Annotated in this window: 58 protein-coding genes (2 of these 58 only partly in view); 23 read left to right on the plus strand and 35 right to left on the minus strand. The window is 69.6% G+C overall.

The features are described 5' to 3' along the window. Both QJS31_RS08715 and QJS31_RS08720 read right to left on the minus strand, forming a co-directional pair. Positions 1–81 carry the beginning of a DUF2157 domain-containing protein gene (locus QJS31_RS08715; protein WP_282778894.1) on the minus strand. Its footprint begins 873 nt before the window's first position, so the window shows 81 of its 954 coding nt (coding positions 1–81); the start codon lies at positions 79–81; its stop codon lies beyond the left edge, outside the window. 44 nt (positions 82–125) lie between these two features. Beyond that, positions 126–779 carry a TetR/AcrR family transcriptional regulator gene (locus QJS31_RS08720; protein ID WP_306356565.1) on the minus strand — a complete coding sequence of 218 codons (654 nt, stop codon included), beginning with the start codon at positions 777–779 and terminating at the stop codon, positions 126–128. Between the two features lie 104 nt (positions 780–883). On the opposite strand from QJS31_RS08720, the gene QJS31_RS08725 reads away from it, so the two are divergent. Genes QJS31_RS08725 through QJS31_RS08740 form a run of 4 tightly spaced genes read left to right on the plus strand, consistent with a single transcriptional unit; the run spans position 884 to position 4,757 of the window. Continuing rightward, on the plus strand, positions 884–1,723 hold the full coding sequence (locus QJS31_RS08725; RefSeq protein ID WP_282778891.1) for an SDR family NAD(P)-dependent oxidoreductase: 840 nt from the start codon (positions 884–886) through the stop codon (positions 1,721–1,723). A 12-nt stretch (positions 1,724–1,735) separates the two neighbouring features. Beyond that, positions 1,736–2,659 carry a ferritin-like domain-containing protein gene (locus QJS31_RS08730; protein ID WP_306356396.1) on the plus strand — a complete coding sequence of 308 codons (924 nt, stop codon included), beginning with the start codon at positions 1,736–1,738 and terminating at the stop codon, positions 2,657–2,659. Next, the gene (locus QJS31_RS08735) at positions 2,656–3,222 is read left to right on the plus strand and encodes a hypothetical protein (protein WP_306356397.1); all 567 of its coding nucleotides are present in this window, start codon (positions 2,656–2,658) and stop codon (positions 3,220–3,222) included. Before QJS31_RS08730 ends, QJS31_RS08735 begins: the two co-directional genes overlap by 4 nt. Continuing rightward, the gene (locus QJS31_RS08740; protein WP_306356398.1) at positions 3,219–4,757 is read left to right on the plus strand and encodes an NAD(P)/FAD-dependent oxidoreductase; all 1,539 of its coding nucleotides are present in this window, start codon (positions 3,219–3,221) and stop codon (positions 4,755–4,757) included. The genes QJS31_RS08735 and QJS31_RS08740 overlap by 4 nt, the downstream gene beginning before the upstream one ends. 25 nt (positions 4,758–4,782) lie before the next feature. On the opposite strand, the gene QJS31_RS08745 is transcribed toward QJS31_RS08740, so the two are convergent. The 3 genes from QJS31_RS08745 to QJS31_RS08755 all read right to left on the minus strand — a co-directional run bounded on the left by QJS31_RS08745 (position 4,783) and on the right by QJS31_RS08755 (position 9,425). Then, positions 4,783–5,547: an SWIM zinc finger family protein gene (locus tag QJS31_RS08745; protein ID WP_282779843.1), complete on the minus strand. Its 765-nt coding sequence runs from the start codon at positions 5,545–5,547 to the stop codon at positions 4,783–4,785. Between the two features lie 70 nt (positions 5,548–5,617). Further along, entirely contained in the window at positions 5,618–8,866 is a 3,249-nt protein-coding gene (locus QJS31_RS08750) for a DEAD/DEAH box helicase (protein ID WP_282779845.1), read from the minus strand. Between the two features lie 67 nt (positions 8,867–8,933). Further along, the gene (locus QJS31_RS08755) at positions 8,934–9,425 is read right to left on the minus strand and encodes an FBP domain-containing protein (RefSeq protein ID WP_282779847.1); all 492 of its coding nucleotides are present in this window, start codon (positions 9,423–9,425) and stop codon (positions 8,934–8,936) included. A gap of 54 nt (positions 9,426–9,479) precedes the next feature. On the opposite strand from QJS31_RS08755, the gene QJS31_RS08760 reads away from it, so the two are divergent. Both QJS31_RS08760 and QJS31_RS08765 read left to right on the plus strand, forming a co-directional pair. Continuing rightward, positions 9,480–10,115: a TetR/AcrR family transcriptional regulator gene (locus tag QJS31_RS08760; RefSeq protein WP_282779849.1), complete on the plus strand. Its 636-nt coding sequence runs from the start codon at positions 9,480–9,482 to the stop codon at positions 10,113–10,115. Between the two features lie 126 nt (positions 10,116–10,241). After that, the gene (locus QJS31_RS08765; protein ID WP_282779850.1) at positions 10,242–10,904 is read left to right on the plus strand and encodes an HAD-IA family hydrolase; all 663 of its coding nucleotides are present in this window, start codon (positions 10,242–10,244) and stop codon (positions 10,902–10,904) included. 91 nt (positions 10,905–10,995) lie between these two features. Here the strand turns inward: QJS31_RS08765 and QJS31_RS08770 are convergent, their stop codons facing one another. Then, the gene (locus QJS31_RS08770) at positions 10,996–11,334 is read right to left on the minus strand and encodes a helix-turn-helix transcriptional regulator (protein WP_282779852.1); all 339 of its coding nucleotides are present in this window, start codon (positions 11,332–11,334) and stop codon (positions 10,996–10,998) included. 54 nt (positions 11,335–11,388) lie between these two features. Here QJS31_RS08770 and QJS31_RS08775 point away from each other — a divergent pair, with 54 nt between their 5' ends. From QJS31_RS08775 to QJS31_RS08785, 3 genes are all read left to right on the plus strand, one after another. Further along, on the plus strand, positions 11,389–12,138 hold the full coding sequence (locus tag QJS31_RS08775; RefSeq protein WP_282779854.1) for an SDR family NAD(P)-dependent oxidoreductase: 750 nt from the start codon (positions 11,389–11,391) through the stop codon (positions 12,136–12,138). Positions 12,139–12,321: 183 nt separating this feature from the next. Beyond that, the gene (locus QJS31_RS08780) at positions 12,322–12,684 is read left to right on the plus strand and encodes a hypothetical protein (RefSeq protein ID WP_029925743.1); all 363 of its coding nucleotides are present in this window, start codon (positions 12,322–12,324) and stop codon (positions 12,682–12,684) included. Positions 12,685–12,876: 192 nt separating this feature from the next. Then, positions 12,877–13,545 (plus strand): HNH endonuclease family protein, encoded by a 669-nt coding sequence (locus tag QJS31_RS08785; protein ID WP_282779864.1) that lies wholly within the window; start codon positions 12,877–12,879, stop codon positions 13,543–13,545. Between the two features lie 103 nt (positions 13,546–13,648). Here QJS31_RS08785 and QJS31_RS08790 read toward each other — a convergent pair whose 3' ends face one another. The 4 genes from QJS31_RS08790 to QJS31_RS08805 all read right to left on the minus strand — a co-directional run bounded on the left by QJS31_RS08790 (position 13,649) and on the right by QJS31_RS08805 (position 17,428). Then, positions 13,649–14,470: a sulfurtransferase gene (locus tag QJS31_RS08790; protein WP_372341605.1), complete on the minus strand. Its 822-nt coding sequence runs from the start codon at positions 14,468–14,470 to the stop codon at positions 13,649–13,651. Between the two features lie 312 nt (positions 14,471–14,782). After that, the gene (locus QJS31_RS08795) at positions 14,783–15,997 is read right to left on the minus strand and encodes a benzoate/H(+) symporter BenE family transporter (protein WP_306356399.1); all 1,215 of its coding nucleotides are present in this window, start codon (positions 15,995–15,997) and stop codon (positions 14,783–14,785) included. An 86-nt stretch (positions 15,998–16,083) separates the two neighbouring features. After that, positions 16,084–16,890, minus strand: a complete 807-nt coding sequence (locus QJS31_RS08800; protein ID WP_306356400.1) for an SDR family oxidoreductase — start codon at positions 16,888–16,890, stop codon at positions 16,084–16,086. A gap of 19 nt (positions 16,891–16,909) precedes the next feature. After that, positions 16,910–17,428, minus strand: a complete 519-nt coding sequence (locus QJS31_RS08805; RefSeq protein WP_282779857.1) for an Lrp/AsnC family transcriptional regulator — start codon at positions 17,426–17,428, stop codon at positions 16,910–16,912. Positions 17,429–17,609: 181 nt separating this feature from the next. Between QJS31_RS08805 and pdhA the strand changes: the two genes are divergently transcribed. Genes pdhA through QJS31_RS08820 form a run of 3 tightly spaced genes read left to right on the plus strand, consistent with a single transcriptional unit; the run spans position 17,610 to position 21,394 of the window. Next, positions 17,610–18,689 carry a pyruvate dehydrogenase (acetyl-transferring) E1 component subunit alpha gene (gene pdhA / locus QJS31_RS08810; protein WP_282779858.1) on the plus strand — a complete coding sequence of 360 codons (1,080 nt, stop codon included), beginning with the start codon at positions 17,610–17,612 and terminating at the stop codon, positions 18,687–18,689. Continuing rightward, a complete protein-coding gene (locus tag QJS31_RS08815) occupies positions 18,686–19,669 on the plus strand; it encodes an alpha-ketoacid dehydrogenase subunit beta (RefSeq protein WP_282779859.1) in 984 nt (327 codons plus the stop codon). The genes pdhA and QJS31_RS08815 overlap by 4 nt, the downstream gene beginning before the upstream one ends. A gap of 24 nt (positions 19,670–19,693) precedes the next feature. Continuing rightward, positions 19,694–21,394, plus strand: coding sequence for a dihydrolipoamide acetyltransferase family protein (locus tag QJS31_RS08820; RefSeq protein ID WP_282779860.1), 1,701 nt, complete (start codon positions 19,694–19,696; stop codon positions 21,392–21,394). 65 nt (positions 21,395–21,459) lie between these two features. Here QJS31_RS08820 and QJS31_RS08825 read toward each other — a convergent pair whose 3' ends face one another. Together QJS31_RS08825 and QJS31_RS08830 are read right to left on the minus strand one after the other, a co-directional pair. Beyond that, the gene (locus tag QJS31_RS08825) at positions 21,460–21,918 is read right to left on the minus strand and encodes a thioesterase family protein (protein ID WP_282779861.1); all 459 of its coding nucleotides are present in this window, start codon (positions 21,916–21,918) and stop codon (positions 21,460–21,462) included. 104 nt (positions 21,919–22,022) lie between these two features. Then, on the minus strand, positions 22,023–22,982 hold the full coding sequence (locus QJS31_RS08830) for an AraC family transcriptional regulator (protein ID WP_282779862.1): 960 nt from the start codon (positions 22,980–22,982) through the stop codon (positions 22,023–22,025). Between the two features lie 299 nt (positions 22,983–23,281). Here QJS31_RS08830 and QJS31_RS08835 point away from each other — a divergent pair, with 299 nt between their 5' ends. Next, entirely contained in the window at positions 23,282–24,895 is a 1,614-nt protein-coding gene (locus QJS31_RS08835) for an MFS transporter (RefSeq protein ID WP_306356401.1), read from the plus strand. Positions 24,896–24,898: 3 nt separating this feature from the next. Here QJS31_RS08835 and QJS31_RS08840 read toward each other — a convergent pair whose 3' ends face one another. Beyond that, the gene (locus QJS31_RS08840; protein ID WP_282780788.1) at positions 24,899–25,435 is read right to left on the minus strand and encodes a MarR family winged helix-turn-helix transcriptional regulator; all 537 of its coding nucleotides are present in this window, start codon (positions 25,433–25,435) and stop codon (positions 24,899–24,901) included. Positions 25,436–25,493: 58 nt separating this feature from the next. On the opposite strand from QJS31_RS08840, the gene QJS31_RS08845 reads away from it, so the two are divergent. Then, a complete protein-coding gene (locus QJS31_RS08845) occupies positions 25,494–26,918 on the plus strand; it encodes an MFS transporter (RefSeq protein ID WP_306356402.1) in 1,425 nt (474 codons plus the stop codon). Here QJS31_RS08845 and QJS31_RS08850 read toward each other — a convergent pair. The 3 genes from QJS31_RS08850 to QJS31_RS08860 are packed head-to-tail and all read right to left on the minus strand — an operon-like array spanning position 26,915 to position 28,831. After that, entirely contained in the window at positions 26,915–27,559 is a 645-nt protein-coding gene (locus QJS31_RS08850) for a Type 1 glutamine amidotransferase-like domain-containing protein (protein WP_282780784.1), read from the minus strand. The two genes, QJS31_RS08845 and QJS31_RS08850, sit on opposite strands and share 4 nt — an antisense overlap. A 4-nt stretch (positions 27,560–27,563) precedes the next feature. After that, on the minus strand, positions 27,564–28,385 hold the full coding sequence (locus QJS31_RS08855) for a maleylpyruvate isomerase family mycothiol-dependent enzyme (protein WP_306356403.1): 822 nt from the start codon (positions 28,383–28,385) through the stop codon (positions 27,564–27,566). Next, positions 28,382–28,831: an HIT family protein gene (locus QJS31_RS08860; RefSeq protein WP_282780780.1), complete on the minus strand. Its 450-nt coding sequence runs from the start codon at positions 28,829–28,831 to the stop codon at positions 28,382–28,384. The genes QJS31_RS08855 and QJS31_RS08860 overlap by 4 nt, the downstream gene beginning before the upstream one ends. A 259-nt stretch (positions 28,832–29,090) precedes the next feature. Between QJS31_RS08860 and QJS31_RS08865 the strand changes: the two genes are divergently transcribed. The 3 genes from QJS31_RS08865 to QJS31_RS08875 are packed head-to-tail and all read left to right on the plus strand — an operon-like array spanning position 29,091 to position 31,960. Then, positions 29,091–30,209 (plus strand): Re/Si-specific NAD(P)(+) transhydrogenase subunit alpha, encoded by a 1,119-nt coding sequence (locus tag QJS31_RS08865; protein WP_282780779.1) that lies wholly within the window; start codon positions 29,091–29,093, stop codon positions 30,207–30,209. Then, positions 30,209–30,535: an NAD(P) transhydrogenase subunit alpha gene (locus QJS31_RS08870; RefSeq protein ID WP_306356404.1), complete on the plus strand. Its 327-nt coding sequence runs from the start codon at positions 30,209–30,211 to the stop codon at positions 30,533–30,535. The genes QJS31_RS08865 and QJS31_RS08870 overlap by 1 nt, the downstream gene beginning before the upstream one ends. Before the next feature lie 3 nt (positions 30,536–30,538). Further along, positions 30,539–31,960 (plus strand): NAD(P)(+) transhydrogenase (Re/Si-specific) subunit beta, encoded by a 1,422-nt coding sequence (locus QJS31_RS08875; protein ID WP_282780775.1) that lies wholly within the window; start codon positions 30,539–30,541, stop codon positions 31,958–31,960. A gap of 76 nt (positions 31,961–32,036) precedes the next feature. Here QJS31_RS08875 and QJS31_RS08880 read toward each other — a convergent pair whose 3' ends face one another. Together QJS31_RS08880 and QJS31_RS08885 are read right to left on the minus strand one after the other, a co-directional pair. Then, the gene (locus QJS31_RS08880) at positions 32,037–33,740 is read right to left on the minus strand and encodes a metallophosphoesterase (RefSeq protein ID WP_306356405.1); all 1,704 of its coding nucleotides are present in this window, start codon (positions 33,738–33,740) and stop codon (positions 32,037–32,039) included. A gap of 141 nt (positions 33,741–33,881) precedes the next feature. Further along, positions 33,882–34,202, minus strand: a complete 321-nt coding sequence (locus QJS31_RS08885) for a co-chaperone GroES (RefSeq protein WP_029925706.1) — start codon at positions 34,200–34,202, stop codon at positions 33,882–33,884. Between the two features lie 159 nt (positions 34,203–34,361). Here QJS31_RS08885 and QJS31_RS08890 point away from each other — a divergent pair, with 159 nt between their 5' ends. Both QJS31_RS08890 and QJS31_RS08895 read left to right on the plus strand, forming a co-directional pair. Further along, a complete protein-coding gene (locus QJS31_RS08890) occupies positions 34,362–35,681 on the plus strand; it encodes an FAD-binding oxidoreductase (protein WP_282780794.1) in 1,320 nt (439 codons plus the stop codon). Positions 35,682–35,732: 51 nt separating this feature from the next. Beyond that, positions 35,733–36,023 (plus strand): GNAT family N-acetyltransferase, encoded by a 291-nt coding sequence (locus QJS31_RS08895; protein ID WP_029925702.1) that lies wholly within the window; start codon positions 35,733–35,735, stop codon positions 36,021–36,023. A 1-nt stretch (position 36,024) separates the two neighbouring features. On the opposite strand, the gene QJS31_RS08900 is transcribed toward QJS31_RS08895, so the two are convergent. From QJS31_RS08900 to QJS31_RS08920, 5 genes are all read right to left on the minus strand, one after another. Further along, a complete protein-coding gene (locus QJS31_RS08900) occupies positions 36,025–36,351 on the minus strand; it encodes a hypothetical protein (protein ID WP_039810493.1) in 327 nt (108 codons plus the stop codon). A 206-nt stretch (positions 36,352–36,557) separates the two neighbouring features. Continuing rightward, the gene (locus QJS31_RS08905) at positions 36,558–37,715 is read right to left on the minus strand and encodes an acyl-CoA dehydrogenase (RefSeq protein ID WP_306356566.1); all 1,158 of its coding nucleotides are present in this window, start codon (positions 37,713–37,715) and stop codon (positions 36,558–36,560) included. 170 nt (positions 37,716–37,885) lie between these two features. Next, the gene (locus QJS31_RS08910; protein ID WP_282780770.1) at positions 37,886–38,641 is read right to left on the minus strand and encodes a TetR family transcriptional regulator; all 756 of its coding nucleotides are present in this window, start codon (positions 38,639–38,641) and stop codon (positions 37,886–37,888) included. Between the two features lie 56 nt (positions 38,642–38,697). Further along, positions 38,698–39,213: a 5-(carboxyamino)imidazole ribonucleotide mutase gene (gene purE / locus QJS31_RS08915; protein WP_039810491.1), complete on the minus strand. Its 516-nt coding sequence runs from the start codon at positions 39,211–39,213 to the stop codon at positions 38,698–38,700. Then, entirely contained in the window at positions 39,206–40,429 is a 1,224-nt protein-coding gene (locus QJS31_RS08920) for a 5-(carboxyamino)imidazole ribonucleotide synthase (protein WP_282780767.1), read from the minus strand. Before QJS31_RS08920 ends, purE begins: the two co-directional genes overlap by 8 nt. Before the next feature lie 65 nt (positions 40,430–40,494). On the opposite strand from QJS31_RS08920, the gene QJS31_RS08925 reads away from it, so the two are divergent. Beyond that, on the plus strand, positions 40,495–41,037 hold the full coding sequence (locus QJS31_RS08925; RefSeq protein WP_306356406.1) for a GtrA family protein: 543 nt from the start codon (positions 40,495–40,497) through the stop codon (positions 41,035–41,037). Between the two features lie 3 nt (positions 41,038–41,040). Here QJS31_RS08925 and QJS31_RS08930 read toward each other — a convergent pair whose 3' ends face one another. The 3 genes from QJS31_RS08930 to QJS31_RS08940 form a co-directional block, all read right to left on the minus strand. Next, positions 41,041–42,348: a HAMP domain-containing sensor histidine kinase gene (locus tag QJS31_RS08930; protein WP_029925689.1), complete on the minus strand. Its 1,308-nt coding sequence runs from the start codon at positions 42,346–42,348 to the stop codon at positions 41,041–41,043. Between the two features lie 69 nt (positions 42,349–42,417). Continuing rightward, on the minus strand, positions 42,418–43,095 hold the full coding sequence (locus tag QJS31_RS08935; RefSeq protein WP_029925688.1) for a response regulator transcription factor: 678 nt from the start codon (positions 43,093–43,095) through the stop codon (positions 42,418–42,420). Between the two features lie 35 nt (positions 43,096–43,130). After that, positions 43,131–43,655 carry a PH domain-containing protein gene (locus QJS31_RS08940; RefSeq protein WP_282786231.1) on the minus strand — a complete coding sequence of 175 codons (525 nt, stop codon included), beginning with the start codon at positions 43,653–43,655 and terminating at the stop codon, positions 43,131–43,133. 148 nt (positions 43,656–43,803) lie between these two features. Here QJS31_RS08940 and QJS31_RS08945 point away from each other — a divergent pair, with 148 nt between their 5' ends. Then, on the plus strand, positions 43,804–44,757 hold the full coding sequence (locus QJS31_RS08945; RefSeq protein ID WP_306356407.1) for an acyl-ACP desaturase: 954 nt from the start codon (positions 43,804–43,806) through the stop codon (positions 44,755–44,757). Between the two features lie 74 nt (positions 44,758–44,831). Beyond that, positions 44,832–45,710: a serine/threonine-protein kinase gene (locus QJS31_RS08950; protein ID WP_306356408.1), complete on the plus strand. Its 879-nt coding sequence runs from the start codon at positions 44,832–44,834 to the stop codon at positions 45,708–45,710. On the opposite strand, the gene QJS31_RS08955 is transcribed toward QJS31_RS08950, so the two are convergent. The 5 genes from QJS31_RS08955 to QJS31_RS08975 all read right to left on the minus strand — a co-directional run bounded on the left by QJS31_RS08955 (position 45,688) and on the right by QJS31_RS08975 (position 50,904). Further along, positions 45,688–46,485: a biotin--[acetyl-CoA-carboxylase] ligase gene (locus QJS31_RS08955; protein WP_306356409.1), complete on the minus strand. Its 798-nt coding sequence runs from the start codon at positions 46,483–46,485 to the stop codon at positions 45,688–45,690. The two genes, QJS31_RS08950 and QJS31_RS08955, sit on opposite strands and share 23 nt — an antisense overlap. Before the next feature lie 641 nt (positions 46,486–47,126). Next, complete coding sequence (locus QJS31_RS08960; protein WP_195145233.1) at positions 47,127–47,483, minus strand: hypothetical protein; 357 nt, start codon at positions 47,481–47,483, stop codon at positions 47,127–47,129. Positions 47,484–47,498: 15 nt separating this feature from the next. After that, positions 47,499–47,891, minus strand: coding sequence for a DUF1707 domain-containing protein (locus QJS31_RS08965; protein WP_282781803.1), 393 nt, complete (start codon positions 47,889–47,891; stop codon positions 47,499–47,501). A gap of 178 nt (positions 47,892–48,069) precedes the next feature. Then, positions 48,070–49,872, minus strand: a complete 1,803-nt coding sequence (locus tag QJS31_RS08970; protein ID WP_282781804.1) for an acetyl/propionyl/methylcrotonyl-CoA carboxylase subunit alpha — start codon at positions 49,870–49,872, stop codon at positions 48,070–48,072. A 135-nt stretch (positions 49,873–50,007) separates the two neighbouring features. After that, the gene (locus QJS31_RS08975) at positions 50,008–50,904 is read right to left on the minus strand and encodes a sulfurtransferase (protein ID WP_029925670.1); all 897 of its coding nucleotides are present in this window, start codon (positions 50,902–50,904) and stop codon (positions 50,008–50,010) included. 166 nt (positions 50,905–51,070) lie between these two features. Between QJS31_RS08975 and QJS31_RS08980 the strand changes: the two genes are divergently transcribed. After that, on the plus strand, positions 51,071–51,904 hold the full coding sequence (locus tag QJS31_RS08980; protein ID WP_282781807.1) for a metalloregulator ArsR/SmtB family transcription factor: 834 nt from the start codon (positions 51,071–51,073) through the stop codon (positions 51,902–51,904). On the opposite strand, the gene QJS31_RS08985 is transcribed toward QJS31_RS08980, so the two are convergent. From QJS31_RS08985 to lat, 4 genes are all read right to left on the minus strand, one after another. Beyond that, positions 51,812–52,468: a nucleoside triphosphate pyrophosphatase gene (locus tag QJS31_RS08985; protein ID WP_306356410.1), complete on the minus strand. Its 657-nt coding sequence runs from the start codon at positions 52,466–52,468 to the stop codon at positions 51,812–51,814. The genes QJS31_RS08980 and QJS31_RS08985 overlap by 93 nt on opposite strands. A 144-nt stretch (positions 52,469–52,612) precedes the next feature. Continuing rightward, positions 52,613–52,927, minus strand: a complete 315-nt coding sequence (locus tag QJS31_RS08990; RefSeq protein WP_228813762.1) for an acyl-CoA carboxylase subunit epsilon — start codon at positions 52,925–52,927, stop codon at positions 52,613–52,615. A 215-nt stretch (positions 52,928–53,142) separates the two neighbouring features. Continuing rightward, positions 53,143–54,783 carry an acyl-CoA carboxylase subunit beta gene (locus QJS31_RS08995; protein WP_306356411.1) on the minus strand — a complete coding sequence of 547 codons (1,641 nt, stop codon included), beginning with the start codon at positions 54,781–54,783 and terminating at the stop codon, positions 53,143–53,145. Positions 54,784–55,045: 262 nt separating this feature from the next. Next, positions 55,046–55,816: the 3' portion of an L-lysine 6-transaminase gene (gene lat, locus QJS31_RS09000; RefSeq protein WP_282781813.1), read on the minus strand. 570 nt of this gene lie beyond the right edge of the window; the window shows 771 of its 1,341 coding nt (coding positions 571–1,341); its start codon lies beyond the right edge, outside the window; the stop codon is at positions 55,046–55,048.

The raw sequence follows: 55,816 nt of genomic DNA on the forward strand, positions 1-55,816 counted from the left end.
CACCGCCGTCCGCTGCTCGGCGGTCAGCACGCCGTCGTCGACCAGCCGGTCCAGCGCGGTCCCCACCCATCGTCGCGTCATGCGCCCAGTATGGGCGTACCGAGCGGTATTGCCCGGGAATTCGCCTACTCCCGATCGGCGTCGATGGCCGCGGGATCGAGGTACTGCGTTCCGAGCAGGGTGGCGACCCGGCTGGCATGGTCGATGACCCGCTCCGCATCCGCCTCGACGGCCCCGGTGCGCCAGGCGGAGAGCAGTTCGTTGAAACCGCCGATGCCCATGAGAACGCTCATGCGGAAATCGGATTCGTCCACACCGGTCCGCAGATACGGGCGGGCGGTGGCGATGAGCAGATCGGTGGAATCGCTGAGCGTGGCCCGGCGGCGCTCCTCGAGGACCCGGCTGCCCGCGTGGTTGTCGAAGAGGATGCGGGCATGCCCGTGGGTTTGCAGATCGACGGCGCGGGTGACGGCCAGGCGCAGGATCTCCAGCGGCGTCCGGTCCAGGTGTTCGGCCACGACCGCGGACAGTTCGCCGAAGACCTCGAAGCACACCTCGTCCCACACCGCGCCCAGCAGTTCGTCGCGGTCGGCGAAATGCTCGTAGAAGTAGCGGTCGTTGAGGGCGGCGCGGGTGCACACGCCGCGCATGGTGACCGCGGCCCAACCGTGCTCGAGCCAGATCGCCAATCCGGCCTCGATGAGCTTGCGGCGGCGCTGCGCGCGGCGTTCCTCCGGGGTTCGGCCACCCCAGGTTCGGGCCGGTGCGCGCACGTTCATCATTGACAAATTACCCCATCGAGCGCCTAATTGGTGGCAGGCGCGGCCAATGGTGGCAGGCGACACCAGTTGGGTGGTCGCGTCGCACGGCTTCGGGAGTTCCCATGCGACTCAACCCCTTCGGCGGATCCCGCCGCACCAGGTACGCGGACGCGGTGGTCACCGGCGCGGGCAGCGGCATCGGCCGCGCGCTGGCCGTCGAGCTGGGCCGCCGCGGCGGACGCGTGGTCTGCGCCGATATCGACACCGACACCGCCCGCGACACCGTCGAACTCGTACACGAGGCCGGCGGCAAGGGCTTCGAGGTGTACTGCGATGTGGGCAGCGCCGACCAGGTGGCCGCCCTCGCCGACACCGCCGAACAGTGGTTCGGCAATCCCACCGATCTGGTCTGCAACAACGCCGGAATCGGCGCGGGTGGCACACCGGTCGGCGAGGCCCCGCTCTCCGAATGGCACCGGGTGCTCGACGTGAACCTGTGGGGCGTCATCCACGGCTGTCACGTCTTCGCGCCCCGCATGCGCGCGGCCGGCCACGGGGCGATTCTGAACACCGCCTCCGCGGCCGCCTTCGGCTCCGCGCCGCGCATGGCCGCCTACAACGTGAGCAAGGCGGGCGTGCTGGCGCTCTCCGAAACCCTCGCCGCGGAACTGGTCGGCACCGGGGTGACCGTCACGGCACTGTGCCCCACGGCGGTTCGCACCCACATCCTCGACAATGCCGCCATCGACGACCCGTCCACCGCGCGACTCGGCGATCTGCTGCTGCGCTGGACCGGACGACCGCCCGCGAACATCGCCCGCGAAACCCTCGACGCCGTCGACCGCGGCCAGCTGTACGTGGTGCCGCAGGTCGAAGCCAAGCTCATCTGGCAGTCCAAGCGGCTGCTGCCCGTTCCGTACACCCGCGCCGCCGGACTCATCGAAAGGCTGGCGCGCCGATAAGGGAGCCGAACAATGGCGTTCGCCTATCCGGACATGCTGGAAACCATTCGAGACCGCCAATGGGCCCTGGCCGATATCGACTGGGACGCACCGGGAGCCGACCTCGTCACCGCCGAACAGCGACCGACGCTGGCCGCGTTCATGGCCGACCTGGTGTGGATCGAACACGTGGGCGCGCGCGGTTTCGCGGCCCTCACGCGTAAGGCGCCGCCCGGGCCGCTGCGCGAGATCTACCGCTACTTCCACGCCGAGAAGCAGAAGCACGCCAATGCGGAACTCGCGCTCATGCGGCGCTGGGGGATGCTCGACGCGGACGCCATGCCGGTGCCCAACAAGAACATCCGACTCGTCATCGAATGGGTGGACCGCTACTCCGACGACCTGTCCCTGCCGGTGCTCGCCACCGTCATCCCCTCGCTGGAATGCGCACTGGACGGTGCGCTGGTCAAGTTCCTGCTCGACGAGGTCCGGGACCCGCTGTGCCACACCGTGTTCCGGCACATCAACAGCGACGAGTCGCGGCACCTCGCCGTCGGATTCCAGGTCCTGGAACAGCTCGGCGCGGGCCCGCTGCGCCGTATCGCCATCGAGACGGCCGGATACACGCTGCGCCCCACCCTGCTGCTCGGCGCGCTGGTGTACACCCCGCTGCTGTCGCGCATGTCGGCCAACATCATGGCCATGGGGCTCGACGAGGAGAAACTCTGGAATGCCGTACGGCGCTACGAGAAAGCCGGGGAACGCAGCCCGAGCATCAAACGGGTGCCGCTCTATCACGTGGTGCGGCTGCACGGGCGCGCCACCATCAACCGGCTGCAACCGCTACAGGCGGTGAACGACGGGCTCGGCCGGGTCATCGACCGATTCCCGGTGCGGGTGCTGGGCCGGGAGCCGTCCTGGTCCAAGGAGCTGACCTACGAGCCGGTGACGGAATGAACGCGGCGGCCGCACGGGTGGACGCGTTCTCCGACTGGGGCGCGCGGGGCGACGGGGTGCGCCCGCCGCGCGGCGCGGACTCCTTCACCGGACCGCAGCTGCACTGCGACCGCTGGACGGACCAGCTGCCGCTGGCCGGGCAGCGGGTCGCGGTGATCGGCAGCGCGGCGGCGATCGCGCGGGTGCTGCCCCGGGTGGCGGAGCGCGCGCGGAAGGTCACCGTCTTCCAACATGATCCGGTGTGGGTGCTGCCGCGCCCGCCGCTGCCGCACCTCACCGCGGCGGCCACCACGGCGGCGCGACTGCTGCCCTTCGGACTCGCCCGCCGGGCCGCCGCCGCGAACCTGCGCCTCCAGGTGCCGGATTCGTGGACCCGCCGCCAGCTCACCCCGGAATCACCCGCCCCGGTCACCTGGCACAGCCACTACTACCGGGCCCTGCACCGCCCCCATGTCCGGCTCATCACCTGGCCGATCGCCCGGCTCGCACCGCGCGGCATCCGCACCGTGGACGGCATCGAGCATCGGGTGGACTGCGTCATCTACGCCGAGGAGACCTCATGAACGCCAGCGTCGTCGACCACGAGATCGTCATCATCGGTGCCGGATTCTCCGGCATCGGCGTCGCGATCATGCTGCGCAAGCACCGCTTCGACGACTTCCTGATCGTCGACGAGGCCGACGGGGTGGGCGGCACCTGGCACTGGAATACCTACCCCGGTATCGCCGTGGACATTCCGTCGTTCAGCTACCAGTACTCGTTCGAACAGCAGCGCGGCTGGTCCCGGATCTACGCGCCCGGTCGGGAACTGAAGGCGTACGCCGAACACTGCGTCGGCAAGTACGGGCTGCGACCGCGAATCCGATTCGGCACCACCATCGCCCGCGCCGACTACGACGACGACCTGCACCTGTGGCGCTTGCGCACCGCCGCGGACGAGGAGATCACGGCACGCTACGTGGTCGGGGCCACCGGCGTGCTCACCCGGCCCAAACTGCCCGATATCCCGGGGGTGGAACGGTATTCCGGGATCGTCATGCACACCGCGCGCTGGGATCACGGGCAGGATCTGCGCGGTAAACGCGTGGGCATCATCGGCACCGGGGCATCGGCGGTACAGATCATTCCGGAGATCGCCCCCGATGTGGCCCATCTGACCGTCTTCCAGCGCACGCCCATCTGGTGTCTGCCGCGACCGGACCGGGAGCTGCCCGGGGCGGTCCGCCTGCTCATGCGGCTGCCCGGGGGTCAGCTGCTCACCCGGCTCGCCAGTCAGACCTTCGTCGAACTGACCTTCCCGCTCAGCGCGCATTACTACGGTCTGCTGCCCATCGCCAAGGTGGGCGAGCGGGTCGGACTGGCCCACCTGCGCGATCAGGTACACGATCCCGAGGTGCGCGACAAGCTGACACCGCGCTACGCCCTCGGCTGCAAACGGCCCGGATTCTCCAACGACTACCTCGCCACCTTCAACCGATCGAACGTGCGGTTGGAGACCGATCCGATCGCCGAGGTCACCGAGACCGGACTGCGCACCGCCGACGGGAATCACCACCCGGTCGACGTGCTGATCATGGCGACCGGCTTCAAGGTCATGGAGTCGGGGAATATGCCGACCTTCGACCTGCACGGCAGCGGCGGCGCGCGGCTGGAGGACTGGTGGGACGACAATCGGCTGCAAGCCTACGAGGGCGTGAGCGTGCCCGGATTCCCGAACTTCTTCTCCATCATCGGGCCGTACGGGTACAACGGGTCGTCGTACTTCGCGCTCATCGAAATGCAGACCCGGCACATCCTGCGACTGCTGCGCAACGCGCGCGAGCGGCGGGCGACCCGGGTGGAGATCACGCCGGAGGCCAATGCGCGATTCTTCCGCGAGATGCTGAATCGCCGTGGCACCCAGGTGTTCTGGCAGGACAGCTGCGCACTGGCCAACAGCTACTACTTCGACAAGAACGGCGATGTGCCGCTCAAGCCGATGAGCACGGTGGAAGCGGCGTGGCGAGCCGGTCACTTCGATCTGGGCGACTACCGGTTCGACCGGCTCGCCGAGAACGCCGAACCGGAACGGCGGTCGCGGCGGGTCGCCGTGCGGTGAATAGGCGGCATCGCCGCGCGCGGCGTCAGCGCAGGGCGCGATAGAGCGCGCGGAGGTGACGCAGGCCCGTCTCCGCTGTGGGCTCGTCCTCCGCCGTCATCCGCAGGGCTCGGCGTAGTAGGGCCGGGTCGAGATCTTCGGGGGCCGGGTGGAAGTCGGGGCGCGGGAGCGCGGGGAGCGCGGACTCCTCGCCGTAGATATCCACCTGCTCCGGCGGGTTCGAATCACGCTGCACCGCGCCGATCAAGGTCTCCAGATCCACGCCGCGCAGGGTCAGCAGATCCTTCGGATGGTCGTCCAACCGCTCCGCCAGGATGTAGCAGACGGCGGCCACGTGTTTGCACGGCCACCCCGAGTCCGGACAGGAGCAGGCGAAGTCCAGTTCGCTGACGGTGGTCGGGAGGAGGAGCGAACCCAGTGCGGAAGGCAGTGTGCCCGAAGCGATCTCGGCAAGCATACCGGGCGTCTGCCGTACGGCGGCGACGAGCTCGTCCAGACGGTCGTCGCGCAGCTGACGCATGGTGAGGACGGCGGTGAACGGGCGCGGCTGACTGCCCTGCACCTCGGCGTGCACCGCGCCGGGCTCCAGGTGATAACTGACGACCTGCCCGGCGCGGGCATAGGTGCGGCCGCGGGTCAGCCGACCGCGATCGGCGACCTGCTCGACGGCCTCCAGGAAGGCGCGGCCCCAACGGGTCGTGGCGAAACCGCCGCGCTGGCTGCGGGATTCGACGCCGCCGCGCACCGGGCGGCGCTTGCCGAAGGTGCTGTAGTCGACGCGGTCGCTCACGCTGTGTCCTTTCGGGCGTGAGCGGCGCGCTGCGTGGTTACGCCGCGCCGCCGTCTCCGCGCTTGTCCGCTCACTCCCCCACCGCCTCGGAGCCGAGCGCGAACAGGTCGCGCAGTTCATCGTCGCTGAGCTCGGTGATCCAGTTCTCGCCCACGCCCACCGTGAGATCGGCGAGTTGGCGCTTGCCGGACAGCATGTCGTCGATCCGCTCCTCGATGGTGTCCACGCACACCAGCTTGCGGACCTGCACGTCGCGGCGCTGGCCGATGCGGAAGGCGCGGTCGGTGGCCTGGTTCTCCACCGCCGGATTCCACCAGCGGTCCAGGTGCACCACATGATTGGCGGCGGTGAGATTCAGTCCGGTGCCGCCCGCCTTGAGCGAGAGCAGCATGAGCGGCGGGCCGCCGGACTCCTGGAAACGGGTGACCATGGCGTCGCGACGCTGCTTCGGGACGCCGCCGTGCAGGAAGGGGACCTCCACGCCGAAGCGTTCGGTGAGGAAGGGGGCCACCAGTTCACCGAACTCGCGGAACTGGGTGAACAGCAGGGCGCGTTCACCGTCGGCGAGGACGGCCTCGAGCACGTCCTCGACCAGGGCCAGCTTCCCGGAGCGGTGCCGGCCGCGGCGCAGCACGCCGGAACCGTCGCCGAGGAAGTGCGCGGGATGGTTGCACACCTGCTTGAGCCGGGTCAGCGCGGCCAGCACCGCGCCCTTGCGGCCCATATCCTCCTTGGTCTTGGCGGCCTTCAGCTTCTGCGTCATATCGTCGAGCACGGCCTGGTAGAGGGCGGCCTGCTCGACGGTGAGGTTGGCCCGCACCGTCATCTCGATCTTCTCGGGGAGATCGGAGATCACCGCCGGATCGGTCTTGACCCGGCGCAGCACGAACGGGGAGGTGATGGCGCGCAGGCGGGCCACCGCGTTCTCGTCACGCTCGCGCTCGATGGGCACCGCGAAGCGGGCGTGGAAATCCGAGGGTTTGCCCAGCAGTTTCGGATTGGCGAAATCCAGAATGGAACGCAGTTCCTCCAGCCGGTTCTCCACCGGGGTTCCGGTGAGCGCCAGGCGATGCCGCGCCGGTATCGCGCGGGCGGCGCGCGCCTGCCGGGTCGCCGCGTTCTTGATGTGCTGCGCCTCGTCCAGCACCACCCGCTGCCACCCCTGCCGCTTCAACTCCTCCACATCGCGGGCCAGCAGCGCGTAGGTGGTGACGACCAGGTCCGAATCCGCCACGGCCGCATCGAATTCTGGTCCACTGCGCCGACCCGCACCGTGATGCACCAGCACCCGCAGCCCCGGCGCGAACCGCTCCGCCTCCCGCTGCCAGTTGCCGACCACGGACATGGGGCACACCAGCAGGGTGGGGGCGGGACCCGCGCCGAGGGCCGGGCTCGTCGCGGTGGTGACGGGCGCGGGATCACCGGCCGCCAGACCCGGCTCGGCACGCGGGGCCACCCGGTGCACGGGTTTCGGCCGGGCAGAAGAGGTTTCGCGTTCGTGCAGCAGCAGCGCCAGCACCTGGATGGTCTTGCCGAGGCCCATATCGTCGGCTAGGACAGCGCCGCAGCCGAGGCGGGACATGGTGGCGAGCCAGGTGAGCCCGCGCTGCTGGTACGGGCGCAGTTCGGCTTTCAGCCCGGCGGGCGGGTCGATCGGTTCGGTCGGATGGTCGGCGTCGAAAAGCTCTGCCGCCCAACCGGTCGCGGTAACGGAAGCCAGCGGGACGCGGGTCACCGGGTTGGCGGCGAGTTCGGCGAACAGGCCGCCGACGGTGGTGGGCGTGTCGTCGGCGCGACCCGAGACGTACTCCGCGGCGGCGGCCAGGACGCGGTGGTCGGCCTGCACCCACTGCCCGCGCAGCTGCACCAGATCCGACTTGGCCGCGATGACGCGCGCCATCTCGGCGGGCGTCAGCACAGTGTCGCCGAGCGCGAGTTCCCACCGGTAGGACACCAAACCCTGGAGCCCGACCGCTGTTTCGGTCGCGGCGGGGCTCTGCACCCGCAGCCGCAGGCTCGGCGTGGTGATCTTCCAGGCGCGCGGCAGCAGCAGCCGCACCCCGGCCGATTGCAGCGCCTGCGCCCCGTGCGCCACCAGATCCATCACGACCTCGGTCGGCAGCAGCAGATCCATACTGTGCGGGTCGCCGGGCAGATCGCGCAGCCGCGGATACGCCTGCTTGGCGGCGGCCAGCTTCTCCCCCGCCACCCGCACCGCCTGGGGGTCGCCCGGCAGCAGCACCGGCTGCGGAGCCTCCCCCTCGGTGTGCAGGCACACCTCCAGCCGCCACAGCACATCCGCCGCCTCGGCCTCCGCGTCGGGCGGTTCCAGCAGTCGCAGCACCAGCTCGGGTTCGTCGGCGGTCAGACTCGTCCGCCAGTCCTCCAGCACCGACGCCAGCCGATACGACCCGACCTCCAGCGGCCCGTCTCCCACCAGCGCGGCGAGCAGCGGATGGGGGCCCACCCGGGTGGCGTGCACCGGACGGTCGTCCGGCCCGAGGTAGCCCTCCTCGGCCGCCAGGCTGTCCCGCAATGCCGCGGTCAACGCTTCCGGATCGTCGGCCGCCGAGCCTGCGTTTCGCAGTGCCTCGGCCCGCCGAGCGCGACTCACGCGCGATCCGGCCCCCACCGCACGGGAGGTGTTCCGATCCGATTCACCGCCCGTGGGCGTGGCGGCGGCTCCGGCGGTGCGGACCGATCCGCCGATCACCGCGGTGCCGGTGGTCCCCACCGAGGGACGGATCGCATTACTCGGCGTGTCGGCCGAATCCCCGCCGGCCAGCCGCGATGGCGCCGCTGCCGCCAGTCGCAGCCGGGTTATCGGGTCGGCGAGTTCGCCGGTGAAGTCCTCCAGCAGCGCGGACGGCCGCCCCACGGTGCGCAGCGCGGCGGGCATGGCGACCGCCAGTTCCGCCAGCCATGCGCGCTGCCGCTGGCCGCCCAGCAGCCGCCAGCGCACCCACCAGTCGCCGTCGTCGCGGCGCACCTCGGGCACGACCCGACCGGCTCCCACCCAGCGGTCGATACCGCGTGCCACATGCGCGAGAAACCGTAGATCCCCCGCCACCCGCCGCGGTGGCAACTCCTGCAACAGCACCGGCGCCGCCGTCTCGGGAGCCAAGGCGTGCCCGCGCACCGTGACCAATTCCGGCCCGCCCGCACCCGGCACCAGCACCTCGGCCCGATGCCGGAACCGCGCCGTCCGCACGATCGACCCCAACGGATCCGGTAGTTCGCCCACGACCGCCCCGGCATCGGCGCCCGGCGGATGCCACAGCACCAGCCCGGACCCCGGTGACCACAGTCCGTGCAGCATCCGCCCATCAAATCAGCCGGGTCCGACAGGTCAACGTCCGGCCCGCGCCGACCGCCGGACGCCCCGGTCACCCCAGTACACGGGCGACGAATCCGTCGATACGCCGGACGAGGTGCGCGATGCGCGTCACGGTGGGCAATGCCTGTTCGGGTTGGTTGCCGCCGAGCGGTTTGCGACCGCGCACGTACAGCGAACAGCAGAAGTCGGCGCACACGTAGGTGCCTACGCTGTTGCCCGCCCTGCCCGCGGCGCCGGCCTTGCGCGCGGTGAACAGGTTGGTCCCGCCGACGCGGTGGACCGCGTGGCACAGCTCGCACATGCCCGTTCGCGGCCGGGAGCCGTCGGTGCTCGCCGCCCGCAGTTCGATGCCGACCAGCCGCCCGGCGTGCTCGGCGACCAGATAGGCGCGGCGGGGCGCACGCGAGTCGATCCAGCCGACGTAGTCCAGTTCCGGCCAGGGCAGGTCATCGAGGTCGCGGGGGAAGGTCATCGTTCGGACGCCGCTGCGGGAGCTGTTCACGAAACAGCGGGCGATGTCGTCTCTGGTGACGTCCTGCATTCCAATTCCTTCCACGATCGTTTCATGTAACGGTCGTAGTATAAACTGGCCCGCATGGGCCGCCCCAAAGACGCCGGACGACGGCGCGAACTCCTCGACGGATGCCGCGACTACGCGGACGAGCACGGGCTGTTCGGGCTCACGCTGCGCCCGCTGGCCGAGCACCTCGGGACCTCGACGCGCAATCTCCTGCACCATTTCGGCAGCCGGGAAGCCCTGATCACCGAGATCGTCGACCGCACCCTCGACGACTACCTGACGATCTCCCGGCAACTCCTGTCCCGCATCCGAGCGTTCTCCTCGGCTCTTCCCCCGACCGCCGAACATGTGGCCGACGTTGTCGCCGAGGGACTCGACTACGCCTGGAGCCAGGCCCACCTCCCGGAGGGCCGCCGCCGAACCGCCATGTTCTTCGAGATCTACGCGGCCGCGACCCGAGACCACGACCTGCGCCGCCGCTTCCTCGACCCGGTCGTCACCGAATGGCTGACCCCCCTGGCGGCGGCCATGGAAACCGCGGGCACCCCTCCCGAAACCGCCCGCTCCCTCGCCTCCCGCATCCTCGCGGTTCATCGCGGCCTACTCCTCGAATACCTGGCGCTGGGCGACAACCCGACGACCACGGCCGCCCACCGCGACGCCGTCCGAACCACCCGCGCCGCCATTCTCGCCGCCGTCGATCCGCGCTGAGCGAGACCGCGTTTCGGCGTGCCGATGACGATCGGCGGCCACCGTCGACGCGGCAGTTCCGCTGGCCTGACGTGTGCTTCCCCGAAACGCATTGCCCCGCATGGCAAGCGTGGTTATAACCAGTACATGACGGTCAACGCCACGCTCACCGCCCGCGCTCTCCTGTTGGACATGGACAGCACCCTCGTCAATTCCGAAGCAGTCGTGGAGCGATTGTGGGGAACCTGGGCCGCCACCCAGGGCCTGCCGATCGACGAGGTGCTGGCGGTGGCGCACGGACGGCAGGGGTGGGCGACGATGGCCGCGCTGCTGCCCGACCGGCCCATGGAGCTCAATCACGCCGACAATGCCCGCATGCTGCGGGAGGAGACCACCATCGTGGACGGCGTGGTGCCGGTCCCCGGCGCACCGGCCTTCCTGGCGGCCGTCGCGCACCTCCCGCACGCCCTGGTCACCTCGGCGGATGTCGCGCTCACCGAGGCGCGCATGGGTGCGGCCGGGCTGCCCGTACCGGCCGTCCGCATCACGGCCGAATCGGTCACGGTCAGCAAGCCCGATCCCGAGGGCTTCCTGAAGGCGGCCGCCGAACTGGGGCTGCCACCCGGGGACTGCCTGGTCTTCGAGGACTCCGGGGCGGGAATCGCCGCGGGCAAGGCGGCGGGCATGCGGGTCGTCGGAGTCGGAGCGCGCGCGGTCGCCCACGACCCGACCGCGCACGTCGCCGATCTGACCGGCGTCCGCGTCGAGGAGCGGGGCGACGGATTGATCGCCGTGCACATCCTCGGCTGAGCGCCGGTTCCGATCCGGTCCGCGCGAGGCGGGAGCCCGCTCCGGCGAGCCCGACGTGGCGGCCCTGTCCCGCGAACCCGACGTAGCGGCGCTATCCGGCGAGCCCGACGTGGCGGCCCACGTCGTCGGTCGTCGCGGCGTCCAGAATCGAGTCGAGCAGACCGGGGAACCGCTGATCGAGATCATCGCGGCGCAGCACCACGTAACAGCGGGTGCCCTCCTGCCGGGTCCGCGTGATCCCGGCATCGCGGAGCACCCGAAGGTGGTGGCTCAGTGTGGATTTGGCGACGGGGGCGCGCAGTTCGCCCCACCCGCGCTCGACGTCGTCGGCCAGCACGCGCACCAGGCCGACCCGGATCGGATCGCTCAGTGCCGCCAGCACGGCCGTCAGCTCGATATCGGAGGCCGACGGATGCTGTGGTTCGCGCATACCGCCCATGCTACTTTGTTCGACGTTCTACGAACATCGAACAAAGGATGCGATATGGGTAGCTTCGACGACCGCGTGGTGATCGTGACCGGAGCCGGAACCGGAATCGGACGGGCGGCCGCGATCGCGTACGCCCGGGCGGGCGCCACGGTGCTCGGCGTCGGCCGCAGGCGGGACGTGCTGGAGCGGACCGCGGCCGAACATCCGGCCATCGAGGTGATCGCCCACGATCTGCGGCGCGCGGAGGCCGCCACCGCGATCGTCGACACCGCCGTCGACCGGTGGGGACGGGTGGACGTGCTGGTCAACAATGCCGGTGCCACCGCGGCCATGCCGCTGGCCGAGGTGTCGGCCGCGCGCGTCGCGGATCTGTTCGCGCTCAACGTCACCGCCTCGAGCCTGCTCGCCGCCGCCGCGCTGCCGCAGCTGCGCGCGACCCGGGGCAGCATCGTCAATGTGTCGAGCACCTACGGACATCGGCCGATTCCGGGAGCCGCCCACTACGGCGCCAGCAAGGCCGCCCTCGAACAGCTCACCCGCAGCTGGGCGCTGGAGCTGGCGGGTGACGGCGTGCGGGTCAATGCCGTGGCCCCCGGTCCGACCGAGAGCGAGGCACTGACGGCGGCCGGGCTCGCCGACGAGGTGGTGGCCGCGATCAAGCGGGAGGAGACCGCCCGCATCCCGCTGCGCCGCCGCGGGGTACCGGCCGAGGTCGCGGCCTGGATGCTGCGGGTGAGCGAACCGACGGCCAGCTGGATCACCGGTCAGGTCATCACCGTGGACGGCGGTCTGGAACTCGTCTGAAACCCGGCGCGCCGAGGGGATACCAAACCGGGCGATTTTGGAACATACTGGGATATCCGCTGGTCACCGCGCGTGGACGGTGGCTGCTGCGCTTCAGCGGCGATCGAGCGGGACGCACCGGCGACAATCCATCGCGGCACCAGCCAGGGCCGCGACGACTCGATACCGAGGGAGGCCGTGAAGATGACGATTCTGCTCCAAGTGCTCGAGCAGAGCTTCACGCCCACAACGCCGTGGGAACGGCGGAAATTCACTTTCGTGGACACGACGAAGATCGTGGGGATGCGCCTGGACGGCCAATCGGGGGTGTGGCTGGATCTGTCCCGACCGGGGGAATCGCAGCGGTTGGCCCGCACGGCCGATCCGCGCGACGCCATCCAGTTCCTGCTCACCACCTTCGCCAAGATCGCCGAGTGCGAGGACCGCGGCGGATCGTGGCTGATCGGACACGATGGCGCGCGGTGCGAGACGATCGCGGCCACCCGCATGCCACCGCAGATGTCGGAGACGTCGGCCGACGATCTGCTGGCGCGAGCCTGGCTGTAGTCCCCCGCAACCGGTGCGAGAACACGGAACCGGTGCGAAGTCCTGGAAAACCCGCGTGGCGTGCGACTACACGGGTAGATGTGAGATGTGCGAATTCTGAGCGGGATTCGGCGGACGGCACGAGCGGCGGCCGTGGGGGTGCGGACCGGTGACACGGCCACGCTCGACCGGCGGTGCCGATGGCTCGCCGGACTGAGCGCGGTACTGATCGCGCTGAGCGGCTGCTCGGCGATCGGCCCGCGGGCCGGTCCGGCACCCGGCAGTCCCTCGCGCGCGCAGCTCGAGCAACTGCTCGACCACGTGCACGTGCTGCCGACTCGGCCGCGACCGGGTGGGTACGAACGCGGCTGCAAGGCCGGTCAGGGCTGCGTCTTCGGTCCGGCGTGGACCGACGACCACGACGCGCCCGGCGGTCACGACGGCTGCGACACCCGCAACAACGTGCTGGCCGGTCAGCTGACCGAGATCGGATTCCGCCCCGGCAGCACCTGCGTGGTGGTCTCGGGCATCCTCGACGACCCGTACACCGGCCGCCGCCTCACCTTCGAGAAGGCCGATGCCGGTACCGTCCAGATCGACCACGTCTACCCGCTGGCCGCCGCCTGGGATATGGGTGCCCACGGGTGGCCGCTGGACCGCCGCATCCGCTTCGCCAACGACCTCGACTTCAATCTCCTTGCCACCGAGGGCAAGACCAATCAGGACAAGGGCGACAGCACCCCTGCCGAATGGCTCCCACCCGCCGCCGCCAACCACTGCTTCTACGCGGCCAAGTACCTCACCACCGCCAGGCAGTACAACCTACCCATCACCACCGCGGACAAGGCGGTCCTGCGACGCGTCGCCACCGGGTGCCCCTGACCTGGTGGACGGGTGCGCCCGCTGAGCCCCGGCCCGGCCATCGTCGCAGGCGGCCGAACCGGCATCGCATCGAACCGATCCGGAACGCACCCGGGCGTACTGCTCAGGCGGTCGCCACCGGGCGTTTCGGGTCGTTGGACCACTGGGACCAGGAACCCGGGTAGAGGGCGGCGTCGATGCCGGCCACGGCGAGGGCGGCTACCTGGTGGGCGGCGGTGACGCCGGAGCCGCAGTAGACCGCCACCTTGCCGTCGCCGAGGGCGGTGAAGCGGGAGCGCAGTTCGGCGGCTGGTTTGAAATATCCTTCGGCGGTGAGGTTTTCGGCGGTGGGGGCGCTGTGCGCGCCGGGGATGTGGCCCGCGCGGGGGTCGACCGGTTCGGTGTCGCCGCGGTAGCGCTCGCCCGCGCGGGCATCGAGGAGCAGGCCGGGCCAGGCGGCGGCGGTGTCGGCGTCGATGGTGGCGAGGTGGCCGGGGGTGAGGACCACGTCGCCGGGGGCGGGGTCGGGTTCGGCACCCGTGGCGAGCGTGCCGCCCACGCGCTCCCAGGCGGGGAGACCGCCGTCGAGAATGCGGACATCGGGGACACCGGCCCAGCGCAGCAGCCACCAGGCGCGGGCCGCGGCCATCCCGCCGGTGGCGTCGTAGGCGATGACGGTGTCGCCGGTGCGCACACCCCAGCTGCGCGCGCACTTCTGCAACTGGGCGAGCTCCGGCAGCGGATGCCGACCGCGCGCCGGGGACGGCGGCGCGGCGAGTTCGGTCTCCAGGTCCACGAACACCGCGCCCGGAATGTGTCCGTCCAGATAGTGCTGCGGCCCGTCCGGATCCCCCAGCGCCCAGCGCACGTCCAACAGCCGCAACCGAGAATCCGCCTGCGACAACAACTCCCGCAGTTCCTCCGCCGAAATCAATACCGCGCTCAAGCCCACTCCTCGTCGCAGAATTCCAGCACGCACACCCGAATGCCCACCACCCTACGCAGCCCCGAACCGCCCGCGCAGCTGCCCGCCGATCGACCGGCACCACCGCGCCCTCTCGCACAGCGGCCCACCCACCTACCAGCACCACCGCGCCCACTCGCAGAGCGGTAGCGGTCAGTCGCACGACGACTCGCCCGACGACCGGTACCGCCATCGCGACCCGCGGCGCGGGCCGCGGTGGTCCGTGGCTTCCCGCAAGACCGACCGGTCCGCCACCCCGGCCAGAACCCGCCGCGCCGATCGGACCGGCCCCGTTCAGTCGGTCGGGCGGAGAAACCAGCGGACCACGAGCCCGGCGACCAGCGCCCAGAACGCCGCGCCGATACCGAGCAGCGAGATGCCGGAGGCCGCGACGAGGAAGGTCAGGGCGGCGGCGGGGCGGTGTTCGGCGGGGGCTAGGGCGGCGGTGAGAGCCGATGCCAGGGTGGCGATGAGAGCCAGGGCCGCAACGGTTTCCAGAACGCCGTCGGGGGCGGCGGCCACCAGGGCGACCAGGGCGGCGGAGACCAGCGCCAGCAGCAGGTAGGTGGCTCCGGCCGACGCCGCGGCGACCCAGCGGCGCTTGGGATCGGGATGGGCGGAGGGCGCCGCCGCCAGCGCCGCACTGATGGCGGCGAGATTGATGGCGTGCCCGCCCGCGGGTGCGCCCAGCATGGTGCCCAGCCCGGTCACGGTCATGGCCGGTCGCCACGGCACCCGGTAGCCGAAGGAACTCATGACCGCCGTGCCGGGTATGTTCTGGGCCGCCATGGTGACGATGTAGAGCGGCACGGCCAGACCGATCATCGCCTGCCAACTCCAGTGCGGCACGGTCGGTTCGAACCTGGGCACCATCGCCGACAGCTCGAGGCCGTGCCCCCGCACCGCGATCTCGATCCCCGCGCCTACCGCCGCCACCGCGAACGCCGCCAGCACCGCCCAGCGCGCGGCGTAGCGCTGCAGCACCAGCCACACCACGATCACCGGCACCACCACCGCCGGGCTGACCGTGAGCGCGTGCATGGGCGCGAGGCACAGTGGCAACAGCACACCCGCCAGCATGGCCTGGGCGATCTCCACCGGAATGGCCGCGATGAGCGCGCCGAGCCGCTGCCAGTATCCGGTCACCACGATGAGCGCACCGGTGATCACGAACGCGCCCACCGCCGCGGGCCAGCCGCCCGCCACCGCCCCGGTACTGGCCAGCAGCGCCGCCCCCGGCGTCGACCAGGCCAGCGTGATGGGCATCCGGTAGCGGCGGCTCAGGAACAAGATCCCGAGACCCTGCGTGATACAGACCGCCATCAGGCCGGAGGCGGCCTGCACCGAGGTCGCACCCACGGCGGTGAGGCCCGCCAGCACCACCGCGAACGAACTCGTGAATCCCACCAGCGCGGTGACGAATCCGGCCCCGATCGGCTGACCGAGGCCGACGGAGAGGTCCGGAGAGGCCGCGACGGCGGTGTCGTTCTCCACTTCGGTGCTGCTCATCGGGTCATTTTGACCTCGGACCGGACCGCCGGTCTCCAGCCAATCCCCCGGAACTGGACTGAAATTCCGGAGCCGGTCGCGGCGGTTCAGCTCTCCAGCGAATGCTGGTAGCGCCGCATGCCCGCCAGCCAGCGGTCGTAGTCGGAGCCCTTGAATCGGTACATGTCGAGCACTTCGGGATGCGGCAGGATCAGGAAGCTCTCGGCGGCGACACCGGCGAGGATCGCATCGGCCACCTCGTCCGAGGACAGCACCTTGCCCGCCGTGACCACGGCCCGGATCGCCGTCTCCGCCGCGGCCGCCGCGTCGGCGCTCTCGGTGCCCGCCCGCAGCAGCGCGGTGTCCACACCCATGGGGCACACGCAACTCACGCGAATCCCCCTGTCCCCGTAGGTAACCGACAACCATTCCGCGAACCCGACCGCGGCGTGCTTGGTCACCGCGTACGGGGCGGAACCGATCTGGGTGAGCAGCCCGGCCGCCGAGGCGGTGCAGACGAAGTAGCCGCCGCCCCGCTCCAGCCACCCCGGCACCAGCAGCCGCGCCGCCCGCACGTGCGCCAACACATTGACATCCAGCGCGGCCTCCCACTGCGCCTCGGCGCTATCCAGGCCGCGGCCGCCGAAAATGCCCGCGTTCGCGAAATACAGGTCCACCGGCCCGAATTCACGCTCGGCCCGGTCGATCAACTCACGGATCACCGCCTCGTCGGCGACGTCTCCCGCCACCGCGACCGCGGCCGCCCCCAGCGAATCGGCCACCTCCCGCACGGCCGCCTTGTCGATATCCGCCAGCACCACCCGCGCATGCGCGGCCACCAGCGTCGCGGCCAGTGCCGCCCCGATCCCCGATCCCGCACCCGTGACAATGGCTACCTTGCCCGAAACATCCATAAGGCACGGTATCCGGGACTCACTCGACGGCCCGGGCGGCCACCCCGTTCGCTCCGGCGAGCCGATCCAGCAGCGGGGTCGTGCGCGGACCCACCAGTTCCCGCATGACCAGGGCCATATTGGTGCGCTCGACACCCGGGATCTTCAGGATCTGCCCGGTGATGCGGTACAGGTCGTCGGCGTCGCGCGCCACCACCCGCACGGTCAGATCGGTCGGCCCGGTCATCCCGCACACCTCGGTGACCTCGGGGATCTCGGCGAGTTCGGCCACCACCGCATCGAGCCGATGCTGATCGACCACCACCGCGACGAAGGCCGCCAGCGGATAGCCCAGCGCCCGCGGGTCCACTCGCCGCTCGACGCTGGCCAGCAGCCCGGCCGCCTCCCAGCGGGCCAGTCTGGCCTGCACGGTATTGCGGGACAGGCCCAGACGCGCCGCCAGTTCGACACCGGTCGCGCGCGGGTTGGCGACCAGCTCCAGCAACATGCGCGCATCGGTGGCGTCGATTGCCCCGCCCACCGGCTCCCTACTGGACATAGGAATCAGTTTGCCATGAGCCCAGCCCGTTCTACCGAGCATTCTGCACAGTTGCCGCGCGTCGGCTTGCGCAGTTCGCCCCAGCGAGGAAGCTGTGTGATACAGGACACGTACACCTTCGCCCACCGGGACACAATCCCCCGGCGACCCGGTGTACCGGTGCTTCGAGGAGGCGATACCCATGCCCGAGAAGACCACCTACCCGGTGCAGCTCGTACAGCCCGACGGCCGCCGCGTGCACGATCGCGTACACGCCCCGCTGATCGCCGATATCGACGGCGACACCCTGCGCGAGCTCTACACCGATATGGTGATCGCCCGCCGCATCGACGTGGAGGCCACCGCCTTGCAGCGGCAGGGCCAACTCGGACTGTGGCCGCCGCTGCTGGGCCAGGAGGCCGCCCAGATCGGTTCGGCGCACGCCCTGCACCCCGACGACTACGTGTTCTGCAGCTACCGCGAGGCGGGCGTCGCCCACGTGCGCGGCGTGCCGCCGGAACAGCAGACCCGGCTCTGGCGCGGAGTCGCGCACTCCTGCTGGGACGCCGACGCGGTCAAGATGACCAACCCCGCCATCGTGGTGGGCGCGCAGGGCCTGCACGCCACCGGCTACGCCTACGCGGCGCAGCTGGAGGGGGCGGAGATCGCCACCATCGCCTACTTCGGCGACGGCGCGACCAGTCAGGGCGATATCGCCGAGGCGCTCGGCTTCGCGGCGAGCTGGGGTGCGCCGGTGGTGTTCTTCTGCCAGAACAACCACTGGGCCATCAGCGCGCCGGTGCGGGTGCAGAGCGCCACGCCGCTCGCCGCCCGCGCCATCGGCTACGGTATTCCGGGCGTGCAGGTGGACGGTAACGACGTGCTCGCCGTGCTGGCGGTGACCCGCCAGGCCATCGACCATGCCAGAGCGGGCGGCGGCCCCTCCTTCATCGAGGCCATCACCTATCGGATGGGGCCGCACACCACGGCCGACGATCCGACCCGCTACCGCACCTCGGCGGAACTCGAACTGTGGCAGCGCCGCGACCCCATCGACCGGTTGCGGCGGCTGCTGGAGCGGGAAGGGCTGTGGGACAGCGACTTCGAACAGCAGGTGGGCGCGCGGGCCGACGACGTGGCCGGGCGGCTGCGCTCGGCCACCCTCGCCATGCCCGACCCCGAACCCGAGGAGCTGTTCGAGCACGTCTACGCCACCCCGCATCCGCTGATCGAGCAAGAACGCCGCGAGTACCTCGCCTACCTGGAGGGAGCCCGGTCATGAAGACGACATTCGCCGGAGCCATCAATGTCGGCCTGCGCCGGGCGCTCGAGGACGACCCCCGGGTGGTGCTGATGGGTGAGGACATCGGCCGCCTCGGCGGAGTCTTCCGGGTCACCGACGCCTTGCAGAAGGATTTCGGGAACAACCGGGTGATCGACACACCGCTGGCCGAATCCGGGATCGTCGGAACGGCTTTCGGCATGGCGCTGCGCGGGCTGCGGCCGGTGTGCGAGATCCAGTTCGACGGATTCGTGTACCCGGCCTTCGACCAGATCGTGTGCCAGGTGGCCAAGATCCACTACCGGACCAAGGGAAAGGTGTTGGCTCCCATAACCATTCGCATTCCCTACGGCGGCGGCATCGGGTCGGTGGAGCATCATTCGGAGTCGCCGGAGGCGTATTTCGCGCATACCGCGGGGCTGCGGGTGGTGTCGCCGAGCACTCCGGCCGACGCGTATCTCATGATCCGGCAGGCGATCTCGCTGGACGACCCGGTCATCTTCTTCGAGCCCAAACGGCGGTACTGGGACAAGGCCGACGTGGACTTCGACCGACTGGACGGCGGCGAGGGGCTGCCGCTGGACCGGGCCCGGGTGTGCGTCACCGGTAGCGACGCCACCGTGGTGGCCTACGGCGGCACCGTGGCCACCGCACTGGCGGCGGCGAAGATCGCCGATACGGAGGGCCATTCGCTGGAGGTGATCGACCTGCGCAGCCTGTCGCCCATCGACTTCGACACCGTGGCGGAGTCGGTACGCAAGACCGGGCGGCTGGTGGTGGTGCACGAGGCCCCGGTATCCGGCGGGCTGGGCGCGGAAATCGCCGCCCGGATCACCGAACGGTGCTTCTATCATCTGGAGGCTCCGGTGCTGCGGGTCGGCGGCTTCGACATCCCCTATCCCCCCGCTAAGCTCGAACGGCACCACCTGCCCGACCCCGACCGCGTCCTGGCCGCGGTCGACCGCACGCTAGCCGCCTGACCGTACTGCCACGGAGGTTGCCCGGTGGAAGATCAGCAGGTTCTAGAGTTCCGACTGCCCGACCTCGGTGAGGGACTGGCCGACGCCGAACTGGTGTCGTGGGCGGTGGCGGTCGGCGACCGCGTGGAACTGAACCAGACCATCGCCGAGGTGGAGACGGCCAAGGCGCAGGTGGCGCTGCCCTGCCCCTACGCGGGCACGGTACTCGAACTGCTCGCCGAGCCCGGGGATACGGTGCCGGTGGGCGCACCCCTGATCCGCATCGCCGGGGTGGACGCCGCGCCGGAGCGGCAGTCGGTACTGGTGGGCTACGGCCCCGACAGCGAACCGCAATCCCGCCGCGCCCGCGCCGCGGCGGCGAAAGTCGCTGCGGCCGAGCGTGCTTCGAGTGCCAACGGCAACGTCGCGACGACACCGGGAACGGATGTCGCCGAGACCGATCCGGCGGCGACCGAGCCGCATGCCCCCGAAGGCTGGTCACCGACCGGTGCCGGCGAGGAGTCCGAAGCCACCCGTGAGGCGGCCGCCGGGAGCACTCGGGGCCCGGACGTCGGGATCACCGGTACCGCGCACACCGGAGCCACGGACGCCCGGCCCATCCGCGACACGGGCGTCGGAGCCACCCGCGACGCGGCCGGGGACGGCGCGATCGGAAGCGCGACGGCGCGCGGGCTCGGGGACGCGCGGGACGGTACCGAGGGGCTGGGGCGGGAGCGAACCGGGGCGGCGGGGCGGCCCGCCGCGATACCGGCGGCGCGAAAGTTGGCTCGGGAGTTGGGGATCGATCTTGCAGCGGTGACGGGGACCGGGCCCGACGGGGCCATCATGGTAGCCGATGTACAGCGAGCGCGGGAGGCGGCGTCGACACCGGATGGTGCGGCCACCTCCGGGAACGCACCCGACCGCACGGCAGGCCGGGGCGGGGTGGCGAGGCGCGCTGACGACGGTGGGCAGCTGCCGATTCACATCGCGCCGCCGGTGCCGTCCATGCGGCCGGAGTCCGCGGTGCGTCCGGTGCCCGCCGAGCGGGAAACCCGCACGCCCGTGAGCGGAATTCGCAAGCGCACGGCTGCGGCGATGGTGGCCAGCGCGCGGGACATCCCGCAGGCCAGTACCTTCGTCACCACGGATTTCACCGGGTCCATGGAGCTGCTGGACCACCTGCGTGGCACGCCGAGCTTCGCGGGTCTCTCGCTGACACCGCTGGCGCTGGTCGCCAAGGCCACGCTGGTCGCGCTGAGCGAATTCCCGGAACTCAATGCCGTGTGGGACGAGGCGAATCAGGAGATCGTCACCAAACACTATGTGAATCTGGGTATCGCGGTCGCCACCGAGCGTGGGCTGCTGGTGCCGAATCTCGCGGAGGCGCAGGCATTGAGCCTGCGGGATCTGTGCGGGGAGATCGGCCGTCTGGCCGAGGCCGCGCGATCCGGGACGGCGACCCTGCACGAGCTGACCGGCGGCACCTTCACCATCACCAATGTGGGCGTCTTCGGCGTGGATACCGGTGTGCCCCTGGTGAATCCGGGCGAGGCGGCGATCCTGTGCCTGGGCTCCATCCGGAAGCGGCCGTGGGTGCACCGCGACGAGATCGCGGTGCGCTGGGTGACCACGCTCGGCCTGAGCTTCGATCACCGGCTGGTGGACGGCGAGCAGGCGGCGCGCTTCCTGGCGAGTGTGGCCGCGCTGGTGGAGGATCCGCTCACCCTGCTCGGTCGGGTCTGACCCGCCGAGATCGACCGGGTCGCCGGATCGCGGTGGCGGAAGCGCATCCCGCCACCGCGCGGGCATCAGGCGTCGGCCGCCTCCGATTCCAGGATCTCGCTGACCACCAGGGGTTCGGCGGCCGCGCGGATGATGGCGGGGATCTCGATCGGCTGCCGGGTCACCTCGTCCACGTAGACGTGCACGAATGTGCCGGTGGCGGCGAGCTTGAGCGTATCCCCTGCCTCACGGAAGATGGCGAGTTCGTAGCTGATGCTGGAATTCCCGAGTCGGGCGATGCGGATGCCGACCTGCAACTGATCCGGAAAGCTCAGGGAGCCCAGGAATTTGCACGAGGTCTGCGCCACGATGCCGATGGCGGGTAGGTCCCGCGTATCGGTGCCGGTGGCGTGCATCAGCCACGCGTTCACCGCGGTGTCGAAGTACGAGTAGTAGGTCACGTTGTTGACGTGGCCGTAATGGTCGTTGTCCGCCCAGCGGGTCGGAACCGGCCACAGCACCGGGTAATCCTGCTCCGAAGTCACCTCGCTGACGATAGTGGCAGGGTGCGCGGCGGGCGCGCGGGTGCTCGATTCGACGACGGTCCGTGCGGGGATCGGGTGCGCACCCGAACGACCGCACCGCCGCGTCAGGCCGTGCGCTCCCGCGCCGCCGCGTCGCGATGGTCGCGCGGGCTCACGCCGAAATGCCGCTTGAACGCCGTGCTCAACGCGAACGCGCTGCCGTAGCCGACCCGGCGGGCGATGGTCTCGAGCGTGGCATCGGATTCGTGCAGCAGATCAGCGGCCAGCGCCAGCCGCCACTCGGTGAGGAACGCCATCGGGGGTTCGCCGACCAACTCGGTGAACCGGCGGGCCAGAGCGGCGCGGGAGGCGCCCACCTCACCCGCCAACGCCGCCACCGTCCACGGGTGCGCCGGATTGTGCTGCATGAGGCGCAGCGCCTTGCCCACCAGCGGATCGGCGTAGGCGTGGTACCAGGCGGGGGCATCGGAGCGGGCGAACCAGGCGCGCAGCGCGGCGATGGTCAGCAGGTCGAGCAGGCGGTCGAGCATGGCACCCTGAGCGGGCAGATCCTTGGCGGCCTCGTCGACCAGCAGATCCAGCACGCGCGAGTCGAATTCGCCGCGGCCGAGCACGACCATGGGCGGCAGGGCGCGCAGCAGCCTGCGACCGGTCGCGGACTCCTGCTCGTAGGTGCCGGTGACCAGCACGGTCTCGGCGTCGACCGCGGTGCCCCAGCTGCGCACGCCCAGGCTCATCGTCTCGCACAGCACCTCACCGTCGGGGGTGGTGGTGATCTGCCCGGGATGGATGATCACCTGCGGCGCGGTGCCGGGATCGTCGGCGACCGTGTAGTGGTCGGGGCCGCGGAAGACGGCCACGTCGCCGGTGCGCAGGGGGCGCGGCGCGACCGGTTTGCCGCCCCCGGCGTCGGGCACGATCCACCCGCCACCCCGCACCACCGCCACCACGGTCAGCGGCGCTCCGTCTTCGATGCGCAGCGACCAGGGCGGATCGAACGAGGACCGCATGACGAACGCGCCACGCGCGCGGGGTCCCTCGAGCAGGCTGGCCAACGCGTCCACAGTCAAGACAATGGCAAATGCGCGGGCGCTTCTCAACCATGTATTCGTCCACCGATTCCGGGTGTACTCGATATGGGCGACGCGATGGCACCCTCCGGCCGCACCGGCACCGGTGGGACGGGCCACCGGATGGCTGCGGTGGCGGCGGTCGCGGTCGCCGAACTTGTCGGTACCCCCGAATAGAATCAAGGACGAACAGGTCGAAACGCACAGTAGTTCGGAGCCCCGTCCCGAGCGTCGACGATGCCGCGAAAGACGGGGGTTACGAGGAGCTTCCGCTGACCGGTAGCGTCGGACCGATGGTCGCTCCGACGTCCGCTCCTCGGCTCCGCGCGGCACGCACCGCGGTGTTCGCGGTGTTCGGCCTGAACGGGTTGGTGTCCGCCCTGTGGTTCGTGCACATTCCGGCCGTGACGGAGCGGACCGGGGTGTCGCATTCCACCCTGGGCATGCTGATCCTGCTCATGTCGGGCAGTGCCATCGGCAGTATGCAGGCCGCCGGTGCGCTCACCGACCGGTTCGGCAGCCGCGCGGTCACCGCCGTAGCCGCCGCCCTCACCGCCGTGGCGATCATCGGCCCCGCTTTCGCCACCGGCCCGATCACCCTCGCGGCGGCGCTGGTCGGCTACGGCATCGGCTTCGGCGCACTCGACGTCGCCATGAACGCCCATGCGGTGCAGGTGGAATCGGGCTACGGCCGTCCCATCATGTCGTCCTTCCACGCCCTGTTCTCCGGCGGTTCGCTGACGGGCGCACTCGCCGGGGCGGCCGCTCAGCGCGCCGGATCGGATATCCGGCTAACCATGATCGTCACCGCTGTCGTGGGACTGGCCGTGGTCGCGTTCGCCGCGCCGCGCCTGCTGCCCCGCATCGGCAGCACGCGGGAACGGACTGCGAGCGCGACCGCCGCCGCCGATTCCGCCGCATCCGGGCGGCCCGACGATCGACTGGCCAGCCACCGGGACCATGCCTTCGCATCACCTTGTCCTCCGCAGACCGCGACCACGCGGGAACCGACCTCATCGCGCGAAGGGCACGACACCGAGACGCGGGGATCGCACGCCATCATTGCCCCTGGGCCGCGGCCGCCGCTGCCGAGTGCGGCCACCACGAGCCCAGACCTGAACACGGCCACCGCGCGGGAGTACTCGACGCCCGCTCCCGACGGTGACGGCGCCACCGCGGCGGAGCCACGCACCGCCGCGTCTCTCGATCCGCGCGCCGATACGCCCCACTCGGCATCAGGGCCGGTGCCGAGCGAGGCCGAGGCGCGGGCGGAGTTGAGTTTCGCGCAGCACGAGACATCCGTGCCGGTGGCGGCGTCCACCGTGCGGAAGGTGGTGGCCCTGGCGGCGGTGGCGTTCGCCATGCTGATGGCGGAGGGGGTGGTCGGTGACTGGAGCGCCTTGCAGATGAGCGAGCGGCTCGGAGTCGAGGCGGGGACGGCGGCGCTGGCGTTCGCGGCCTTCTCGGTCGCCATGACGGTGGGGCGGCTGTGCGCCGATCGGGTCAGCGGGCGGTTCGGGCCGGTGGCCGTGGTGCGGTGGGGGTCGCTGCTGGCGGCGGCGGGATACCTGCTGGTCGTGGTGTCGCCGTGGACGGTGCCGACCGTGCTGGGCTGGGCGCTGTGCGGGATCGGGCTCTCCGGTGGGGTGCCGCAGGTGTTCACGGCGGCGGGCAATCTCGGCTCCAGGACGGCGGCGACCGATATGTCCCGCGTCTTCGGCATCGGCTATCTGGGTCTGCTGGCCGGGCCGGTGATCATCGGCTGGCTCACCGAACTCGTCCCGCTCACCACCGCCATGCTGTTCCCCCTGGCCGCCATGCTGGTGTGCGCCTGGTTCGCCCGCATCGTGGCTACACCCGCCGACCGGCCGCCCGCGCCGCTGCGGTCGGCCGCCGAAACGGAGTGACGCTCAGGCGATTCCGGATTCCTCCAGGCAGCGCGTGTGCTCGGCGAAGTCGTCGAGCATGCGGTGGTTGAGGGTGGCGAGGGTACGCAGATCCTCGGAACTCCAGTCCGCCAGGGCTTCTCGCATCCAGCGGCGCTGCACGGTGCGGATGGCGTCCACGGCGGCGCGGCCGGAATCCGTGAGCCGGACCAACTGGGCCCGGCGATCGCCCGGATCGGCGACCCGGCCCACGAACCCGTTCTTCTCCAACCGCTGCACCTGCCGGGTCACATGCGGGGCCTCCACATCGAGCCGAACGGCCAGCTCCCCCAGGCGCAGCGGCGCGTCGGCATCGGCGAGGATGCGCAGCAGCGGCACACTCGCCCGGTCCACGGTGATACCGGAGGCGGTGACGGCACGGTCGTGCCGCCGGGCCCGGGTGAGCAGGTACGCGAGCCGGGACATGGCCCGTTCCAGTTCGACGATGTGCGCCACGACGTCGGATGCCGCGCCGACCGTCGCCGTGGGATCGGATGCGGAGGTGGCCTTCGGGGGAGGCATGCGGTTATCCTACGAAACCTAATTACTTAATTTTGGTAAGTAATACACAAGGACGCCCATGACTTCCACCGCTGTGGCCGATACCGCCACCCACAACGGTCCCAAGGCACACCTCGGCATGACGCTGCTCGCCCTGTGCGCCGCCGGGCTGGTGGTCTCGATCCAGCAGACCGTGGTGATTCCGCTGCTGCCGCGCATGATCGGCCAGCTGCACACCGACGTCTCCGGCGTCACCTGGCTGTTCACCGCGGCCCTGCTCACCGGCGCGGTCGCCACGCCCCTGCTGTCCCGCTTCGGCGACATGTTCGGCAAGAAGCGCATGGTCATGGTCGCCATGGGCCTGCTCATCATCGGCTCGGTGGTGTGCGCGCTGGCCGAGACGCTGGGCGTCTACATCGCGGGCCGCGCCCTCCAGGGCACCTCGGCGGCCATGATCCCGCTGGCCATCGGCATCATTCGCGACACCTTCCCGCGCGAACGGCTGGTCGGCGCGATCGGCATCGTCAGCGGCACCATGGGCATCGGCGGCACGGTCGGCCTGCTGGTCACCGGCGTGATCGCCGACCACACCACCGATCCGCACCCGGTGTTCTGGCTGACCGCCGCCCTCGGCGTGGCCGCCACGGTGCTGATCCAGATCAGCGCCGAGAACAACGGCGTGCGCCACGGCGGCAAACCTGATTTCCTCGGTGCCGCCCTGCTGGCCGGACTACTGGTGAGCCTGCTATTGGGCATCAGCCAGGGGCCACGCTGGGGTTGGACCTCCGGATCGGTGCTGGCGCTGTTCGCCGCCGCCACGGCGCTGACCGTGATCTGGGTGCTGGTGGAACTGAAGGTGAAACAGCCGCTGGTCCGGTTGCAACTGCTGGTCGGCCCGCAGTCGCTGTCGGCGAACCTCGCGTCGGCGCTGCTCGGGTTCGCCCTGTTCGGATCGTTCACGCTCATCTCGAATTTCATCCAGACCCCGGCCGATCAGGTCGGCTACGGCCTGTCCGGTTCGGTGCTGGCGGTCGGCCTCTACGGCATTCCGAGCGCGGTGCTGATGACGTTCTTCTCCTTCCGCACCGGCCGCATCGCCGCCCGCATCGGACCCGCCTACACGCTGGCCATCGGCGCCACCTTCGCGGGACTGTCCATGGCCTGGCTGGCGGTGTTCCACGATCACGGCTATCACATGGTGATCTCGAATATCTTGCAGGGCACCGGATTCGGCATCGGCTACGCGGCACTCGGCACACTCGCGGTGCGGCACGTGCCGATGAGCGAGAGCGGGATCGCCAGCGGCATCAACTCGCTGGTGCGCACGGCGGGCGGCAGTATCGCGGGCGCGGTCACCGCGTCCATTCTGTCGGCGCACGTCATCGCGGGTACCCGGGTGCCGACGCTGGACGCCTATGTGGCGAGCTTCGCCATCCTCGCCGTCGGCGCGTTCCTCGCCGCGGCCGTCGCGGTCGGCCACGGCCTGCGCCACCGGGGCGATTAGACCGCGCCGAGCACCTCGAGCCGCTCGCCGTCGACGATCACCGCGTCGTCGTCGGTGAGCGCCCAGTGCGCGACGCCGCCGATCCGGTACTCCTGGGACAGTTTCCGGCTCAGCCCCTCGGGATCGGTGGGGGAATCCAGATGCGGGACGATGCGGTGATCGACCAGACCCAGTCCGTCCCACAGCACATCGCCGCCGCAGGCCGTGCGCACCTCGTCCGGATCGTCCATGGCTTCCAGGCCGTGCAGATCCGGGGTCATGACGCACGCGCCCGCGCTGTAACCGGCATAGACGAGCGCGTCCGCGTCGAGCAGCCGCCGGAGCGCGAGATCGGCTCCGCTGCGCGCGAATTGGGCGCGCAGCACGAAGGTGTTGCCGCCGCGCACCCACACCATCGGAAATCCGGTGAGGGTCTCCTCCAGGTCCGCGGCGCGGCCCACGTAGTCGCGCAGGTCCACCACCTCGGGCTCGAATCCCGAGCGGCGCAGCGGAACCAGATCACTGGTCACCGCGCTGGCCCACGCCGAGGGCCAGGCATCGCAGGCATTGGCTATCACCGCCACCCGCCCCGGCGCGCCGACCAGCTCGAGCAGCCGATCGTAGTGCGCCCCGAAGCGGTAGCTGGACAGGAACAGGCGCACGGAATCAGATGGTGAACGCCAGGCTGCGCACCAGGCGGTCGCCGAGGTCGGTGTCACCGCTGAGCGCGATCTCGTCGGCGTGCGCCGCCGCGTCCGTGCGGCCCCCGCGCAGTCGGGCGAACAGGCCCGAGTCCAGGCCGACGACCACGGTGGCGGGACCGTCGAGGGCCTCGACCTGATGCGCCCGGCCGCCGTCCACCGCGAGGTGCACGGTATGCGGTGTGGCACCGCCGATCTCGAAGGTGATACGCGAACCATCGGATGCGCCCGCGCCTTTCACCGCGGCACGGCCGAGACCGACTACGAGTTCCGGGAAGGCCGTCTCCGCGCGCGGGCTGCCCTCGTCCACCGTCACCCGCAGGCCGTCGGCGATATCGAGTTCGTGCATCCAACAGTCGAAGATCCGCACCCGCATGAAGCGGCCGTAGGGCACCATGCCCACCGGTGAGGGCACGGGCGCGGCCCACGCCGCGTCGTCCATGGCGGCCAGGGCCTTGCGGCGGCGGTCGGTGACCTCGCGGAAACGGACCATGAGTTCCGCGCCGGAGAGGGGGCGCAGCGATTCGATCCACTTCTCGTTGAACGCGCCCACCTCGTTGCGGACGTGTTCGTATCCGGTCACATCCGCCTCGGGCGGCATCTCACCGAGCAGCATGGATTCGGTCCCGATGACGTGGGCGATCACGTCGAAGACCGTCCACCCGGGCAGCGACGACGCCGTGCGCCAGCCGCCCTCGTCGAGTCCGTCCACCAAGTGGGCGAGCGCGTCCCACTGATCGGACAGATCGGCGGTGATCCGTTCCCGGTCCGGCACGGTGTCGGTCATGCGTTGGTTTCCTTTTCCTCGTCGGCGAGCCGGTCCAGTCCGGCGCGAATGGCGGCCGCGGTGCTGTCGCGGTCGTGTGGTCGCCGCAGCAGCAGGCCCGTGGCGAAACGGAGTTTGTCGCCGCTGTGCCGGGGCACGACGTGCAGATGCACATGGTCGACGGTCTGGAAGGCGGCCTTGCCGTCGTTGATCAGCAGGTTCGCACCGTCCACCCGGAGGTCGCTGCGCCGCATGGCCTTGGCGAGCCGATGACCGAAGGCGAACAGTCGCGCGCCGAGGGCCGGGTCGAGCGTGTCGAGGTCGCCGGAGTGCCATTTCGGGATGACGAGCGTATGCCCCCGCGTGATGGGCCGGATGTCGAGGAACGCCAGCAGGGTGTCGTCCTCGTGGATCTTGGTGGCGGGTGCGGTGCCCGCCACGATCCGGCAAAAGATGCAGCCACTCACCCCGCTGAGATTACGGCGTAAGAGTGAGCCGCGACACCCCCGGGCGCGGGCGCAGCGCGCTCACCTGCTGGCACACCCGAAAGTAAGCAACCTGCCTGGCAGGTACGTACTTGCCGCTGGTCACCGCTCACCCCACACTGTGACAGCCATCTCCACTAAGCTCACCGCGAGCCGGGTATGGTTGCGAGAATTGTCTAGAACTTACTGCGCAGTAAGTTCGCAGGCGGTCCGGCCTCACCACGAGAAGGAAGTTTGACAAGTGGACACAACGCAGAGCGCACAGCACGATGCGCCCCGCGGTGCGCGCGTCGGCGTGGTTCGCGAGACGAACACGGACGAACGACGCGTCGCATTGGTGCCGAAGATCATTCCGTCACTGCTGAAGCAGGGTGTGGAGGTGATCGTCGAGTCCGGCGCCGGGCTGGGCGCGCTCATTCCCGACGAACTGTATACCGACGCGGGCGCGACCATCGGCGATCCGTGGAATGCCGACGTGATCGTCAAGGTCGCGCCGCCCAATGACGCCGAGATCGCCAAGCTGTCGTCCGGTCAGACCCTGATCGGCTTCCTGGCCCCGCGCAACGCCGACAACAAGATCGGCGCGCTGAAGGCCGCGGGCGTACAGGCGTTCGCGGTGGAGGCCATTCCGCGGATCTCGCGCGCCCAGGTCATGGACGCGCTGTCCTCGCAGGCGAATGTGGCCGGATACAAGGCCGTGCTGCTGGCCGCGTCGGAATCCACCCGCTTCTTCCCCATGCTGACCACCGCCGCGGGCACCGTGAAGCCCGCGACCGTGCTGGTGCTCGGCGTCGGCGTGGCCGGGCTGCAGGCGCTGGCCACCGCCAAGCGCCTGGGCGGGCGCACCACCGGTTACGACGTGCGCCCCGAGGTCGCCGATCAGGTGCGCTCGGTCGGCTCGCAGTGGCTGGACCTGGGCATCGACGCCGCCGGTGAGGGCGGGTACGCCCGCGAGCTCACCGACGAGGAGAAGGCCCAGCAACAGCAGGCCCTCGAGGACGCCATCAAGGGCTTCGACGTGGTGATCACCACCGCGCTGGTGCCGGGCCGTCCCGCCCCGCGCCTGGTCACCGCCGCCGCCGTGGAGGGCATGAAGCCGGGCAGCGTGATCGTGGACCTGGCCGGTGAGACCGGCGGCAACTGCGAGCTCACCGAACCCGGCAAGACCGTGGTCCGCCATGACGTCACCATCTGCTCGCCGCTGAACCTGCCCGCCACCATGCCCGAGCACGCCAGCGAGCTGTACTCGAAGAACATCTCCGCCCTCCTGGAACTCATGCTGAAAGACGGTGCGCTGCAACCGGATTTCGAGGATCAGGTGCTGGCGGATTCCTGCGTCACGCGTGAGGTCGATGCCTGATGTACACCGAACTCCTGGCGAATATCGCCATTCTCGTACTGTCCGGATTCGTGGGCTTCGCGGTCATCTCCAAGGTGCCCAACACCCTGCACACCCCGCTCATGTCCGGCACCAATGCCATTCACGGCATCGTGGTGCTGGGCGCCCTGGTGGTGCTGGGCAAGGTGGAGGATCCCTCGATCGGGATGCAGATCATCCTGTTCGTCGCCGTGGTCTTCGGAACCCTGAACGTCATCGGCGGTTTCGTGGTGACCGACCGCATGCTCGGCATGTTCAAGGGCAAGAAGTCCGCCGCGTCCGGCGAGTCTGCGAAGGCGGGTAAGTAAGCCATGGACAATCTGGTCAATATTCTCTACATCATCGCCTTCTCGCTGTTCATCTACGGCCTGATGGGCCTGACCGGCCCGAAGACGGCGGTACGCGGCAACTGGATCGCCGCGGCCGGTATGGCCATCGCCGTGGTCGCCACCCTGATCGCGGTGCGCGACACCGGCAACTGGATCATCATCGCCGCCGGTCTGATCGTCGGCGTGGTACTGGGCGTGCCCCCGGCCAAGTTCACCAAGATGACCGAGATGCCGCAGCTCGTCGCCGCGTTCAACGGCGTCGGCGGCGGCACTGTCGCCCTCATCGCCTGGGCGGAATTCCTGGATACCAGCGGCTTCTCGAACTTCCAGCACGGTGAGGAACCGACCGTGCACATCGTGATCGGCTCGCTGTTCGCGGCCATCATCGGTTCGGTGTCGTTCTGGGGTTCGCTGATCGCCTTCGGCAAGCTGCAGGAGATCCTGCCCGGCAAGCCGATCGGCATCGGCCGACTACAGCAGCCGCTGAACCTGCTGCTGCTGGCTGGATCCATCGTGGCCGCGGTCGTCATCGGCATCTCCGCCGCCGACGGCGGCGCGTCGGGCTGGTGGATGGTCGCGGTGCTGGTGCTGGCGGGCGTGCTCGGCCTCATGGTGGTGCTGCCCATCGGCGGCGCGGACATGCCCGTGGTCATCTCGCTGCTCAACGCCTTGACCGGGCTGTCGGCCGCCGCCGCGGGTCTGGCGCTCAACAACACCGCCATGATCGTGGCGGGCATGATCGTCGGCGCGTCCGGCACCATCCTCACCAACCTCATGGCCAAGGCCATGAACCGGTCCATCCCCGCCATCGTCGCGGGCGGATTCGGCGGTGGCGGAACGGCTCCCGGCGCGGGCTCGGGCGGCGAGGCCAAGACGGCCAAGGCCACCAGCGCCGCCGACGCCGCCATCCAGATGGCCTACGCCAACCAGGTCATCGTGGTACCCGGCTACGGTATGGCCGTGGCCCAGGCCCAGCACGCGGTCAAGGAGATGGCGGCCCTGCTCGAGGCCAAGGGCGTCGAGGTCAAGTACGCCATCCACCCGGTCGCCGGTCGCATGCCCGGCCATATGAACGTGCTGCTGGCCGAGGCCGAGGTGTCCTACGACGCCATGAAGGAAATGGACGACATCAACGGCGAATTCGGCCGCACCGACGTCGCCCTGGTCATCGGCGCGAACGACGTCACCAACCCGGCCGCCCGCGAGGACTCGTCCTCGCCGATCTACGGCATGCCGGTGCTCGACGTCGACAAAGCCAAGAGCGTCATCGTGCTCAAGCGCTCGATGAACTCCGGCTTCGCCGGTATCGACAACCCGCTGTTCTACGCCGACCACACCTCCATGCTGTTCGGCGACGCCAAGAAGTCCGTCGGTGCGGTCACCGAGGAGCTGAAGGCGCTCTAGTTCGGCACGGCGCGGCAGTTCGACACGACGCAGGCTCGGAAGGCCCGTATCCCAGTGGGATGCGGGCCTTCCGGCGTCAGGGCCGGACCTGGCGGCGGTAGGTGAGCTTGTCGAATTCGCGGCCGTATTCGTCGACGGCGACCACGTCCATCTCGCTGGCGAAGAAGCCGGGACGCACGTCCACTCGGATGAAGGAGTAGTTGCGGAAGCGGACCCGGGACCACGGGGCCGCTTCGTCGCGTGTGCCGCCGTCCGCCGTCCAGACGTAGCTGTTCGGCACCGCGGTGTCGGGAAGTTCGTTGCCGCGGTAGGACTCCCGGGAGCCGGGCTGGAATTCGTAGCGGGGCCGCCCGCCGCCGCCGACGGTGTAGTAGACGGTGCCGTCGGTCTCCGGATAGACGATGTCGTGGTCGGCGGCCACCCGGGTAGCCGCGCCGCCGCGGATGGGGTCGGTGCGCTCGAAGACGTGATTGTGGCCTTGGAGCACCAGATCCACCTGGTAGCGGTCGAACAGGGCGCACCAGGCGTCGCGGACGCCGCCGTCGCTGGCGTGCGCCTCGGTGGTGGAGTAGGCGCAGTGGTGGAAGAAGCAGACGATGAAGTCGATGTTCCGGTCGGCACGATAGGACGCGAGAGTGCGCTGCACCCATCCGGTCTGCGTGCCGTCGGAGTAGCCGGTGTTGGCCTTGATCTCGTAGGAGATGTCATTGGCGTCCAGCGACAGCACCGCCACATTGCCGTAGGTGAACGAGTACGCCGAGGGGCATCCGGCCGGACCGTTGCCCGGGAAGTCCAGGCGCGCAAGGTGTCCGCCGTAGCCGTGGGTGTCGTAGGCGGCCTCCATGTCGTGGTTGCCGGTGGCGAACATCCACGGCGTGGTCGCCGCGCTGGCCTCGATGGCGCCCAGGTACACGTCCCACACGTACGGGTTGAACCTGTCGAATCCGCTGGCGGGCTTGCCGCCCGACGGCACGAACTGCGCCCGCTTGCCCGCGCCCGAGGGGTCGGCGTAGGCGATGTCACCGGCGAGCACGTGGAAATCCGGTCGGGCGGCGGCGATCTGGCGCACGATATTGTCCGCGTGCCGCACCGTCGGGTCGTTGTCCGCCTGGTAGTACATGTCGTCGTAGTCACCGGGTGCGAGACCCGCTGGCCGCGAGGGCGTCTCGTCCGAACCCTGGTCGCCCATCATGGTGAAGCGGAAGGGCAGCACCGCTTCTCGGGCCGTGGGCATGGCGGTGGCGGCCGAGCGGATGTCGCCGACGAAACCGTCCGAGGTGCGCCAGCGGTAGAAGTGCGGCATCCGGCCCGGCAGTCCGTCCACGGGCGCGTGCACGTAGAACTGCTCGGCCGCCAGCACGCCCCCGTCGCTGCTCGGGATCTGGGTGACCAGGTTGCGCACCTCGGCCTCGGCGCTCGACCCCAGCGCGGGTGTGCTCCCGTGGTCGAGAAACACCTTGGCCCCGTGCGGATTCCGGGACAGCTGCGCGGCGAACCGCAGTTGGCTGGCCGCGTCCGCGCCGTAGCCGACGTGCAGGCCGCCCACCCCCAGCCGCGCTTCCTCCGCGTAGGCGCGCGCCCCGAACGGTGACGCGCCCACGGCCGCCACCGCGGCGGCCGCCGCCGACCCGCGCAGGAAGTTGCGCCGCGAGACCGCGTGCCGTCGCAGATAGCTCCGATGCCACTCGTGCTGCTCGGCCATGGTCATGGTGGCGGCGAGCGGCTCGGGAATGCCGGTATCGGGGATATCTCCGGCCGGGTTCAGGCGTGTGCGCGACATGGGATCGGATGCTGGCCGACGCCGATGACCGGAGCAATCGCCCGCGCCCGCACAATGGCAAATGTTTGGTTAACAGTTGCCGAGAATGCGGCGAATCGGACGCAAGCGGAGGAAACGTAAGTGGGCTGGCGGTACCCGCGGCTAGAGGTATAGACCGGTGCCGTGCTCCGGGCGCTCGTTCGCCACGGCATGCAGGTCCCGTTCCCGCAGCACGTAGTACGCCTGCCCCTGGATCTCCACCTCGTACTGATCCTCGGCCCCGAAGAGCACCCGGTCGCCGACGCTCACCGCGCGCACGTGCGAACCCACGCCGCACACCTCGCCCCAGGACAGCCGCTTGGCGACCTGGGCGGTCGCCGGGATCAGAATGCCCCCGCTGCTGCGCCGCTCCCCCGCGTCCTGATTGATCTTGACCATGACGCGGTCGTGCAGCATTTGGATTTCGAGCTTGGGATCGGACACGGCCCGCAGTGTACTGCGCCCGCGCCACCGGCCGGACGAGGAGCATGGACATGGGACCGGTTCCCCACTTCCGCGCGCTCGCCACGTAGTTTCTCCACTGTGGACCCGCACAGCTCTGCCCCCGATCTCGACTCGCTTCGCGCTCTGCTGCCCGACGGCATGGTGGTCACCGATCCCGACGTCCTGGGCGGCTACCGCCAGGACCGGGCCTTGGACCCCGACGCCGGAATCGCCCTGGCCCTCATCCGACCCACCGAGACCGCACAGGTGGCCACGGTCATGGGCTGGGCGCATGAACACCGGGTGCCGGTGGTGCCGCGCGGCGCGGGCACCGGACTCTCCGGCGGAGCCACCGCACAGCACGGCGCGCTGCTGCTGAGCACCGAACGTATGCGGGCCATCACCGTCGACACCGTCACCCGCACCGCCGTGACCCAACCCGGACTGCTCAATGCCGAGGTCAAACGCGCCGCCGCCGACCACGGCCTGTGGTATCCACCCGACCCGTCCTCGTTCGAGATCTGCTCCATCGGCGGCAATGCCGCCACCAACGCCGGGGGCCTGTGCTGTGTGAAATACGGCGTCACCACCGACTACATCCTCGGCATGGAAGTCGTCCTCGCCGACGGCACCACGGTGCGCCTGGGCGGACCCCGATTGAAGGACTCCGCCGGGCTGTCGCTGACGAAGCTGTTCGTCGGCAGCGAGGGCACCCTCGGCATCATCACCGAACTCACCCTGCGGCTGCTGCCCGCCCAACCGCCGCAGTCCACCGTGGTGGCCACCTTCCCCACGCTCACCGCCGCCACCGAGGCCATCCTCGCCATCACCGGCGCGCTACGGCCCTCCATGCTCGAATTCATGGACTCCGTCGCCGTCAACGCCGTCGAGGACGAACTCCGCATGGGCCTGGACCGCACCGCCGCCGGGCTGCTGGTCGCCCGCTCCGACGCCCCCGGTGAACACGCCGGACACGAAGCCGACCTCATGCTCACCGCCTGCGAACAGGCCGGAGCCACCGAGGCGTTCCGCACCGACGACCCCGATGAGGGCGAAGCCTTCTGCGCGGCACGCCGCTTCGCCATCCCCGCCGTGGAACGCAAAGGCCCGCTGCTGCTCGAGGACGTCGGCGTCCCGCTGCCGCGTTTGGGCGACCTCGTCACGGGTATCGCCGATATCGCCGCCCGCCGTCAGGTGCTGGTCTCGGTCATCGCCCACGCCGGCGACGGCAACACCCACCCCCTCATCGTGCACGACCCGAACAACCCCGACGAAACCGAACGCGCCCACCAGGCCTTCGGAGAGATCATGGACCTCGCCATCGCCCTCGGCGGCACCATCACCGGCGAACACGGCGTCGGCCGCCTCAAGAAGGCCTGGCTACCCGACCAGGTAGGCCCCGAGGTCATGGACCTGACCCGCCGCATCAAACACGCCCTCGACCCGCACGGCATCCTCAACCCCGGGGCCGTGCTCTAGTCCGATCCGGCCCAGCGGAACAATCCTCGTCACAAGGGAGTTCACTCGAACATGACCACCAGGCTCGAACACAATGTCGCGGCCACCCGCTACGAGATCTACCTCGACGACACTCTCGCGGGTTACGCCGACTACGCCGAACGCGTGGACGGGGACGTGCGGGTCCGCGATTTCCAGCACACGCTGACCTTCCCGGAATTCCGGGGACGCAAGGTGGCCGCGCAGGTGGTGGAATTCGCGCTGCGCGATTCCCGCGAGGCGGGATTCACCATTATTCCGACCTGCTGGTACGTGGAGAAGTTCATCGCCGAGAACCCGGAGTACGCGGATCTGGTGGCCTAGGTCAATGCCGGTGGCGGCGGGACGCCGCGCGTCGCCAGACCAGGAATTGCCGGTCGGTGGTGCTGACCATGGCCTCGATGACCTTCTCGTTGTCGAAGCCGGGTAGTGCCTGCAGGCGGGCGAGGAATGCGGTGTCAGCCGCCGAATGCGGTACCACGCAGCCTTTTCCGGACGCACTGATCAGCACGAAGAACACGTCCTCGGCGAACGGTCCGTCCGCCGTGGTGATGATTCGTACCTCCGACAGTTCCGTCCACGAAACCTCTTCCACTCGCCCGTTGTCCAACGTGCGCCGGACGAACCTGTCGTTGATTTCGACGCCGGCCATGAAACCATACTGCTCCCCTCACCCCGGCCTGGACAGCCCTGAAATCGAGCCCCGCCACCCGAAGGATAAAAAGGAAAACTCCGGCTAACCGCCCACCCCGCAGTCCAGCGGCGGGTCGGCCACCGGAGTTATCCCATGGCTACACAAGAGATTTCAGCTGCACGCGCGGATTCTCAGCCGCGCGTGCGAAATCCCGCGCGGTCCGCTCAGCGCAGAATGGCGCGCGACATGACCAGGCGCTGAATCTGGTTGGTGCCCTCGTAGATCTGGGTGATCTTGGCGTCGCGCATCATGCGCTCCACCGGGAAGTCGGTGGTGTAGCCCGCACCGCCGAAGAGCTGCACGGCATTGGTGGTGACCTCCATGGCCACATCCGAGGCGAAGCACTTGGCGGCCGCGGAGATGAAGCCGAGGTTCTGCTCGCCGCGCTCGGCGCGGGCGGCGGAGGTGTAGACCATGAGGCGGGCGGCCTCCACCTTCATGGCCATATCGGCCAGCATGAACTGGGTGTTCTGGAAGTCGGCGATGGCCTTGCCGAACTGCTTGCGGTCCTTGGTGTAGGCGATGGCCGCGTCCAGCGCGCCCTGAGCGAGGCCGACGGCCTGCGCGCCGATGGTGGGGCGGGTGTGGTCCAGGGTCTGCAGCGCGGTCTTGAAGCCGGTGCCGGGCTCGCCGATGATGCGGTCGCCGGGAACCTTGCAGTTCTCGAAGTACAGCTCGGCGGTCGGGGAGCCCTTGATGCCCAGCTTGTGCTCCAGCGGACCCACCACGAAGCCCTCGTCGTCGGAGTGGACCATGAACGCCGAGATGCCGTTGGCGCCCTTGTCCGGGTCGGTCACGGCCATGACGGTGTACCAGTCGGACTTGCCGCCATTGGTGATCCAGCACTTGGAGCCGTTGATGATCCAGCCGTCGCCGTCCTGGCGGGCGCGGGTGCGCATGGAGGCGGCGTCGGAACCGGCCTCCCGCTCGGACAGGGCGTAGGAGGCCATCTTGCCGGCCACGATGTCGGCGAGCACCTGCTGCTTGAGTTCCTCGGAGCCGTTGAGGATCAGGCCCATGGTGCCGAGCTTGTTCACGGCCGGGATGAGCGAGGAGGATCCGCAGACGCGGGCGACCTCTTCGATCACGATGCAGGTGGCGACGGAGTCCGCACCCTGGCCGCCGTAGGTCTCGGGCACGTGCACGGCGTTGAAACCGGCGGCGTTGAGGGCGGTCAGCGCCTCCTCCGGGAACCGGGAGTTGCCGTCGACGTCCTTGGCGTAGGGCGCGATCTCCTTCTCGGACAGACCGCGAATGGCCTCGCGCAGCTCGTGGTGGAAGTCCTCGAGCTGGAACAGATTGAAGTCGGGGTTGCCCGCCATGAGTTCACTCCTGGTTCGTGGTTTCGGATCGCCGCTGCTCGCCAGCGCCATCTCCAGCATCTCGGCACTCAGTGCCAACCGTCGCCGAGTATACGCCGCCAAATCGCGGCCACATGCGGTTACTACCCCATCAGGCGGTGGCACGCAGTGTCAGATTCGACACGTGCGCGTCAGTCCAGGGTATCCAGGCGACGGGCCAGCAGATCGGCGACCTGCCGGGGCGACATGGCGCGCGGAAAGACCGCTACGACCAACTGGTCGGATTCATCCCCGTGTTCGGCACGACCCCGGGGTATGGCATCGAGTGCCGCCCGCAGATCGGCCGGGCTCGCGTCGGACTCGCCGCGCACCATCCGGCGCAGCAGATAGTTGTGCGTCGCCGTCACCGCCGCCGTGAACTGCACCAGCGCCAGATCCGACTCCCCGCGCAGGCGCTCGCGCAGATAGTCGGTGAACAGCCGCTCGTACCGGAACACCGTCACGATCTCGCGCTCCCGCAGCGCGGGCACCTGCCGCACCACGCGATACCGCCGCGCCGCCAGCTCCCGCCACTGCGTGAACCGCTCGAACACCCCGACGACCGCCGCGAGCACGCCCGCCCACGGATCGCCGTCCCACCCGTCCAGGAATTCCCGCGCCTGCGCCAACTGCGATTCGTGATCGGCGAAGACCACATCCTCCTTGGCCCGGAACTGCCGGAAGAAGGTGCGCCGGGAGATCCCCGCCGCCTCCGCGATCTCATCGACCGTCGTCGCCTCGTACCCCTTCTCGGCGAACAACCGCAACGCCTGATCGACCACGGTCAACCGCCGCGCGGTCGCGATGGCTCCCCCGCCGCCGCGTGCCTTCGCCGCACCGGCGGTCGCGTCGCGAACCCGCGCCGCGGTGCCTTCGCCACGCTCGGGCGTACCCCTGGATTCACCCATGCGGTCTCGAACTCAGCTGTCGCGGACCGGAGTTCGCGGTGTGGTGGCCACCGCGCTCATCCCAGCAACCGGGTGCGCAGGGCGTCGTCCTTCTCCAGCACGAGCTTCTCCAGATCGGCCTGGAACTGCTCCATGCGCACGCGCAGGTCCGGATCGGCGGCGGCGAGGATACGGACCGCCAGCAGGCCGGCGTTGCGCGCGCCGCCGATGGAGACCGTGGCGACCGGGACGCCCGCGGGCATCTGCACGATGGACAACAGTGAGTCCATGCCGTCCAGGTACTTCAGCGGCACCGGGACGCCGATCACGGGCAGCGGGGTGGCCGAGGCGACCATGCCGGGCAGATGCGCCGCACCGCCCGCGCCCGCGATGATCACCTGGATGCCGCGGCCCGCCGCCTCCCTGGCGTAGTCGAGCATGCGCTGCGGGGTGCGGTGCGCCGACACCACACCTACCTCGAAGCGAATGCCGAACTCCGCCAGGGCTTCCGCGGCCGCCTGCATGGTCGGCCAGTCGGAGTCGGAGCCCATGATCAGGCCGACCTGTGGCGCGGTGCGCTCGGTATCACTCATGATGCGGATCCCATCCGTCGGTCCATACCGCGTGCGACATCCAGTGCGCCGCGCGCTCGGCCTGCTCGCGTGTGGCGGCGACATCGTCGCCGAGGATATTGATGTGTCCGATCTTGCGGTCGGGCCGCTCACCCTTGCCGTAGAGGTGCACCCGGGCTTCCGGCATGCGGGCGAACAGGTGGTGCAGCCGCTCGTCCATGGACATGGCGGGGGCTTCGGGCGCGCCGAGGATATTCGCCATCACGGTGACCGGGGCCAGCGGCGCGGTATCGCCCAGCGGATAGTCCAGCACCGCGCGCAGATGCTGTTCGAACTGGCCGGTGACCGCCCCGTCCATGCTCCAGTGGCCGCTGTTGTGCGGGCGCATGGCCAGCTCGTTCACCAGCAGCTCACCGGCATGGGTCTCGAACAGCTCCACCGCCATCGCGCCCGTGGTGCCGAGTTCGGAGGCCAGCCGCAGCGCCAGCGCCGACGCCTCGGTCGCACGCTCCTCCGGCAGCTCCGGCGCGGGCGCGATCACCACGGCGCACTGGCCGTTGCGCTGCACGGTCTCCACCACCGGCCAGACGGCGGCCTGCCCGAACGGCGAGCGCGCCACCATGGCCGACAGCTCACGCTTCAGGTCCACCTTCGCCTCCGCCAGTAGCCCGACGCCGTGCGCCAGCTGGTCGTCCACGATGCGGGTGGCCTCAGCGGCGTCGGCGGGCATCCACACGCCGCGGCCGTCGTAGCCGCCGCGCACCGCCTTCAGCACGAAGGGCCAGCCGTGCTCGTCACCGAACGCGACGGCGTCGGCCGCCGACGCCACGGCGGTGAACGCCGGGACCGGCACGCCCAGCTCCGCCAGCTTGCGGCGCATGGCCAGCTTGTCCTGGGCGTAGACGAGCGCGCCCGGCGGCGGCTGCACGTTCACGCCCTCCGCGATGAGCGCCTCCAGGTGCTCGGTGGGCACGTGCTCGTGGTCGAAGGTCACCGCGTGCGAGCCGACCGCGGCCTTGCGTAGCGCGGCCAGGTCGGTGTGGGTGCCCAACACCACCTCGGGTGTCACCTGGGCGGCCGGGTCGTCGGGCCGTTCGGCGAGGACGCGCAGCCGCTGCCCGAGCGCGACCGCCGCCTGATGGGTCATCCGTGCCAGCTGCCCGCCACCGATCATGGTGACCGTGGGCATGGCCGAGGAATCGAAGGAACGTGCGCTCACGTTCGACAATATTGTCATGGTGCCCGGGGGCCCCGTGCCTGCGGGTTGCCGACCCGGTATCGCGGGCACGTAGACTCGGCCTCGTGTCATTTGTCGACGACGTGGTAAAACTGCTGCCCACACCGCTGCGGGATCTCGCGATCCGCCATCACGAACTGATCAAGTTCGCGATCGTGGGCGCCACCACGTTCGTCATCGACAGCGGCATCTTCTACTTCCTGAAATTGACCATTCTGGAACCGAAGCCGGTAACCGCCAAGATCATCTCCGGGGTGATCGCGGTGATCGCCTCCTACATTCTCAATCGCGAATGGACGTTCGAGAATCGGGGCGGACGGGAGAAACACCACGAGGCCCTGCTGTTCTTCGCGGTCAGCGGTATCGGCGTGGTGCTGAGCTTCACACCGCTGTGGATCTCGCGGTACATGCTGCACCTGCAGGTGCCGAATATCAGCCTCACCGCCGAGAACATCACCGACTTCATCAGCGCCTTCATCATCGGCAATATCCTGCAGATGGTGTTCCGATTCTGGGCCATGCGGCGCTGGGTCTTCCCCGACGAGATGCGCCAGATCGAAGCGGAACTCGAGGATCTGCTCGGCGAGGAACAGCTCGGCCACAGCTAGCCGCTACCGCGGTTCGGCGACCACCTCGCCCTGGACGCGATTCGCGGCGGGCGCGCCCAGGAAGACCGCGAACAACGCCGGGCGGCGACGCTGCAACTCCAGCCGGCCGCCGTCGGCCTCGATGAGGGCGCGCGCCAGCGCCAGCCCCACACCCGTGGAACCACCCGCCGAGAACCCGCGGTCGAAGATGTGCGGGGCGAGCTCGTCGCGCACCCCGTGGCCCTCGTCGGCCACCTCCACGCACACCAGTGGCTCCCGGTCCCGCCCGCCCGTCACCGTGCGCACCGACACCGTGCAGGTGCCGCCGCCGTGCATGAGGGCATTGTCGACCAGCACCGCCACCGCCTCCCGTAACCGGGAACCGGTGATGGGCGCGCGCAGCGTCGGATCGCCCGCCAGCACCAGTTTGCGACCCGCCTCCGCGAACGGATGCCGCCATTCCGACACCACTCCGCGCAGTTCGTCGATCACCGGCACCGGATCGCGCTCGGCCGCGCCCTCGTCCCGGGAGGCGCGCACCAGATCGTCGATGGCGTCGGTGAGGCGATCCACCTGCGCCATGGCCTCCTCGGCCTCGTGCACCACATCCGGATCCGAGTACTCCGACAGCTCGTCCAGACGCAGGCGCACCGCGGTCAGGCGGCTGCGCAGCTGATGGGAGACGTCGGCCACCAGGGCATGCTCGCGTTGCAGACGGCCCGCGATCTCCACGGTCGCCGAATCCAGCACATCGGAGACCCGGTCCAGTTCGGTGATGCCGTGGCGGCGCGGGTCGGCGCGGAAGTCGCCCATGGCCAGCCGGGCGGCGCGGGCGGCCACGTCGCGCAGCGGATCGGCCACCCGGCGCGCGGTCACCGTGGCCACCGCGATGCCCGCGCCCAGCGACAGCAGCACCAGCCCCGCCACCGCGCCGAGCGCCTTGCGCTGCATCGAATGCATCGGGGAGGCAGGGGTTTCCAGGCGCAGTGAGACCGAGGTGCCCATGGACAACGACTCCACGATGGGATCGTCGACGTAGTCGACGCCGACGTCCACACGGTGCGCGACGGTCCGCTCGGTCGGATAGATGATGGTCAACCGGCCGCCCGCCGGAATGAGCGGCCGCACCGAACGCAGATCCAGCTCACCGTGCACCAGACCGTCCGGTTCCTGCGCGATCACCTCCGTGGAGATGCGTTCGAGGCGGCCGCGCAGATCGTTGCGGGTCATATCCTCGACCCACTGCCACGCCGTGTACGCCAGCGGAATGCCGAGGACCAGCGTCGTCAGCGTCAGCGCGGCCACCATGGACATGAGAATTCTGCGCCGCATCGTCGACATGCCTCGCTTCACTGGGGGCTGCTCGGTGGTGCGCGCCTGCGCACGGACCAGGCTGTTCACCTAGTCGGTATTGAAGCGGAAGCCTACGCCGCGCACCGTCACGATTCGGCGTTCGGCCACCGGCCCCTCGTCGCCGATCTTGCGGCGCAGCCAGGACATGTGCATGTCCAAGGTCTTCGAACCGCGCAGGTCCGCGTCACCCCACACCTCGCGCAGGATGGTCTCGCGCGGCACCACCTGTCCGGCCCGGTCGATCAGCACCTTGAGCAGTTCGTACTCCTTGTTCGCGAGGTTCACCTCCACCCCGTTCACCAGCACCCGGCGCGCGGCGGGCTCCAGGCGGATACCGCCGACCTCCACCGCCTCGTCCCCGATTCCGCTGCGGCGCAACAGCGCCCGCACCCGGGCCAGCAACTCGGCCAGCCGGAAGGGTTTGCCCACGTAGTCGTCGGCGCCCGCGTCCAGGCCCACCACGAAATCGACCTCGTCGGTGCGGGCGGTGAGCATGAGCACGGCCAGATCCGCGCCGCGCGCCCGCACCTGCCGGCACACCTCGAGGCCGTCCATCCCGGGTAGCCCGAGATCGAGGATCAGCAGGTCGTGCTCACCCTCCAGGGCGCGCTGCAGGACCGCGGGGCCGAAGCTCTCCACGGTCACCGAATAACCCTCACGCCCCAGCGCCCGCGACAGCGGTGCGGCGATGGCCTCGTCGTCTTCGGCCAGCAGTACGGCGGTCACGGACCAAGACTACGGGTAGAACCGTGCCGAACGCGCTAACGACCGTTGCCGTCGCGCGGGTCCTGTTGCACCACATCGAAAACCTGGTGATACACCAGCCCGTGCACCTGCTGCACCCGCGGGATGTCGGTGAACTCGAGCGGCTCCTCCGACGCCGAGGTGATGGTCAGGGTGCCCGCGCCCAGCAGCCGGTCGGTCAGGCCGTGACTGAACTGCACACTGGAGATGCGCGTCATCGGGATATCGATACCGGTGTGGGTGAGCACGCCTTCCCGGACCAGGACCCGGCGGTCGGTCACGATGAAATGCGTGGTTCGCCAGGCGATCAGGGGGACGATGCACCACCAGATCACCAGCAGCACCCACGCCACCGGCACCGCGATCATGAACCCGGTGCGCAGAATCCCCAGCGGAGCGCGCGAGGCCAGGCCGAAGCCGAAACCGGCCAGCGCGGTCACGAAGATGAAGGCGACAGCGGGTAGGAACAGCATCTTCCAGTGCGGATGGCGATGCAGCAGCAGCTGTTCGTCCGGTGCCAGCGCTTCCTCCGGGTAAGCCATACCGGCAGATTACCCCGGAAGGATGCTTCGAATACGGCACGCGGGACCTTGTTCTGCGGCACAATCGTTCGGCTGTAGGGGGAACCATCAGCTAGTCCCGCGCATGTGCACAGTCCTGCTCCACCCCGCATGACATCAGGAGGCGTGTGTGACCAAGGATCTGACCCAGCTCGAAATACTCATGGCGCTCGAACCAGTGGCCGAACAGAACCTGAATCGGCACCTGTCGATGGCCAAGGACTGGCATCCGCACGACTACGTGCCCTGGGACGAGGGCCGCAACTTCGCCGCCATGGGCGGTGCGGACTGGGATCCGGAGCAGTCCAAGCTCAGCGAGGTCGCCAAGGTCGCCATGGTCACCAATCTGCTCACCGAGGACAATCTGCCCTCCTACCACCGGGAGATCTCCGAGAACTTCTCCATGGACGGGGCCTGGGGCACCTGGGTCGGGCGGTGGACCGCCGAGGAGAACCGCCACGGCATCGTGATCCGCGACTACCTGGTGGTCACCCGCGGCGTCGACCCGGTCGCGCTGGAGCAGGCGCGCATGGTGCACATGACCAACGGCGCCAAGTCGCCCGCCGAATGGGGCGGTTTCCTCGACAATGTCGCGTACGTGACCTTCCAGGAGTTGGCCACCCGGGTCTCGCACCGCAATACCGGGCGGGTGTGCGAGGACCCCGTCGCCGACCGCATGCTCCAGCGCATCGCGGCCGACGAGAACCTGCACATGATCTTCTACCGCACCCTGTGCGGGGCCGGACTGGATCTGGTGCCGGACCAGGCCATCGCGGCGATCACCAAGGTGCTCACCAACTTCGTGATGCCCGGCTACGGCATGCCCAACTTCCGGCGCAACGGCGTGCTCATGGCCAAGCACGGCATCTACGATCTGCGCCAGCATCTCGACGAGGTGGTCAAGCCCGTGCTCAAGCAGTGGAACGTCTTCGAGCGCACCGACTTCGGGACGCGCGGCGAGCAGGCGCGCGATCAGCTCGGCACTTGGCTGGAGAAGATGGAGGCCGATGTGCTCAAGTTCGAGGAGCAGCGCGACCGGCTGCTCGCCCGCGAGGCCGCGCGCGGCGAACTGCAGCCCGCCTGAGCGTTTTCCAGCCGTTATAGCCAGGCCGTAGGGTGTTCCCCCAGTGAGACTTGTCCGGTACGAGAGGATCTGGCGTGGGGGACGGTCAGCTGGGTCGGTACCGCCTCGACGAGCTGCTGGGCAGTGGTGGGTCGGGGCAGGTCTGGCGTGCGCACGACACCCTGACCGACCGCACCGTGGCACTGAAGGTGCTGGCCCCGGCTCTCGCCGCCGACCCCTCCTATCGGCGGCGCTTCGAACGCGAAGCCCGCGCCGCGGCCCGCCTGCGCGGGCCGCACGTGGCGCTGCTGCACACCTTCGGGGAGCTGGAGGGACGGTTGTTCATCGAGACCGGTTTCATCGACGGGGTCGATCTCGAGGCGCTGCTGGAATGGGAGGGTCCGCGCCCGCCCGCGTCGGCCGTGACGCTCATCGCGCAGGTGGCGACGGCACTCGACGAGGCGCACGCGGCCGGGGTGATCCACCGGGATGTCAAGCCCGCCAACATCATGGTGGCGCTCGACGACATCGCCTACCTCATCGACTTCGGCACCGCCCAGCAGGACGGGCAGACCCCGGTGACGCTCTCCGGCATGGTGGTCGGCACCCCCGCCTACATGGCCCCGGAACGGTTCACCGGCACCGCCTCCGCACGCTCCGACATCTACTCGCTGGCCTGCGTGCTCTACGAATGCCTCACGGGCGAAAGACCTTTCCGAGACCGCAACCCGGCCCGCCTCATGTACGCCCACGTCAATGCCGACCGCCCCCGCGCCTCGGCGATCCGCCCGGAGCTACCGGGAGCGCTGGACGCCGTCATCGCCCGCGGCATGGCCCGCGACCCAGCCGAACGCCATTCCAGCGCAGGAGAATTCGCGGCCGCCGCACACTCGGCCCTCGTAACCCCCGACCCCGGTGCCCCGACTCTGATCGGACGGGTCAAGAGGTTGCTCAGGCTGGGCGCAGGTGGGTGACGTCGCCCGCGGTGACGGCCTGGTCGCCGATGCACAGGCGGCCGTGGTCGTCGATGTCGGTGGCGATGCCGGTGAGCGCCTGGCCGTTGGGGAGTTCGGCGCGGACCTCGGCGCCCAGGGTGGCGCAGCGTTCGCGATAGGCGGCGGCAAGGTCGGTGACCGACCAGTTCGCGGCGCGCCAGGCGGTGAGGCGGCGGGCGAATTCGCGGAGGATGGCCAGGGCCAGATCGGTGCGGTCGGTGTCGGCGGCGCCCAGCAGGGCGAGCGAGGTGGCATGCGGGACCGGGAGTTCGGCCTCGGTGAGGCTCACGTTCAGGCCGATGCCCATCACCACGGCGGGATCGGGTGCGCCGGCCGCGACCTCCGCCAGTATCCCGGACAGCTTGCGCCCGTCGACCAGCACATCGTTCGGCCACTTCAGCGCGGCGTCGACGCCCGCGACCGCACGCACGGCGTCCACCACCGCCACCCCCGTCAGCAGCGGCAGCCACCCGAGCACCTCCGGATCGATCCCCGGCAGCCGCACCAGGATCGACATGGCGATCTGCGCCCGCGCCGGACTCTCCCACGCCCGCTCGTGCCGCCCCCGCCCCCGCTCCTGCGCCTCGGCGAGCAACACCACCCGATCCACCCCCGGATCCGCCGCCCGCGCGACCAGATCCGCATTGGTCGACCCGGTCGACTCCACCACCTCGATCCCGGTGAAGAACCCCAACTCCGCCGCCCCGGCGATCTCCCGCCGCAGCCGCTCCACATCCACAGGTGCCCGTTCCATGCCGGGCACGCTACTCCCCCACCCCCGCCACGTGATCCGGCCGCACTCCGTGCGAGTCCCTCCCCGGCATCACCGGACGCGCTGGGTCGATGCCACGCATCACTTCCTCACCAACCCGCTCAGCCGCTCCGGCTCGGCAACGCACGCCCGAGAACCACGCGCTCGCCGCATCTGGTCGCCGGGGCGAATCGCGGGCCGAGAACCGGCGACGCATCGACGGCCACAGCCCCCGCAGTCCGAGTCGCGCACGCGGAGGCCGCCTTGGCTACGGCGCGCGGGGATTCACCGGCGGTCGCGAGCGCGGCGGTAGCCGAGCGCACATCGGCTCGCCGCTCGACGCCATCGGCCGGAGATCCGACCGCGGGTTCGGTCCGCTGCGGTTCGGTCCAGGGTTGTGGTTCGGTGACGGTCGGTTTCGGCGTGCGGGTCCGCCAGGTTGTCCAGCTCGCCGCGGCCGCGTGTTCGGCGTGGTGTTCGCTCCAGGCCCACATGTGCGTCTCCGCTCGGCTCGGTATCGGGTGGTGCTCCGAGAGTCCCACCGCGACCCGGGTGAGCACGAGCGATTATTTCCGCCCAGACGGACGAATGCGCAGGTGACGCAGGGTTTTTCGACGTTCAGGAAATGTCCGGACCGGACGGGGTCAGCGGTCGACGGGGACGTCGCGGGGTTCGAGGCCCAGCGCGCCCTGGACGAAACGCCGCACCGCCGTGCGGCCGTCGGCGAGAGCGGTGTCGTAGCCGTCGCGGGCCCAGCCGGAGATGACGGCGGTGCCGTCGCCCTCGGGCGTAGCGCCGATCTCCGCGACCATCTCGGCGGTGGTGGGCACGCACACCGCCCAGGAGAAGTGCGTCTCGTCATCCCATTCCAGTGCCCGCCGCACCACATAGTCGGGATCGGTGATGCCGCCGTCGGCCAGCGCGGGCCGGTCGTCGATGCGCTCATCGGCGCGCAGGGCGCGCAGATACCATCCGCCCGCGTTGATCTCGATGGGTTCCATACAGCCTTCCCGTTGTCAGTGCCAGCGGCCGTGCCCGTACCGATGCCCGCGCCGATCCCCGAACAGCAGCGCACCCGCCAGCGGAATGGCGAGGAAGAACCACCACTGCTGGGTCACGAGAAACAGGATCAACGCGAGAATGGTGACCACCGGCATCGCCCGCTGGGCCACCCCCGCGGGCAACCGGAATCCGCGTTCGGCCGGTACCTGCTTCTCCAGCGACACCGGCGCGGGCAGGTCCGTGAACACCTGCTCGAGATCGCCCCGCGTCACCGCGGCCGCCACGATCGCACTGCGCTCGTCGAATTCGGCCACGCTCAACCGCCCGGCGGCGAAGTGATCCGACAGCCGCCGCATGGCTTCCTCGCGTTCGGCGGTGCCGATGCGAATGTCGGGTGGTTCAGCCATATACCGACCTTAGCGCGCGCCGACCGGTCGAACGTCCGCCGCCGGATGTAGATTCGCGGCCGCCGCGGCACGTACGCGACCGTACCCGGCCGCCGCGCCCGCGACAGCGCGAACGGGCCGCGCACACTGGCGCGACCCGTTCGAGAAGCACTGCCGGACTACGGGATCCGGCGCGAACTCACTTGATCTCGGCGAGTACGGTGCCCTGGGTGATGGCCGCACCGGCCTCCACCGTCAGCCCGGTGATGACACCGGCCTTGTGCGCGGTCACCGGGTTCTCCATCTTCATGGCCTCGAGCACCACCACCAGGTCACCGGCCTCGACCGACTGACCCTCCTCGACGGCGACCTTGACCACGGTGCCCTGCATGGGTGCGGTCACGGCGTCACCGGAGGCGGCGCCGCCACCGGCCCCGCCGCGCTTGCGCGGCTTCGGCTTCTTGCGGATGACGCCCGCGCCGTTGCCGCCGCCACCGGTCGCGGCCGCGCCGACGGTGAACTGTCCGGGCAGCGACACCTCCAGGCGACGGCCGCCGACCTCGACGACCACCTTCTGGCGGGGCTCCTCGTCGTCCGCCTCGATGGGCTGGCCGCCGGTGTAGGGCTCGATGGGGTTGTCCCAGTCGTTCTCGATCCACTTGGTGTAGACGTCGAACGTGGTGCCGTCGCCGATGAAGGCGGGGTTCTCCACGATGTGGCGGTGGAAGGGGATGACGGTGGCCAGGCCCTCGACCTGATACTCGGCCAGGGCGCGGCGGGCGCGCTGCAATGCCTGCTCGCGGTTCTCGCCGGTGACGATGAGCTTGGCGAGCATGGAGTCGAACTGGCCGCCGATGACGCTGCCCTCGACCACGCCGGAATCCACGCGCACGCCGGGGCCGGTCGGCTCCTTGTACACGGTGACCGGGCCGGGGGCGGGCAGGAAGTTGCGGCCCGCGTCCTCACCGTTGATGCGGAATTCGAAGGAGTGCCCGCGCGGCGTCGGATCCTCGGTGATGCTCAGTTCGTGGCCCTCGGCGATGCGGAACTGCTGGCGCACCAGGTCGATGCCGGCGGTCTCCTCGGTGACCGGGTGCTCGACCTGGAGGCGGGTGTTCACCTCGAGGAAGGACACGGTCTCGCCCTGCACCAGGTACTCCACGGTGCCGGCGCCGTAGTATCCGGCCTCGCGGCAGATCCGCTTGGCGGATTCGTGGATCTTGGCGCGCACCTCGTCGGAGAGGAACGGGGCGGGGGCCTCCTCGACCAGCTTCTGGAAGCGACGCTGCAGCGAGCAGTCGCGGGTGCCGGCGACCACCACATTGCCGTGCTTGTCGGCGATGACCTGGGCCTCGACGTGGCGGGCCTTGTCCAGGTACTGCTCGACGAAGCATTCGCCGCGACCGAAGGCGGCGGTGGCCTCGCGCACGGCGGAGTCGAACAGCTCCGGAATCTCCTCGATGGTGTGCGCGACCTTCATGCCGCGACCGCCACCACCGAAGGCGGCCTTGATGGCCACCGGAACGCCGTACTGCTCGGCGAATGCGACGACTTCCTGCGCGTCCTTGACGGGGTCCTTGGTGCCCGCGGCCATGGGGGCCTGCGCGCGCTCGGCGATGTGGCGCGCGGTGACCTTGTCGCCCAGATCGCGAATGGACTGCGGGGAGGGTCCGATCCAGATGAGGCCCGCGTCGAGCACGGCCTGCGCGAAATCGGCGTTCTCCGACAGGAAGCCGTAGCCGGGGTGGATCGCGTCGGCGCCGGACTTGGCGGCGGCATCGAGGATCTTGTCGAACACCAGGTACGACTCGGCCGAGGTCTGACCACCCAGAGCGAACGCCTCGTCGGCGAGCTGCACGAACGGCGCGTCGGCGTCCGGTTCGGCGTACACGGCGACGCTGGCGATCCCGGCGTCCTTGGCAGCCCGGATCACGCGCACGGCGATCTCGCCTCGATTGGCTACGAGGACCTTGGTGATCTGCGCGTTGGCATGGTTGGGCACTGAGCCTCCTGTGCTCTCAAAGCTTTCGTCTTGGGCAGTGTAGGCAGTCTGCCAACAACCACCGAGTCGGGATAGGGCTACCGAGGAGTAGGCCCGAAGAGTGACCGATGCGACACTCTACAACGCCCGTGGGCGCTACCTGCGCGCGGCGATCTCGGGTGCGGTACCCGGCTCGGCTCCCATGACGATCGGCATTCCGACCGCATTACCCCATTCGGTCCAGGAGCCGTCATAGTTACGCACCCCCTCGATGCCGAGCAGGAAGGTGAGCACGAACCAGGTGTGCGCGGACCGCTCGCCCACCCGACCGTAGACGATCGGCGCCGCGCCGACCGCACCGTAGACGACGTCGAGTTCGGCGCGCGGCCGGAAGCGCGAATCGGGGCCGACGGCGGTCATCCACGGAATGTTCACCGCCGTGGGGATGTGTCCGCCGCGCAGTGCGCGTTCCAGTTCGTGATCGGTGAGCAGGGTGTGTTCGCCCGTGTACTCCGCCAGCGGCCGCACATCCACCAGCGATCCGCCGAGGCCGTCCACCACGTCCTCGCGGAACGCCCGCGCCGTGCGGTCGTCCCGGTCCACCTTCGGGTAGTCGCCCGCTCCGGCGAAGGGCACCTCGAAGGTGGTGTCGCGAGCCTCGGAGATCCACGCGTCGCGACCGCCGTCGAGCAGTCGCACATCCTGATGCCCGTACAGGTGCATGGTCCAGACCGTGGCGGCGGCGGTGCCGTTGCCCTTGTCCCCGTAGACGACCACGGTGTCGTCGCGTTCGATGCCCTTGATGCGCATGAGTTCGGCGAACCGTTCCGCGTTCACGACATCGCGGGTGAGCGGGTCGATGAGCTCGGTTCGCCAATCGATCTTGATGGCTCCGGGGACGTGACCGATGTCGTAGAGGAGAATGTCCTCATTGGTCTCGATGATCTTGAGTCCCGGCGCGCCGATGTTTGCCGACAGCCATTCTGTGGTTACTAGTCGGTGAGGATATGCGTAGGTGCCGAACGAGGGATTCGGGTCCGGGGCGACGGGCAAGGTGTCGGTCCTTCACGCTCGGTGGGTAGGTTGTGACGGTTGAAGATCTCTGCACCGATCGTAAGCGGGTGGCGGTAACGAAACTCGTTTCAGATCACGAATCAGATGATTGAACGAATAAAGCGCAGCTTCATCCGATAAAGTCTCCTGGGAGGAGGGGTGAGCTATGTCCGATTCTTGGCCACGACGGCGTCTGCTCGCGATCCTACGTGGCGCCAGCGAGCCTCTCGACGCACAGGAACTCGCCCGGGTCACCGGCCAGCATGTGACTACGGTTCGTTTCCATCTGGACGTGCTCACCCGCGAATCGCTCGTACGCCAATTCCAGCAGCCGCCGCGCGGTCGCGGACGCCCGCGCATCGGCTACACCGCCGTACAGCGATCGGTGGGTTATCAGGAGCTCGCGCAGGTGCTGGCCGACCAGCTGGGCACCGACCCGCGGCGACGCTCCGATGCCGCCGTGGCGGCGGGCCGGGTATGGGGCGCGAAGATGGAATCGGTCGACCAGCCCGTCGAAACGCTGGACGACGCCAAGGACCTGACCATCACCCTGGCCTCCGAACTCGGCTTCGCACCGGAACGCGATCCGGCCAGCGAGACCGACGAACAGGCCCTGGTCCGGCTCACCGCCTGCCCGCTGCGCGAACTCGCGCGTACGCATTCGGAAGTGGTGTGCGGCGTGCACCTGGGCCTCATGCGTGAAGTGCTGGACCGCAACGGCGCCCGCGATCACGTGCAGGTTCGGCTGCATCCGTTCGTGGAGCCGGAACTCTGCGTGGCACGTCTGGAGCTGCTGAAACCCCCTGCGGGCGAACCGGTCCCGGCCACCGCCGCGGAGGAGCCGCCGACCGAGGCCGACGAGGTGGAACCGCGCCTGGCAACGGCCACCAGCCGGGTGGCGCCACAGTTACGCAGTGTCGATCCCCAGCTCCGCGGCACCGACCCACAGCTCCGCAATTCCGACGCCCACCTCGGCAAGCAGTCGACGAACCAGCGGTAGCCCGATACCGATGACGCTGGACGGATCGCCCTCGATCCGCTCCACGAACCAGCCGCCCCGGCCGTCCAGGGTGAACGCCCCGGCCACCTGCAACGGCTCGCCCGACGCCAGGTACGCCTCCAGCGCCTCGGGTTCGGGTTTGGCGAAATGCACTGTGGTACCGCTGCAATCGGCGGCATCGGCGACGATCTCCCCGTCGCGCAGTCGCAGTACGCAGTGTCCGGTGAGCAGATCCGCGGCGCGCCCGGCCATCTCGGCCCAGCGCGCCCGCGCCACCTCGACGGTCAACGGTTTGCCCTGTAGCTCACCGTCGATCAGCAGCATCGAATCGCAGCCCACCACAACGGAATCGGCGAAGTCGACGGGATCGAGAGTGGCGGCGACGGCGCGCGCCTTGGCTCGCGCCAGCTCCACGACCACTCGTTCCGGGGTGGCGCTGGCGGGCAGTGCGGCGGCGACCGCGTCCTCGTCGACATTCGACACCCGGACCACGGGCTCGATACCCGCGTTGCGCAGTACGCCGAGCCGGGCCGGGGACGCGGAGGCCAGTACGAATACGGTCACGGCGCTCAGTATTCCATCACGCTCGCCGCTCCTCGGGCGCGGGCGAGTCGCGCGACGCCCCCGGGCGGAGGTTGAACCGCGCGTGGTCACGGCGGATGCCGTCACACCCGATCGGTCGACCTCCCGCGCAGGTGCGACAGCCGACTAGTCGCGCAGATGCGACAGGGCCGGGAACGCGTAGGGCGAGAATGGCGAAGTGCCGCGGTGCAGCAGGGTCGGGCGGCCCCACATATCGGCCGGGCCGGTGGCGGCGGGAGCGGCGGCGGCATTGGCCGCGGCCGCGGTGAGCACGGCCACCAGGGCGGCCAGCTCGTCGTCGGTCGGATTACCCTTCAGCACCTGCACCACCGGGCCCGCGTGGGCCGGTTCGGCCGCGGCGACGGGCGCGTCGACCACCTCGACGAACTCGTCGACCGCCAGATCCAGTTCGGCGGCGCGCAAAACCTCTTCATCTGCCATGGTCGTCACAGCGCCAGTCCTCCTGTCCGTTCACCGCTCGTGGCGGCTGGTTCGCGTCCGGATCGGTTCCGGTCCGCAAACGGTATTCGTTGGTTCCCTCGACGGCGAGGGTTTGGCCATAACCATTTTCACTCGGATGGGGCGATGGTGCGCGGTATGGAATTGCACGTCCGTACCCAACTCAGTGTGCGCCCCATACCGCGCTTATCGCCGCATCAGAGCGGAATGTTGCCGTGCTTCTTCGGCGGCAGCGTCACCATCTTGCGCTCGAGCAGGCGCAGGGCGGAGACGATCTGACCGCGGGTGTGCGAGGGCGGGATAACCGCGTCCACATAGCCGCGCTCGGCCGCCACATAGGGGTTGACCAGGGTGTCTTCGTACTCGTTCTGCAATTCCAGGCGCAGCGCGTCGACATCGTTGCCCTCGGCGGCGGCCTGCTGCAACTGCTTGCGGTAGACGAAGCCGACCGCGCCCGACGCGCCCATGACGGCGATCTGCGCCGTCGGCCACGCCAGATTCACATCGGCTCCCATGTGCTTGGAGCCCATGACGTCGTAGGCGCCACCGTATGCCTTGCGGGTGATAATTGTGATCTTACCCACAGTGGCCTCGCCGTAGGCGTAGAGCAGTTTGGCGCCCCGGCGGATGATGCCGTTGAACTCCTGGCCGGTACCCGGCAGGAAGCCCGGCACGTCCACCAGGGTGATGATCGGAATATTGAAGGCGTCGCAGGTGCGCACGAAGCGCGCGGCCTTCTCCGAGGCGTCGATGTCCAGGCAGCCCGCGAACTGGGTGGGCTGGTTGGCCACGATGCCGATGCTGCGGCCGTCGATGCGGGCGAAGCCGACGATGATGTTCATCGCGCGCTCGGCCTGCACCTCCAGGAACTCGTCGTCGTCGACCAGGCAGCGAATGACCTCGTGCATGTCATAGGGCTGGTTCGGCGAGTCCGGGATGATGGTGTCGAGCTCGAGGTCCTCCTCGGTGAGGGAATCCTCGATCGCGCCCTCGATCGGGTCCGATGCCGGGAAGCGCGGGGCCTCGGCCCGGTTGTTGCTCGGCAGGTAGGACAGCAGGTCCTTGACGTAGTCGAGGGCGTCCTGCTCGCCGGAGGCGACGTAGTGGGCGACACCGGACTTGACCATGTGGGTGTGGGCGCCGCCCAGCTCCTCCATGGTGACCTCTTCACCGGTGACGGTCTTGATGACGTCCGGGCCGGTCACGAACATCTGCGAGGTCTGGTCGACCATGACGACGAAGTCGGTCAGCGCGGGCGAGTACACGTGCCCACCGGCGGCCGGACCCATGATGAGCGAGATCTGCGGGATCACGCCGGACGCCTGGATATTGCGGTGGAAGATCTCGCCGTAGAGGCCCAGGGAGACGACGCCCTCCTGGATGCGCGCGCCCGCGCCCTCGTTGATGCCGACGAGCGGGCGACCGGTCTTGAGCGCCAGATCCATGACCTTGACGATCTTCTCGCCGTACACCTCGCCGAGGGAGCCGCCGAACACGGTGACGTCCTGGGAGAAGATGCAGACATCGCGACCGTCGACGGTGCCGTAGCCGGTGACCACGCCGTCGCCGAGGGGACGGTTGTTCTCCAGGCCGAAGTTGACGCTGCGGTGCCGGGCCAGCGCGTCGAGTTCGACGAACGAGCCCTCGTCCAGCAGGGCGAGAATGCGCTCGCGCGCGGTCATCTTGCCCTTGGCGTGCACCTTGTCGACCACGGCCTCACCCATGGGGTGCTTGGCTTCCTCGAGGCGACCGCGCAGGTCAGCCAGCTTGCCGGCGGTGGTGTGGATATCTGGGGCGCCCGCCGACCCCGGCGAAGGCTGCTGCTGGACACTCGTCATGGCCGCGAGTGTAACCAGTACCAGGCCCCCTTTGTAATCCGCCGGGTGCTACTGACCGGTATCGCTATTGGCTACCCGCCAGTAGAAAATGGCTGGTCGGAACGGGTGAATTGCCTGCTGGTCACCGATTCTCGACGGCCGCGAACCCAACTGTTCCGCGCGCGGAACAGTTGCCGGATTCGGTGTCGAATAGGGGTTTCCGCGCGCGGCGGAACAGGCCGGTGCGACATGCGGTCGACACCGGCCTGTTCAGGATCGAGCGTTAGCGGGTCAGTACGCGATCCAGGGCGTCCACGGCCTCGTCGAGTTCGGCGACGGTGACGGTGAGCGGCGGCCGGAACCGGATGCCACGCTCGCCGGTGCCGAGGATCAGCACCCGCTCCTCCTCCCGCAGGCGCGTCAGCACCTCGTCGCGCAGTGCCGCCGACTCCAGGGTGACGGCGCACATGAGACCGCGCCCGCGCGGATCGCTCACCGCGGCGTGATCGACCGCCAGGGTCGTCAGCCGCTCCAGCAGATGCCCGCCCAGTCCCTTTGCGGCCGTGACCAACTCGTCCCGGTCGATGACCTCGAGAATCCGCCGCGAGCGCACCATGTCGGTGAGGTTGCCGCCCCAGGTGGAGTTGAGCCGCGAGCTCACCCGGAAGACATTGTCGGGCACGTCGTCCACCCGGCCGCCCGCCATGATCCCGCACACCTGGGTCTTCTTGCCGAAGGCCACCACGTCCGGTTCCAGCCCGAGCTGCTGGTAGGCCCACATGCTGCCGGTCATACCGACGCCGGTCTGCACCTCGTCGAGGATGAACAGCGCGTCGTTGTCGTGGCACAGATCCTGCATGGTGCGCAGGAATTCCGGCCGCATATGCCGGTCACCGCCCTCGCCCTGCACGGGTTCGGCGATGAAGCAGGCGATATCGTGCGGATGCGCGGTGAAGGCGCGGATGGCCTGGTCCAGCGCGCGACGCTCGGCGGCCTCCAGATCGCGCCCGGGGGCCTGGTACGGGGTGTCGATGCGCGGCCAGTCGAACTTTGG

It is taken from the genome of Nocardia sp. CC213A (genome assembly GCF_030766805.1).
Taxonomy (GTDB): Bacteria; Actinomycetota; Actinomycetes; order Mycobacteriales; family Mycobacteriaceae; genus Nocardia; species Nocardia otitidiscaviarum.

Bases quoted from the DNA above. Each gene is read 5' to 3' on its own strand.
- QJS31_RS08965 (WP_282781803.1), bottom strand. From the start codon at position 47,891: ATGGCTGAACCACCCGACATTCGCATCGGCACCGCCGAACGCGAGGAA.
- QJS31_RS08795 (WP_306356399.1), bottom strand. From the start codon at position 15,997: ATGAGCAGCACCGAAGTGGAGAACGACACCGCCGTCGCGGCCTCTCCG.
- QJS31_RS08775 (WP_282779854.1), top strand. From the start codon at position 11,389: ATGGGTAGCTTCGACGACCGCGTGGTGATCGTGACCGGAGCCGGAACC.
- QJS31_RS08990 (WP_228813762.1), bottom strand. From the start codon at position 52,927: ATGGCAGATGAAGAGGTTTTGCGCGCCGCCGAACTGGATCTGGCGGTC.
- pdhA (WP_282779858.1), top strand. From the start codon at position 17,610: ATGCCCGAGAAGACCACCTACCCGGTGCAGCTCGTACAGCCCGACGGC.
- QJS31_RS08770 (WP_282779852.1), bottom strand. From the start codon at position 11,334: ATGCGCGAACCACAGCATCCGTCGGCCTCCGATATCGAGCTGACGGCC.
- QJS31_RS08875 (WP_282780775.1), top strand. From the start codon at position 30,539: ATGGACAATCTGGTCAATATTCTCTACATCATCGCCTTCTCGCTGTTC.
- QJS31_RS08895 (WP_029925702.1), top strand. From the start codon at position 35,733: ATGACCACCAGGCTCGAACACAATGTCGCGGCCACCCGCTACGAGATC.
- QJS31_RS08840 (WP_282780788.1), bottom strand. From the start codon at position 25,435: ATGCCTCCCCCGAAGGCCACCTCCGCATCCGATCCCACGGCGACGGTC.
- QJS31_RS08755 (WP_282779847.1), bottom strand. From the start codon at position 9,425: ATGCAGGACGTCACCAGAGACGACATCGCCCGCTGTTTCGTGAACAGC.
- purE (WP_039810491.1), bottom strand. From the start codon at position 39,213: ATGAGTGATACCGAGCGCACCGCGCCACAGGTCGGCCTGATCATGGGC.
- QJS31_RS08845 (WP_306356402.1), top strand. From the start codon at position 25,494: ATGACTTCCACCGCTGTGGCCGATACCGCCACCCACAACGGTCCCAAG.
- QJS31_RS08815 (WP_282779859.1), top strand. From the start codon at position 18,686: ATGAAGACGACATTCGCCGGAGCCATCAATGTCGGCCTGCGCCGGGCG.
- QJS31_RS08750 (WP_282779845.1), bottom strand. From the start codon at position 8,866: ATGCTGCACGGACTGTGGTCACCGGGGTCCGGGCTGGTGCTGTGGCAT.
- QJS31_RS08920 (WP_282780767.1), bottom strand. From the start codon at position 40,429: ATGACAATATTGTCGAACGTGAGCGCACGTTCCTTCGATTCCTCGGCC.
- QJS31_RS08725 (WP_282778891.1), top strand. From the start codon at position 884: ATGCGACTCAACCCCTTCGGCGGATCCCGCCGCACCAGGTACGCGGAC.
- QJS31_RS08900 (WP_039810493.1), bottom strand. From the start codon at position 36,351: ATGGCCGGCGTCGAAATCAACGACAGGTTCGTCCGGCGCACGTTGGAC.
- QJS31_RS08740 (WP_306356398.1), top strand. From the start codon at position 3,219: ATGAACGCCAGCGTCGTCGACCACGAGATCGTCATCATCGGTGCCGGA.
- QJS31_RS08765 (WP_282779850.1), top strand. From the start codon at position 10,242: ATGACGGTCAACGCCACGCTCACCGCCCGCGCTCTCCTGTTGGACATG.
- QJS31_RS08955 (WP_306356409.1), bottom strand. From the start codon at position 46,485: ATGGAACGGGCACCTGTGGATGTGGAGCGGCTGCGGCGGGAGATCGCC.
- QJS31_RS08960 (WP_195145233.1), bottom strand. From the start codon at position 47,483: ATGGAACCCATCGAGATCAACGCGGGCGGATGGTATCTGCGCGCCCTG.
- QJS31_RS08940 (WP_282786231.1), bottom strand. From the start codon at position 43,655: ATGGCTTACCCGGAGGAAGCGCTGGCACCGGACGAACAGCTGCTGCTG.
- QJS31_RS08720 (WP_306356565.1), bottom strand. From the start codon at position 779: ATGAACGTGCGCGCACCGGCCCGAACCTGGGGTGGCCGAACCCCGGAG.
- QJS31_RS08760 (WP_282779849.1), top strand. From the start codon at position 9,480: ATGGGCCGCCCCAAAGACGCCGGACGACGGCGCGAACTCCTCGACGGA.
- QJS31_RS08980 (WP_282781807.1), top strand. From the start codon at position 51,071: ATGTCCGATTCTTGGCCACGACGGCGTCTGCTCGCGATCCTACGTGGC.
- QJS31_RS08730 (WP_306356396.1), top strand. From the start codon at position 1,736: ATGGCGTTCGCCTATCCGGACATGCTGGAAACCATTCGAGACCGCCAA.
- QJS31_RS08890 (WP_282780794.1), top strand. From the start codon at position 34,362: ATGGTGGTCACCGATCCCGACGTCCTGGGCGGCTACCGCCAGGACCGG.
- QJS31_RS08930 (WP_029925689.1), bottom strand. From the start codon at position 42,348: ATGCGGCGCAGAATTCTCATGTCCATGGTGGCCGCGCTGACGCTGACG.
- QJS31_RS08880 (WP_306356405.1), bottom strand. From the start codon at position 33,740: ATGTCGCGCACACGCCTGAACCCGGCCGGAGATATCCCCGATACCGGC.
- QJS31_RS08870 (WP_306356404.1), top strand. From the start codon at position 30,209: ATGTACACCGAACTCCTGGCGAATATCGCCATTCTCGTACTGTCCGGA.
- QJS31_RS08855 (WP_306356403.1), bottom strand. From the start codon at position 28,385: ATGACCGACACCGTGCCGGACCGGGAACGGATCACCGCCGATCTGTCC.
- QJS31_RS08905 (WP_306356566.1), bottom strand. From the start codon at position 37,715: ATGGCGGGCAACCCCGACTTCAATCTGTTCCAGCTCGAGGACTTCCAC.
- QJS31_RS08835 (WP_306356401.1), top strand. From the start codon at position 23,282: ATGGTCGCTCCGACGTCCGCTCCTCGGCTCCGCGCGGCACGCACCGCG.
- QJS31_RS08910 (WP_282780770.1), bottom strand. From the start codon at position 38,641: ATGGGTGAATCCAGGGGTACGCCCGAGCGTGGCGAAGGCACCGCGGCG.
- QJS31_RS08805 (WP_282779857.1), bottom strand. From the start codon at position 17,428: ATGTCCAGTAGGGAGCCGGTGGGCGGGGCAATCGACGCCACCGATGCG.
- QJS31_RS08995 (WP_306356411.1), bottom strand. From the start codon at position 54,783: ATGACGAGTGTCCAGCAGCAGCCTTCGCCGGGGTCGGCGGGCGCCCCA.
- QJS31_RS08800 (WP_306356400.1), bottom strand. From the start codon at position 16,890: ATGGATGTTTCGGGCAAGGTAGCCATTGTCACGGGTGCGGGATCGGGG.
- QJS31_RS08735 (WP_306356397.1), top strand. From the start codon at position 2,656: ATGAACGCGGCGGCCGCACGGGTGGACGCGTTCTCCGACTGGGGCGCG.
- QJS31_RS08780 (WP_029925743.1), top strand. From the start codon at position 12,322: ATGACGATTCTGCTCCAAGTGCTCGAGCAGAGCTTCACGCCCACAACG.